This is a genomic window from Leptotrichia sp. (assembly GCF_057270615.1).
The window spans coordinates 1-44,251 of record NZ_DBHIXN010000012.1; the positions used below are offsets into that span (position 1 = coordinate 1).

The following is a 44,251-nucleotide window of genomic DNA, read 5'->3' on the forward strand; positions in this document are numbered from 1 at the left end:
CAACTAACAAAATATATATAAGAAAACATAGCAAAAATGATGTTCTAAAATATCCTAAATTATTTAAAAATATTGTCAAAAAAAAACTTTAAGTTAATAACTTTGGTTAACAGATCAAAACTTCTCAGTTTAACAGAGTTTGAAAGTATGAACATGAAGTTATATTTTTCCTCTTACAAACATAGAAAAAAGTATAAAATTATTTTATCCAACAGATGAAATATTGATAAAATTATAGACACTCTCTTTATAATGGTTTTTTTGCTGGTATACCTGTTTTTCTTGGATATTTTTTATCTGTTTTTTTTAATTTTAAAATTTCTAGTATTATTCTCTTGTCTTCATTTTCTGGTAATTTAAATTCAAAAATATTATTTATTTTTGCATTTAGAATTTCTAAAGCTTTTTTAGATTCTTCTATTTCGTTTAAATTTAATTTTTGTGGCAAGAAACGGCCATTTACTTTTATAAACGGAATCATATATTCTAAAATTATTCTTAGATTAGCCACTCCTCGGCAAAGTGCAACATCATAAATTTCACGATTATTTTTTATTAATTCTTCAGAACGTTCAAAACTTGTATTTACGTTTTTTAATTTTAATTCTTTTATTACTTCATTTATAAAGTCTATTTTTTTTCTAACTGAATCAACTAATAAAAAGTTTCTTTCTGGATAGTAAATGGCAAGTACAAGCCCTGGAAATCCAGCACCTGTTCCAACATCAATAAATGATTTTTCAGTATCATTTATAACTTTTGTTAAAAATAACGAATCTACGAAATGTTTTTCCAACATTCCTTTTTTATCTCTAATTGCTGTTAAATTCATAACTTGATTTTTTTTATATAAAAGTTCTAAAAACTCTAACATTTTTTCAATTTTTTTATTTTCTACTTTAATTTCTGATTTTTCAAGTAAATTCAAAAAATATTTTTTTAAATCAATATTTTCGTTTATATTTTCCAATTTTTTTCTCCTAATTTCTATTTTTAGTAAAAATAAATATTATTTTATTTCAAAACTCCATCCAAATACATTAATAATACTGAAATATCTGCTGGAGTCACTCCAGACATTCTAGATGCTTGCCCGACGTTATACGGACGATTTTCGTTTAAACGTTGTTTTGCTTCTCTTGTAATTCCCTTCATTTTTTCATAATCAAAATCTTTAGGAATTTTTTTGTCATCAAGTTTATGCTGTTTTTCCATAATTTGCATTGCTTTGGCGATATAGCCTTCATATTTTGTCTGAACTTCAATTTGATATTCAGTTTCGGCATCAAAGCTTAAATTTGGTGCATTTTCAATAATTTCAGCAATATACTTTATATCTTGATATGTCACCTTTGGACGACGCAAAATTTCTTTTAAGGTAGTTCCGCTCTTTAGACTTTCATTATATTTGTCAAGAATTTCTACAAGTCTTTCGTTACTAGTTCCTAATTTTATATTTTCCAGTTTTTCTATAGTTTCCTTTACATTTTTTTTCTTTTCTTCCACAATGTCATAATATTTTTTATCCAGAAGTCCGATTTTATAAGCCTTTTCAGAAAGTCTGATGTCAGCATTGTCTTCACGTAAAATAAGACGGTATTCAGATCTTGCGGTAAACATTCTATATGGCTCGAACAATTCTTTATTTATCAAATCATCTATCATTGTTCCGATATACGAGCTTTCTCTATCCAAAATAAACGGTTCTTCTCCTTTTATTTTAAGAGCCGCATTAATTCCAGCAATAATCCCTTGTGCAGCTGCTTCTTCATAGCCGCTTGTACCATTTACTTGCCCAGCCAGATAAAGTCCTTTTACTTTTCTTGTTTCAAGTGTGTAATCCAGCTCGCTTGGATCTACAATATCATATTCCACAGCATATCCATATCGCATTATATGGGCATTTTCAAGTCCATTAATTGTATTTACAATTTTTTGCTGCAAACTGGCAGGATAGCTTGTAGAAAGTCCGCTTATGTAAACTTCCGCTGTTTCAAAGCCTTCTGGCTCTAAAAATAAATGATGACTGTCCTTGTCGTTGAATTTTACTACTTTGTCTTCAATTGACGGGCAGTATCTTGGTCCTGTGCTGCTTATGCTTCCGTTATACATTGGAGCCTTGTCTAAATTATCAAGTATTATTTTATGTGTTGTTTCATTTGTTCTTGTTAAATAGCAAGATAATTGGGGCTTTTCCAAAATTTCGTTATTTAGTGTTCTCATTGAAAATTTTAATGGTACTCCTGTTATTCCAGGCTGCTCTTCAAGTTTTTCAAGATTTAACGTTCTAATGTCAAGTCTTGGCGGAGTTCCTGTTTTAAATCTTCCTATTTTTAATCCTAATGATTTTAGCGAACTTGTCAAATCATCAGCAGATAATTCTCCCATTCTTCCGCCTTTTACACGTTTATCTCCAATATACAAAAGCCCTCTCAAAAATGTCCCTGTTGCAAGTATAACTGCTTTTGCCAAAAATTCCATTCCAGTTTTAGTTTTTATTCCCTTTACAACTTTTTCCATTTTTTTAGAACCATTTTCAACAATTTCAATTTCATCAACAATCAATTCCGTAACAATATCCTGTACAGTATCAAGATTTTCCTGATGTTCTATTGTTTTTTTCATCTCTCTTGCATAAATTTTTCTATCTGCCTGAGCTCTCAACGAACGAACTGCCGGTCCTTTCTTTGTATTTAAAATTCTCATCTGCACAAAACTTTTGTCCATATTTCGTCCAATTTCTCCACCTAAAGCATCAACTTCTTTAGCTAGATGACTTTTTGCAGGCCCTCCAACTGATGGATTACAAGACATAACTCCTATATTATCAAGCGTTATCGTAAAAATTGCTGTTTTCAATCCTAATCTTGCTGATGCCAAAGCCGCTTCATTTCCCGCATGCCCAGCACCAACTACAATTACATCATAATTTCTCATTATATATAATTATGTAATTTTTTTTTATTTTAAAATTACATTCTCCTTTCGATTTTAAGTATATTTCCACAATCCATTATATATTAATATTTTGTTTTTTTCAATGCGATATTTTTTATAGATTTTTTATAAATTCATTTTTCTTAACTTTCATTATAACAAAATTATCAACGACATCTTCTTTTTTATTTTTTCCTGTTAAAACTGCTGAATTAATAATTTTCACGACTTTTTTCATTTCAATTTTTTCACTTAATTCTGCTCGCTCTTCTTGTGCATTTTCTAAAAAATATAGTTCAAAATGATTTCTTGTTTCAAGAATTCTTTGAATTTTATATTTTTCAGCAAATAATTTTAACTTAATACTCAAAACAAATTTTTCCATCTGCTCTGGAATTTTCCCAAACCTATCCCTTACTTCATCAAGCAGTTCAATTAATTCATCATTTGTTTCCAACATTGCAAATCGCTTATAAATATTTAATCTTTCATCTCTTTCAATATATGTTTCAGGAATAAATCCTCTTTCATCCAAAATAATTTCTACATTTTCAATTTTTTTGACAAACTCGCCCTTTTGCTTGCGAATTTCTTCGTTTAACATTTTTATATACAAGTCATACCCAAAAGTTTCGATTGTTCCATGCTGCTTATCACCCAAAATCTCTCCAGCACCACGTATTTTCAAATCTTCCATTGAAATTTGAAATCCACCTGATTTTATCCCTTCGACTTTTAGCATACTTTCTTCCTTTTGCCGCCCTTGTTTTGTAATATTTCTCGTTTTTAATAGATAACAGTATCCTTGTCTATTGCTACGTCCCACACGCCCTTTTAGCTGATACACCTGAGATAATCCTAAACCAGTAAAATTTTCAATCAAAATTGTATTGGCATTTCCCACATCAATCCCATTTTCAATAATTGTTGAAGCAATTAGAATGTCAAATTGACCATTTTCAAAACGTAACAGCTTGTCCTTAATTTCTTTTGGCGGTAATTGTCCATTTATAAATTCGATTTTTACAAACTCAGGGAGCATTCCTTTTAGTTCCTTCAATTTTTCCTTCATATTTTTCACATCATTATAAATATAAAAAACTTGCCCATCACGTGATAATTCACGCAAAATTGCCATTTTTATTGTTTCTTCATCCCAATCTAAAACTTTTGTTATAATGGGAAGTCTATTTGTTGGTGGAGTATCAATTATAGAAATTTCACGAATTCCAAGCAATGCAAGATTTAAGGTGCGTGGAATCGGAGTTGCAGTTAATGTCAATACATCCAGTTTTTCTCTTCGGGATTTTAATTTTTCCTTAGCTTTTACACCAAATTTCTGCTCTTCATCAATAATTAAAAGTCCCAGATTATTAAACTGCACATCATCGCTTAAAAGTCTATGAGTTCCAATAACTAAATCTATAATTCCACTTTTCAGATTTTTTAAAATGTTCTTTGACTTGCTTTTCGTAAGCCGTGATAAATTTTCAATTGTAATCGGATAATTTTCAAATCTTCTTTTAAACCGTTCAAAATGCTGTTCTGCAAGTACTGTAGTCGGAGCCACCATAACCACTTGCTTTCCATTGTCAATTGCTTTAAATGCGGCTCTCATTGCAACTTCTGTTTTTCCATATCCAACATCTCCACAAACAATTCTGTCCATTATTTGTGGGCTTTCCATATCTTTTTTTACATCATTTATTGCATTTTTCTGATCTTCTGTTTCCTCATACGGAAAATTTTCCTCAAATTCCTCCTGCCATACAGTATCCTTTTGGTATACAAAACCATTCTGGCTTTGCCGTCTTGCCTGTATTTTAATAAGTTCTGCTGCAAATTTTTGAATATCTTCCTCAATTTTTTTTCTTTTTCGCTTAAATCCACGTGTCCCTAACCTAAATAACTGTGGCTCTACATCATTTGATACATATTTTTCAAGCCTATCCAGTTTTTCCACAGGAATATACAAAATATCTTCATCAGCATACTTGATTTTCAAATAATCACGTTCATCCATTGTCTGAATCCCTTTATAAATTCCAACACCATATTGAACATGAATTACATAATCCCCTTCAACTATTTGATTAACTTTTTTATATTTTATAGCTTTATTTGTTTTTTTCTTCCGTTCGTAAATATATCCGTCAAGCTCTCTATCTGTAAGCACAAGAAAACTATTTTCGCTATTTTTATTCCCCAAATTATCATTAAAGATAAAACCTTCAAATAACTCATATTTTTCAATTTCTAGATTATTTTCCTTTTCATTTAAAATTTTTCCGTACTCAGCTAATTTCATTTCATAATTATTTGTAAAAATATAAACATTCTCAATTTTCGACAATTTTTCCAGCCTATTTTTATCCTTAAAAGTTTCAATTTGCTCCTGCGAGAAATTTTTGGTATTCACATAAATGCTTTCTTTCTTTAGATTTTCATACCTTTTTCGATAAATTTCTTCACGACTTCTATCTAGCAAAATAAATTCTTCAATTTTATAATCCAAAAGTTTTTCATTTTCAATAACAATAGTTACATCTTCAGCCCTTAATTCATCAATTAGTTCAATCAGCTCATAATTATTTCCAGAAAGCAAATTCCCAAAAATCTTTATTTCTTTTATCTTTTCCACAGAAATCTGACTATCAATGTCAAAAACTCTTATGCTTTCCAGTTCATCTCCAAAAAACTCCAATCTAACAGGATTTTCCAAATCTGGTGGAAAAATATCAAGAATATCGCCACGTCTGCTGTATTGCCCCTTTTTCTCAATCAAATATGAATTTTCATATCCATTTTCCACAAGAAATTCCACAATTTGTGAAAAACTATATTCCTTTCCAGTTTCAAAAGAAAAAAACTTAACTTTTTCAAAAAATATATCCAAAGTAATTTGAAGATTTACAAATAAAATAAATTGCTCTTGATTTTTTAAAATATCCAACAATCTTATATTTATTCCTGTAATATCTTCTTTATTTTGAAAAATATTTTCAAAAATATCAATTGTTTTTTTATTTGTTGTATCATTTTTACCAATTTCAAATTTTTTTTCTAAAATATTCTTTTGCTTTTCAGACATTTCATAATAATTCTCGAGCATTGCATAATAATTTTCAAGATTTCTATTTGATGCAGAAATATAAATTATTTTCTTTTTTTCTGAACATAATAAAAACCACGGAATTGCACCGCGGTAAAAATTATTTTCAGATTGTAAAATGTCTTTTTTTATATTTTTTAATTTATTTAAAAAACTTAAATTAAAGTTCATAACAAGCCTTTCTATTTTTATCTATTATTGTATAATCGCCATATTCCATAAACTATGTAAATATAAACAATATATGGTACAAATCCCAAAGTATGCAAATACGAAATAACAAAAACAAGTAATACTATTATAATTGCAAGACCAATTCCTTGTATTATTTCAGCAAACGAAACTGTTTCAACTCCGAATACATTTGGTTTGTAAATGGTATTTATCGGCTTTGTGAAAGGATTCAATATTAATACAGAATAAACAATTGCTTCTGCCTGAATTCCCATAAACCAGAATATGATTGTTGAAAGTCCAGCAAGAAACCCAAAAAATACTTTTCCAAAACCATGCTGTGGAGTAGTAAAAATATCTGTCAACACGAAAATTCCCATAAAAATCACTTCTCCAAGTGAAGTAGTAACATTAATATTTTGACTTGAAGCAATATAATACCCAAAGAAAATAGTAACAAAAAATGATACAGGTATATGCCACGTTATCTTAGATCTAAAAATCAGATATATAGCTCCCAAAACCATTGCAATTATCGAAAGTTCTGCGATTATTCCCCTATCCGTCAAAATTAAAGACGGCAATCCTGAGATGCTTTCAGAAATATTTAAAACTTCTGGATTAGCCCACGCTGCAGAATTTGCAGAAAGTACAGCTGGAAAAAATGTCAGCACAAACAGTTTCCCTAAAATTACTGGATTAAATATTTTCTTTTCTGTTCCTCCATATATAATTTTTCCAAATAATGTTGCCATTGCCCCTGCAAATGCTGCCACATAAATCGGTGTAAACGGAGCAAGTGAAAATCCTGTTAAAGCTCCTATTACTATTCCTGAAAAATCTTTCAAAGTATCTTTTTTTCTTTGTATTAATAATGAAAATATTATTTCTGCTAATTCTGATGCAATAACTGCCGATAATATTACTAAAATAGGTGCTACCTGATAAACTAAAAATGCAGCAATCAGCATCGGAAGCAAGGATATTATAATATCTACATTTGTTTTTGCTATATTTTCTTGCAATTCTCTTTTCTTACTTCTAAACATATTAAAATTTCACTACCTTTCTTTTCACAGTTTGCTTTTTTTAATTTAAAATTATATAAGCTTAGGGTTTGAGTAAAATAGTCATAGCTTTTAAATTCGGTTTTAAATCAGTTTTACTATAATTTTCTACTCTCTAAAAATATTCGATAATCTAAATTTTCTTATTTCAAAAATAAATCTAAACTTATGCTTTATAATATTTATTTTAATAAATACAATATTATCCATAAATTTTATTCTTATTCTGAAGAACTTGAATCTCCTCCACCTGTTGAAGTTCCTCCAGAACTACTGCTTCCACTATTATTTCCTCCTCCAGATACTTTTGAAGAAGAATCTTGAGATTTAGCTTTTGATGATCCATGTGATGATGCAGCTGAACTATTTTTTAAACGGCTATGTCTTGGCTCTTTATAAAAGCTATGTTTACTACCTTTTTTAGTCTTTTTACTTCCTTTTTTACCAGTCTTATTATTTGCATCAAGTGCAGTTTCTGGATTAGCTGCATTGTTTGGAGCTACATTTGTATCGGTTTTTGGTGCTGCAACATTTTGTTGTGGTGGTTGCTGCTGTGTATTTGGTGCTGCTACAGGAGCAGGCTGTTGTACTGGCTGTTGTACTGATTTTGGTGCTGTTTTTTTGTTTTCTGTTTTTACAGCCTTACTTTTTTTATCAGCTATACTTTTTCCAACTTCCTTTGTCTCATCTCCTAATTTTTTTACCAAACTTTTTGAATTTTTTGAATCCTGACTTCCAAATGCTACTAGCACAACTGACATTAAAAATAGAAAAATTCCTTTTATCTGTTTCATATCTTTATCTCCTTATCTTAATAAATATTTTATTCATTTATAAAAGTTTAAAAATTTTAATAAATATAGTATTTTTAAATTTTTATTTTCCTTAGCTCTTAACCTAAAGAAGTTAAAAACTTCTTATTAAACTTTGTTAAAATCGAAATTTTTATTATATAATGCTTTGTAAATTCCATTTTTATTTAACAGTTCATTATGATTTCCAACTTCTTTTATTTCACCTTTTTGTATCACTACTATTTTATTACTATTTTCGATTGTTGTCAACCTATGGGCGATAACAAATGTTGTTTTTCCTTCCATAAGTTTTTCAAGGGCGTCCTGAACCAATTTTTCAGACTCATTATCAAGGGCAGAAGTTGCTTCATCTAAAATTAATATTTGAGGATTTTCTAAGATTGCACGTGCTATCGCAATACGTTGTTTTTGTCCACCAGATAATTTTATACCACGTTCACCAATTTCTGTATTATAACCATCTGACAAGTTTTCAATAAATTCGTGTGCATTTGCCTGTTTTGCTGCTTCCACAATTTCTTCAAAAGTTGCGTCACGGCGACTATATTTTATATTGCTAAGTATTGTTCCAGAAAATAAAAATGTTTCTTGTGGCACAATTCCTATTGCTTTACGTAAACTCTTTATTTCATAATCTCTAATATCAATTCCATCAATTTTTAACGATCCGCTTGATACATCAAAAAACCTTGGTATCAAATTTACAAGTGTCGATTTCCCTCCACCTGAATTTCCAACAAAGGCAATTGTTTCACCTTTTTTAACATCTAAATTAATATCCTTCAATATTTTTTCAGAACTATCCTTATATTTAAAATCGACGTTTTCAAAAGTTATATCACTCATAAAGTTTTCAAATTTTATACAATTTTCACTATTTACAATAGACGGCATTTCTTCTAGAATTTCAGCAACTCTTGTAATAGAAGACATATTTACACTTATAGAGTTAAACCTTGTCATTGCACGTCTTGCAGGCGTATACATTGATGAGATTGCACCTACTATCGTGATAAAATCTCCAGGTGTGAAATTCTTTGCTCTCAAAACTCGATAACCGCTAAACATCAATAACAAAGCTATAATTATATAATTCATAGCTTCCATAACTGAATTAGCCTTTGCATTATATTTAGCAGATTTTACAGCAATTTTCTTTAAATTGATATTTTTCTTTTTAAAATCATTTATTTCATATTTTTCTGTAGCAAATGCCCTTATAATTCTAATTCCAGATAATGTTTCCTGCAATTTGGAATTAAGGCTATCTAACGCTTCTTGCCTTTGCTTTCCTGAACGTTTTAATCTTTTTGCATATTTTCTTACTGTAGTTATAAGAATCGGAGTGACAATCATAACTCCCAAAGTTAAATCAAAATCTATATAAAATGCTATTCCAAGACAAACTACCAGCTTTATTATTTCAGGTATCATATTAAAAATTTCTAATATAATTGAATTTATATTGCTAGGATCTGTCATTATACGTGTCATCATATCACCTATTTTTCTTCCTGAAAAATATTCCATATCCAAAGTCTGTATTTTATTATAAATATCAGTAACTATGTCTTTATAAATAGAAGATGAAATGACTGTTGAAAAAATTGTATTCCAATACATAAGCACTGCACCAATTACCGCAAGCATTATCATAGCTCCTGCCGCATACAGTATGTCTTTTTCATTTTTACCTGTAATTCCTTGGTCAAACAATCTTTTTATTAGTGCTATTGGAGCTGAAGAAACAAGCGAAGACATTGTTGCAAGTAAAATATTAAGTATTATTAATACGTAATATTTTTTTATGTATTTTTTTAATTTTAAAATTTCTCCAAAATCTAATTTTATCTTTTTCATAAATTTACCTTTCAATTTTATTTTTTGTATTTCTTATTTTTCCATGTTTCCAAATTGAGCAAGTAGTTTTGAGTGCACTTTTGTCCCAAAAAATCTATTTTTCTAGCATTTTTAACATTCTACGCAGCAGTAGAATAAATTATAATAACTGTATCAAAATATATTTCTAGATCAAATATTTGAAAAAGTATTTTATTTGAATATTTTTCTATAAATTACTGTAGATCCATCATTTAATTCCTTCTTAAACTCATCAAAACTTTCAAAGTCATCTCCACTCAAACGATAAATCCAATTTTTATCAAGCTTTAAGGAATTTACACCCTTTCTAGTTGTTATAAAAACATCCACTCCCAATTTTTTTATATCATTTCTATTCCCTTTATATCGGTGTCCCCAAGGATAAGCTAGACAATCTGGAGTTTTTCCCAACTTTTCACTAATAATTTTTTTATTTTCTAAAATTTCAAATTCAACAGTTTTTCTAAATTGTTCTTCACTAATTTTATCAAAAAATTCATCTTTTCTTTTTTTAAATAATTTATTCAAAAATTCTTTTTTCTCTTTTTCAGACATATTGTCCTCTTGAAGTTCTACAATATTTTTATATTTTTCTACAAAATCTTTTTTAGGCTTGTATCCAGGAATTGAAATTTTACTTCGTAATTTAAACACAGGAAATCCATTTAACTTTTCTGCATCATTTTTTGCATCATAATTTCCATCAAAAAACAAACTATAGCTTTCTCTTTTAAAATACGGTGAACTTTTCTCATCATAAAAATCCAGAACATCAATACTTTTTATTGTCAACTGATGCGAATGCGTATGAAGCTGAAAATCAACTAATCCGCTTTCATACATTTCCCTAATTTCATCCCAGTTTAAGTAGGCCTCATCTTTTGCAATAAACTTTGTATTCAAAAATATTGTAGCTTTCATATTATATTTTTTTAAAATTGGAAAAGCTAAAGTATAATTATTTTTATATCCGTCATCGAAAGTTATAAGTATCGAATTTTTTGGCAACTTATAATCTAAATTTCTTAGTTCTTCCATTTTAAAAGTCTTCTTATCCTTTATCCATTTTATGTGTTCTTCAAATTCATCCACAAAAATTCCGCCTTTATCTTTTTGACTATCAACACTGTGATACATAAGGCACAAAACAAAATTTTTCCTAGTTTTATTATATACGATAAATGCTAAAAATAGCAAGATTATTATTAAAAATAAATATATCATTTTTCCCTTCTTTCAAAATTATAATTTACCTCTTAGTTTTAAAATTTTTGCTCTTATTTTTTTGATTAATCTATCAATTTTAAAATTTAATACTGTATTTTTACGATTTTTACTAAAATGCACATGCCTTTTATTTCCAATATGAGTTACATAAGGCTCTTTAAAAAATACTGTTTTAAACCCACGTTCCTTATAAAAATCCGACAAAACTTCCTCATATCGCTGATTTTCCAATTTTTCGTGAAGTCCAAATAAATCCATATCCTTTTTTCTTCTCAAAGCTGGATTATAAGTAAATATTTCTCCCTTTACGTTGTAGTAATGCTCCCCTTTTTTTGAAACATAATCTTCATCACAAAAAAAATCTTCCTTAAAATCACTTTTTGAACGAAGTCCAACAACCAAGATTTTTTCATCTTCCTCCATCAATTCCATTGATTTTTCAATAAATCCCTTTTTTAGAAATTTCCAGTCATCTTCACAATGAAAAATATATTCAGTATCAATTTCACTATAAGCCTTGTCAATTGATTTTAGCTGTCCTAGCCGTGTTTCATTTACTATGAGTCTAAAATTCTGCTTTTTATTATCATATTTTGAAATTAGCTTTTCCAATTTTTTCCCTTCAGTACTGTCTTCTGTTATTATTATTTTCTTAATCGGATAAGTATTATATTCAAAAAAACTGTCAAGCGTTTCCTCCAGCAAATCGAACCTTCCACAGCTAGTTATTACTAACGTTACTTCCTTCATATCTATCAAGCCCCTTCTTAGCCATTGTTTTTCTGCTTTTTATAGCCTCCTCCAAATATTCATCATTTTTTTTCAACCTGCTTCTATCATTTTCCTTATGATACAAATGACACGCTACTGCCTCAAATTTGAGTTTTTTCTTTTTACATCCAATATTAAATAGTCTTACAGCAAGTTCGCTATCCTCTCTTCCCCATCCTTCAATTTCCTCTTCAAATCCATTTACTTTAATTAAATCTTCTTTGAAAAAGGACATATTACAAGATCTTATTCCACGTAGATTTCTATCGACTTTTGTAAAAATTTTTGAAAGAATTTTATTTCTTATTATATTTATATTGTTTTTTACACCTTTGCTAAAAATATTTATTTTTTTCCCTTCCATTATCTTTTTAGCTGCAACTGATGAAGTTATTACTCTTGATCCTTGAATAAAGCATCCTTTTTTCATATTTTTTATATGATCTTCAACAAAATGCCTGTTTAATATTAGATCACCGTCTACTATTATTATATAATTCCCAGTTGCCTTGCTTATCGCCCTGTTTCTTGACATGCCAGCCCGAAATCCCTTATCTTCCTGCCACGAGTGAATAATATTGCTTTTGGGATAACTTTTCTGAAATCTTTTTACAAGATCTATTGTTTCCTGCTTTGAGCCATCATCAGCAATTATTATTTCCTTTGGAGCAACAGTTTGTTCTAATGCACTATTTAAGCATATTTCCAAAGCTTTTGGCCAATTATATGTAGTAATAACAAGAGAGGTGTCATTTCCCAAATTATTGTAATATTCTTCACGTAATTTTGTATATTTTGTCATTGTGTAAACAGAACTATATTTAGCAAGTAAATAACCTTCATAACCGTCCATAAATCCAAGCTGCAAAATATACATTCTAAAAAATCTAAATATCATTTTTGAATATATTTTTATAAAACTCGGATTTTTTCCTTTTTTTATATATTCTTTAGCACTTTGTGAAGTATATCTATTTAATTTTTCAAGAAATTCCTCTATGCTGTCATATGTATAATGTATTATCATTTCTTTTATCTTCTTTATTTTGCTGTCAGTCTGATATTGTTCATGTACTTCACGGCTGCTTATTTTTACTTTTCCATTTTTCCACAACCTTATTACATAATCATCCCATCCACCAAATTTTATTTCTCTTTTAAATGCAATATTCCTTAGTTTTATTTTATAGACATCGTCTAACGAATTTTCATCATTTATAATTGTTTTTATTTTTTCATTTAACTGTGGTGATACTACTTCATCAGCATCTATTAACAAAATCCACTTGCCTTTACATTTTTCCAAGACAGAATTTTTTTGTGGACCATATCCTTTCCATTTTTCCACAAAAACCTTTGCTCCTTTTGAAAGTGCAATTTCCACAGTCCTGTCTGTACTTTCACTATCAACGATTATTATTTCATCAGCAATTTCTCTTACAGAATCTAAAGTCTGTCCAATTCTGTTTTCCTCATTAAAAGTTATTATTCCTACAGATAGTTTCATAAACCTTTCTCCTATTTCATGTTTTATAGCCATTTGTAAAAGTATAAAAATTTCAATAAACACAATATTTTTTAATGCTTGACTTTCCTACTTTTTCTCCACTCTCTGACAATGGATCTTAATCCCTTGTGATTATAAATACTGCTTTTCATTCATTTTACTTTTGCAATCGCCTATATATTTTTATAATTTAATTTATCAAATACTTTTTCAAAATCCACACTGTTAATACCGCTTTCAGTATAGTCAATCAGTATATTTCCTTCTTCTCTTATCCGCCATTTATTTTTATTAAGTTTTGGTCCATAAAAAGCCATTATTTTTTTATTTAATCCTTCAGCAATATGTAAAATTGCAGTATCTAATGACACTACCAAATCACTTCGCTTTATTATAGATATTGAATCAAGAACCGTTTTGGACTCTTCAAAAAATAAAATATTTTTATTATCTGTCTTTTTAAGTATATTGTAAATTGTTTCCCTGTCATTTGGAGAATCCAATATTATAATTTTATAATCTTTATACATTTCATTTAGCTTTTTTATTATAATGAGAGCAATTTCCTCGTTTATTTTTCTCCCCTTAGAAGCTCCAAAAAAATTCAATGCAATTATTTTTTCATTAGTATTATTCTCGTCTAAAAATTTCTGTACATTTCTTTCAGAATCTTTTGAAACTGGAACATCATAATTTGTATTTTCTATTTCAATGTTCACTTTTTTCATCATTTTCTTATAAATTTCAATCATTTTTAAAGTGTTATTCTGTTTTACATTTTTATTATATATTTTATAGCCATCTTTATTATATCCAACATTAACTTTGGCATTTACCCTATTTATAAGATAAACCTGCTTATATTTCAAGCCTTCTGTTGAATCAAGCAAAACATCGTAATTATTTTTTTTCAATATTCGTGAAATTTTTCTCCATTCAAAAATCTTCTTCCTGTTAAACGTATAATATTCATCTATATTCTCATTTAGTTTTAATAAATTTTCTAAAGATTTGTCAGAAACAACATCAATTTTTATATTGGAATAATATTTTTTTATTTCTCTAAAAATAAACGAACTTATTATATAATCTCCTATTTTTCCATCTGTTCTTAAAAATAAAATTCTTTTTATTTTAGAAAGATCCATTTCAACATCTTTTTTCTTTTTATCGAATATTTTACTTAATATTTCATTTTTTTTATCAACTAATCTATCCCTGTATGGTCTATAAAATTTCCAGTTTATTTTGATCATTATATTTTTATTCCTTATGAAAATACAATTATTTACGTTAATTCAAGGATAACGTATAATCCTATTAGTTTTCTTTTTCTTTTGCTTTTTCTATTTTTTCTATCTCCTCATTTAGCCATTTTATCGGCTCTGACAATGAAAAATCATAAGTCTTTTCATGACTTCCTTGAACTTTTGAAATTACCTGCAAACTATCGGCAGTTGTTTTAGGCGACCATCTGCATAAGTTATATTTATCATTTGCATAAAAGCTCAGTAATGGCTTATTAAGTGAAGTAGCTATATGAATTGACCCACCATCAACTCCAATTACCAAGTCAGCTGTAGCTGCAAATAAAACAAAGTCTTTGATGTTAAATTCTCTAGACAGCAAAACATTCAAATCCTTGTTTATTTTACTTATCAACTTTTTATAATATTCCTCACTTCCAGCAGTTTTCCCCATAATAATTTTTACATTTTTCATCTTCTCATTTTCGATATTATTTAATAATTCAGCTACTTCTTCAGGTTTCATTTCTCTGTCGCTTCCTTGTGGAACAAGTAAAATTTTTACTTTTTGAGTTTTTTCATTTGTTTTTTCAGAATCAGATTTCCAAAATTTTTCCATTTTAATAATATCTTTTTCCAAAAGTTCAATATGTGGCTTTTGTTTTTCTATTTCAAAGTATTTAGAAAACTCAGAATTTACCAAATAATCTATAATATGTGTTTCAACAGGCGGAGTACAATCAAAATCATAATTTTTTAAATTTTTTTTATTATAATAATGCTTTTCATCTCTTTCTCCAAAAATCATTGTAATTTTAGGGCTTAATACTTTTTTCCAAATCATCCGTTTTGTATTTTCTTTGCTCAAAAAATCTAATAGTACATCCCACTTTTTATGATTTTTAAACACATCATCCCATTTTACAACAGTATCTATTATTTTTTCATTTTCATTGCATAATTCAGCAAATTTTATATTTCTATCCGTTACCACTATTCCCAATTTAATATCAGAATACATTTTTTTTAATTGCCTTGCATAGCAAAAAGCTATTAAAGTATCACCAATAGAATCTTTAGGATTTAAAAGTATAGATTTTATATTTTTCAAATTAACATGCTTATACTTTTTTTTAGTACCAAATAGCCATATCATTATTTTGGATTTTATTCTATTTACTATACTCATATATAACCTTTCTTTATGCTATTTTATGCTAATTCCTATTTAAAAAACAGATTTTATATTTTATTTATTTCCTAACAATAAAGTCTCAATCCATTATTTTATACGGTAAATAGTATAAAATAGCTATTCATCTTATTTTTTAACTTATAATAATTCTATCTCAAAGCAAGAATAAAAAGTTAGGCTGTATTTATAGCCAATCCATTAATTTTTACATATTCTTACTTCAATTTTATTAGATTAACTATATATTTTCTATTAATTCTTTCAATTTTATTTTATTACTTTCCATTGAAAAGTCATTAGCTCGAATCAGAGACATTTTTTTATAATTTTCGTATTTTTTATCATTATTCATTAATTCATAAACTTTTTCTACAAATTCATCTTTATTGTTTAATGGTATCAATTCTCCATATTCACTATTTTTTCCTAGTATATCTTTTGGACCTGTGGGACAATCATAAGATACAACAGGTGTTCCAAAAGCAAGACTTTCTAGCAATACTGTTGGTAATCCTTCGTACTTAGCAGTATGTACAAATAATTTTGCATTTTTAAAAAATGGATACGGATTTTCAATTTGTCCTAATAAAATCACATCATTTTCTAGTTTATATTTTTTTATTTGCTGCTTAATTAATTCTACTTTTTCACCATCTCCAATAAAATAAAGTTTTTCTTTTATTCCTCGCTGCTTTAATTTATAATAAATGTCAACTAGATGTTCAGGCTGTTTTTGCTGTGTTAAGCGTGATACTTGCAAAAAATAATCGTCATTTAAATAATTTTTATATTTAAGATTTATATTTTCTGATTTTTTCTTAATTATTTCAAGATTTATTGGATTGTATACCAATTCCACTTTGTTTTTATCCATTCCTAGAATTTCTACAAATTCATCTTTCATTGTATCACATATTGCTAGTATTTTATCATATTTTTTATATTGTTTTTTATATTTTTCTACTTTTTCTCCGCTTAATTTTTCTCCAAAAGTAAGTGAAAAATGAATCCATGCAAATACAGGCACTTTTATATCAAGATCTTTATATTTAAGTAAATTTGAAGAATAATCTATAACAATGTCATACTTTCTTTCTTTTACTATCTTTTCCACTTTTTTTAAATAGCTTGACTTTGCTCGTAATCTAAAAATTTCTTTAATAATTTTACTTTTTCCATCATAATTCTCAAATAAAAATTCATAATTTACCTTTTCAGGAATTTCATTTTCAAATAAATTATTTTCCCTATGATTCCAAGTTATAAGCAAATCAACATCATAATTTAATTCAACCAAATTTTTTAATACATTTAGTAAAACTCTCTCTTCTCCTCCCATGCTCAAATGACCATGTAATACCAATACTTTCATATTGTTCCTCACTTTATAATTTTTTCTTTTTTTTCACAGCATTTGTATAAGTAGCAACTAAATACAAATAATATTGTTAAAGTTATTATCATATGTTTATTACTCAAATTATCATCTGTCATCCCTTGTATTAACCAAGCTATCAACGAAGCTTTTGTCGCTATTTCAAAAGCTATATATTTAGAATCCTTTTTATTTTTATAAAATTTCACTTTAAACAACATTACCATATTTTGAACTAAAACTAAAATAAAAAATGCAAAGCCTAATATTCCATAATCTAGCAAGTATTGCAAATACGAATTATGTGTAGCAATATAATGCTGTGTTGTTAATTTATAAAATTTTTCGTTCAAAAACCATGTTTTTACATATTCTAAAGTTCCATGTTTTTTGTAATACTTTAACGTTGCTTCTTTTCTATCAAGAGCTTTCCATCCGTATATTGGCTTTTCTTTTAATTCTTCTATTCCTGCTCCCCAAAATATTACTCTTAACTTACTAGACGGATCTTCATTATATTTTATTATGTATGGAACTCTTTTTGTAACCGATGTAGGTAAAAGAGGATAACCAACTGCACAAAGAACCAAAAATACTAACAAATACTTTTTTCTTTTTTTTAAAAGTATATAAAATATTGTAGGTAAAAGACTAACATAAACCATTTTTGAACGTCCTACAAGGACAATAAATAATACTAAAAGAATCATTACAAATAAACTTATCTTTTTTAACATATTTTCTTTTTTTTCTCTATAAAAAATCAAAAATGATAACAAAAATAATAAAATTATACACATTATATTAGAAAAGTCCTGTACTCTTAAAATCGCTGTCACTCTATCTAATGATCCTAGTTTGCTCCAATCTTTATATTCTTTCACAAAATTAAAAATTGCTAAAACTAAAACGATCATGCCACCTGTTAATAAGGATTTTAGGAAATTAAACATTTTCTTTTCCTCATCCAAAAAATAAATTAAAGGGAAAAAACATAAATACTTTAAGTTATAATTGTCCAATCTGCTCTTTATTCCACCATCACACATTGCTATTATAAAGGGTGTCACTACAAGAAGCAACATTGACACAGAAAATATTTTTTCCTTAACAAAGAAACTATCTTCAAAGTCTTTTTTATCTACTGCTATAGCTATTACAAGCAATATCAATAATAACGGCAGCAATATATTATTTTCAAACTTTTCAGATAAAAATAATGATATTCCAAATAGTAAAGCTACATAATATCCTGTTTTTTTTACGGCTTGTTTTATTTCCATTTCTCCAAATACTCCTTTTGTAATTTTTCTAAAAACGTTCCTCTATTTTTTTCTTTATCCACATTTATCTTAAATGATAATTTATGTATATTTATTTTATTTTTTATATTGTTATATTCCTCTTCATCATACCTTTCAAACAATTTTATAAATAATTCATGTGGTAACGTATCAGAAACTACTATGCATTGCTCCTTTTTATAATATTTTTCGATTAATTGTGTATATAAAATTTGGAAGAAAAAATAATTTGGTATTTTATCGTTATAATTCCAAAAAATAATTAACATATCTAATAATGTTCCTATAATTTTATTTCCTCTCTTTGAAAAAATTATACTGTTCAAAAGTCTTACTTTATTTCTTTTATCCCATGAAAAATATATTGAATCAATTTTTTCCCATTTTTCTTTTTCATTAAAAAAATCATCTCTTTGATATACAAAATAGTCCATATTAAAATATTCTTGAGGTAAATAATCCGTTAATATTACAGTTGCATCTAACCATACTCCACCATAATAATTTAATAATGCCAGTCTTATAATATCTGTAAAATGAGCATATCCCATTTTTTCATCTTCAAGTTTTTTTATCAAAATTTCTGGAATTTCTAAATAATCAAATATATTTTTCATATCTACTCTAATTACTTCACATTCACCTTTATATCTTTCAACACTTTTATAAGATATTTTCACTATTTCTGGCAATTTTTCATAATCCCATCCTTGACCCCAAAATTGCCATATTATTTTTTTCCCATTAATTTCTTTTCTTTTTTTTAATTTTTCAAACTTTATCTGCCCTTTAAAATAATCGTCCAGCACTTTATTCCAGTCTTCAGCTATTCTTTTTTGATTTAACAAATAAATTTCTTTTTGCAATTTGTCAAATAATTTTTTAGGCATTAATTCTTTGTATATATATTTATACGGTTTTTGAGATAATTTTTTATTTAAATCATAAATTTTTGAATTATAGAATTTATATTTTGTCATCACTTTAATCCTACCAATCTCCTTATTTTTTGCATTTTAGATGTTTTATCATATTTTTTAAATAAAGAAAACCATTCTCCCTTACCTAAATAATTTAATTTAAACATCTTTTTATTTTCAAAATATGTTTTTATATAAACTCCTTGATCATCATCAACAATATTTTCTATTAATAAATCATTTTGTGCTCTTCTTAATTTTTTATAAAATTCATTCCATTTGCTAGTTGCTCCTACTATTACTCCGCCTATTATAATTGTATCATTATTAAAAATAAAATTGTATACATCTTCTTTTTTCTTTAGCTTTTTATTTAACTTTCTCTTTGTAAAAATATTAAAAAAATGTATTTTTTCTTTATCAAAGTTATACTCCCACTTTTTTACATTATTTAATATCTCTCTATTTCTAATATACCCAAAATCTACCCAAGCTACTAATTCTGTTTTTATCATTTTTTTTATTATTGCTGTTTTTATTAAATATGATTTCATATTATTTATCAGTACATATTCTGGAAGCCAGTATTCTAAATTATGTATTTCATCAGGATTTATTCTTTTTCTAAATTCACTATTTTCTTGTATCTCTCTTATTTTTTTTATTATTTTAGAAAATTTTTTGTTTAAATCAAATGTAATTATCTTAGTTTTTTTATTTTTTCGCATTTTTTGTATTTTTTCTTTATATTTTTCTTCTGTAAAAATTATCATATCGTTATCTAATTCTGCCAAGTAACTAAAATAACTAAGATAAACATCCGGTCTCCTTTTCAAATTTTTTGAAACCTCATTTTCTATTTTTCCCCTTCCTATATTAAAAAAAGCAGTAACTATCGTTATACCCGTTTTTTCTTTCATTTTTTATCCTTTCATAATTTATAAAAAATGTATTAATAATCTACTTTATTTTTAAATATTTTTTATTTAAAGCTTTAATACTATTTCCTATTTAAACAACAGAATAGTTAGGAATTTCTTTGCAAGAAATCAAGATATTTTACTATAATATAAAATACAATTTATATTTTTTAAACGGTGTTTAGTATAAAATTTCGTTATTTTTCAATTTTTTAGGCATCTAGTCTTGCCAAAATCTCTTTGTATACTCTTTCCACACTAATCCCAGGTATTCCCCTATAATAATCTTTTCTATATTTATGCTGATTTTGTGGTATTTTCACAATATTATTCTCATAAAATTCATTATCCTCAATAACATTGCTTTTTTCTTTCCACGGAAAAAATCCCAATGAACGTTTTCCAGGTCCAAAAATTCCTATTACAAAAGGCTTTTCAAATCCACTTGCAATATGAATTGGAGAACTGTCATTACCCACAACAATATCAGCCTTTGAAATTAATGCTCCAAATTCCAAAAGATTAATTTCTCCACGAAAATCAATAACATTTTTATCATTTTCAAAATTTAAAGGCAATTTTTTTTCAACCTTTGAACCAGTTATCCCGATAAAACAATTTTTATTTTTTTTCAATTTTTCAATAATCAAGCGATATTTTTCTATAGGCCACATTTTTTCAGGCCTTTGACTTCCTGGTGCAACTAATACTAATTTTTGCCCTTCATTATCAAAATATCCATGATTTGCCAAAATTTTGTCAATTTTAACAAAATTTTCCTTTGCAGGATAAATTCTAATTGGAATTTTTTCACCTTTGTATCCTACCAAATCAAGCAATCTTTCCACTTCGTGCTTTTTCATATCATAATGAACTTTTTTATTTAGCAAAAATGAACCAGTTGCTACATCAAAACCAGCAATATTAGAAATTTTTGCCAATTTTGCAAGCAATATTGACCTTATAAATCTATGTGGTATAACAGCATAATCATATTTTTTCTCCTTTAAAATTTTTAATACTCTCAAAAATCCTTTTAACCCTTTATCTTTTCCCTTTTTATCATAAAGAATTATTTCATTTAAATTAGGATTATTGCTTATTATGCTTTTATTTGATGGTAATGTCAAATAATCAATCTTTGATTCTGGATACATGTCCTTTAATCTTTGAATAAGTGGGGTAGATAAAACTATATCCCCAATAAATGCCGTATGTATTATTAAAATTTTCATTTCTTCTCCTTAACTCTGTATGCAGGGTTATTATAACACATTTAGTATTTTTTTATAATAATTATTTTTACATTTAACACAGTAAATTATTTAAAAATAAATCAAAAGTTATATTTTAATACTATGCTCGAACTTATTCAAAAACCCCTTTTAAAAATAGGAACAAATTTTTATAACATTTATTTCACAATCATTCAACTAATTACTATGTTTTTTCTTTTTTATTTTTGCAGGATTTCTCATTGCCACAAATCCTAAAACCTACGACATTTTTAAACTCGCTATGCTCAAACAGTTTTGCCAGTACAAAAAAAATGCTCTGACGGATTATTTATACTAGACTTTATTTAAAAAATAGCAAAAAAAGACATAGCTTATGATTTAATTCACAAAGTTATGTCTTTTAACATTTTGGAATGAAAATAAAAACTAGTCTATATTATTTTAATGTTTTTTGCTCAAATTTTTTTCCACCATAATATATCATATATTTTTTATCTTGCAATGCTCCTGGATTTACGAATATTATACCATCTTTTTCTTCAAAAAATTCTTTATGCGTATGTCCAAAAACACAAATTTCAGCTTTTTCCAAATGTGCTTTTTTTTCTAGTTCTCGAAGTGTTTGTTTTACATTATACAGATGTCCATGTGTAAGAAAAACTTTTTTACCCATCAAATCAAATATTCTCGTATCTCTTGATTCATAATCACTTATATCAGTATTCCCTTTTACAATAGCAAAAAGTACATCCCTGTAAACTAACGACATATCAATTGCATCGGTGCTGTGATCTCCTGCAAAAATTACAATTTCTGGATTTTCTAGCTCCATTACCTGCTGAAAGTAATCAAGTCTAGTATGACTATCTGAACAAATTAATACTTTCATTAAATCTCCTCTCTCCATCTTACTATTTTTTCTTTAATGAAAAAATTTCTTTATATACTTAAACTTTTCTTAAAAATCAAACTAACAAAATTATATATCTTGAAAATATTATGCAAAATAATTATGATTTTTTCATCTGATCTTAAAGTTTTTTTATTATACTTAACTTAGAGTGATTTAAATAACTTAAACCATATTCTTTAATTTTATAATAATTTCTCTCTGTTATTTGTAGATTTTCAATTATAGATTTTTTTGACAAGCCGTATCTATTATAATCTAAAACAATTTATAAACAATGTTATTTATATTATAATTTCCTTTTATGTTAAAAATATATTTAAAAAAATAAGAAATTATAATATTATCGACTAATCTTAATCTAAAAAAAATATTTTATACTAAATCCTATTTAAAAAATATACTCAAACTCTAAGTTTATATAATTTTTAATAATTCAATTTTAAATGAGTTTAAGTATATTATCATAATATTTTGAAAATATATTTACATGCGATAAAATCGTTTTTAGAACAGAATTTAAAGGTTAAGACTTTTTCACTTAAACCCCAAATGTCATTTAACTTTTCAGTCTAAATATCACAGGGGCCTAAGTTTGTTTTAATTTTTAAACAATAAAGATTGGCTTTTGAAGATTTTCGAGTATTCTAACCCCAAGTTTACCAGTAATTCTTTCTACCATTACTGTATATCGTAAATCTCCCATTAAAACTAAATCATAATTTTGAGATTCATTCATAATTGTCTTAAATGTATCTCCTTGCTTGTGAATAAGATTATAGTTTTGTCCAAATCTTTGAGCTAAACTATTTTCATCATCTTCTTCAACATTTACACGCAGTACATCCACTTTCTGCTCACCAAATATATGGAAAAAAGTAAATAGTGTTTTGTTTGCATTATAAGCACCATCGTCAAGAAGCACTAAATTATCCAGTTTAAAATTCTCTATGTTTGGTAAGATAATTAACGGTTTGAAAATACTTCTTAAAATTTCTTTCAATACTGGAGTCACTTTTTCATTTTTTACAAGCACTAGTAAATCATATTTTTTTAATTCTTCCAAAATGATTTCAGATGTTTCTCCATCTTTTGTATAAAAACTTGAAATATCAGTTGTCATTTTTTCTTTTATTTTTTTTACAGTTTTTTCTTCTAATTCTCTATATTCTTTAAAAGCATAGTTTGCTCCGATATTCAATCCCATGCCTTCAATACTTATAGGAAAAATTTCGTATTTTAAGACATCCTTAATATAAATAGCATCAATATCAACATCATACTTTTTCTTAAAAACTTCTGCAAAATTAACTAATGACTGTATTTCGTTTTCTGCTGTAACTAAAAATAATGCTTTTTTTTGTACCATTTTAATCACTTCCTTATTGCGATAATCTTTATTTACTTTATTTATCTTCTTGAGTAAAATCAGGAGCTTCTGTAATTTTTACAACTGAAGCAATCTTTTCATTATTTCTGACTTTCATTATTCTAACACCTGTCGCTGAACGACTTTGTACAGTAATGTCATTTATACTTGTTCTAATTAATGTACCTTCTGAAGTAATAAGCATAATTTCATCATTTTCTCTTACAATTTTTACATCTGCAATTTTTCCAGTTTTATCATTAAGTTTTGCATTGATAAGCCCTTTTCCACCTCTTGACTGAAGTCTATATTCAGAAAGTTTTGTACGTTTTCCATATCCTTCTTCAGTAATTGTCAGTATTCTAGTTTTGCTATTATCCATTTCAGAATTAATAATTGCAGCTCCTACTACTCTATCTTTATCCCGTAATGTAATTCCTCTTACTCCAACTGCTACTGTTCCCATACTTCTTACATCTTTTTCAGAAAATTTGATAGCAATTCCATTTCTAGTTGCTGCAAAAATTTCATCTTGTCCGCTTCCACTTGTAAGTCCAATAAACATAACTTCATCATCGTCATTTAATTTAATTGCCCGTTTTCCAGCTTTCGTAATATTATTAAACAATGTTAATTCAGATTTTTTAACAATTCCATTTCGTGTTACAAAAAATAAATTTTTATTTTTTTCAAATTCACGAACTTTTATTATTGTACTGACTTTTTCATCATCGTCCAAGCTTATTATATTTCCAATCAGTTTTCCACGGGCTTGTTTTCCAGTTTCAGGAATTTCATAAACTTTTATGCTAAATACTTTTCCTTTTGTTGTGAAAACAAGTAATGTGTCAAGCGTTTTTGCAATATACATATCTTTTACAACATCATCTTCTATTGTATTTGTAGCATTTACACCGATTCCACCACGTTTTTGTGAACGGTAAGTATCAATTGCCATACGTTTTACATAACCTTTTTCTGTAAGTGTTACAACAACTTCTTCATCCTTAATTAAATCTTCAATACTAATTTCAGCTCTTGCATTTCTAATTTCAGTTCTACGTCTATCGCCAAAATCTTCTTTTAATTTAAGCACTTCTTCTTTAATTATACCATATATTTTTGAATCATCTGATAAAATTCCAGTTAGTTTTTCAATTAACAGCATAAGTTCATTATATTCCTGATTAATTTTATCTCTTTCAAGTCCAGTAAGCCTTTGTAGTCTCATATCCAAAATAGCTTTTGACTGAATTTCTGAAAATTTAAATTTTGCAATTAACTCAGCCCGTGCAATATTTGCATCTTTAGAAGCACGTATAATTCTGATTACTTCCTCAATATTATCAAGTGCAATTTTGAATCCCTCCAAAATATGAGCCCTATTTTTAGCTTTTTTTAGCTCAAATTCAGTTCTTCTTGTAATTACTTCAAATCTATGTTCCAAATATTTTTGTAAAACTTGCTTTAAATTCAATATTCTTGGTGCATTATTTACAAGTGCAAGCATAATTACACCAAATGTATTTTGCAAATCAGTAAATTTATAAAGACTGTTTAAAATTAATTCACTTTCCTCACCTTTTTTCAGCTCAATTACAATTCTAATACCATCTCTATCAGTTTCATCTCGCAAGTCAGATATTCCTGTAATTTTCTTCTGCTTTACCAAATCTGCTATTTTTTCAATAAGTCTAGATTTATTCACTTGATATGGCAATTCAGTTATAATAATTGACTTTCTTCCAGTTTTAGAAGTTTCAATATCTACACGTCCTGCAACTCGAACTTTTCCACGTCCAGTTCTATATGCGTCATAAATTCCCTGCTTTCCGTTAATTATACCGCCAGTTGGAAAATCTGGTCCTTTTATATATGTAATCAATTCATCAACCGAAATTTCAGGATTATCAATTAATGCAGTAATTCCATCAGCCACTTCTCCTAAATTATGTGGTGGAATATTTGTAGCCATTCCGACTGCAATTCCATTTGCTCCATTTAATAGCAAATTAGGAAGTTTTGCAGGCAATACAGCTGGCTCATCCAGACTTTCATCAAAGTTCTTTCTGTAATCAATCGTGTCCTTATTAATATCCGCAAGCAGCTCTTCAGTAATTTTAGCCATTCTAGCTTCTGTATACCGCATTGCCGCAGCTTCATCTCCATCAATCGAACCAAAGTTTCCATGCCCATCAATAAGTTCATATCTCATATTAAAATCCTGTGCCATTCTAACCATAGCACCATAAACCGAAGAATCCCCATGCGGATGATATTTCCCTAGTACATCCCCAACAATTCTTGCCGATTTTTTAAACGGAGTCTTATGGCTCATTCCCATCTCACTCATGGAAAACAAAATTCTTCTATGCACAGGCTTTAATCCATCACGCACATCAGGCAACGCACGGCTAACAATTACACTCATTGAATAATCCAAATAAGCCGCCTTTATCTCATCCTCAATATAAACATTAGATTCATTTGATAAATCCGTAGCCTTAGGAAGCCCTTCCACAACTATTTCCCTGTCATCATTTTCATCCATTTCTGTTTTCTCTTCTTTTCTTTCATCGTCATCTCTAAAATCGTCTGACATCCTGCACCTCTTTTCTCTTCATTCTTTACAACAAGTGAACTATTTTAAAATGTTCAATTAAGCTATTTCCTAAATTTTTATTACAAGTTATCTTAATTAGTAATTGTTTTTCCTTTTTTATATTAACTCTTTATAATCAAACTAAAAACGTCAGGATTGCAAAGGGGATGGTGACTGTTCCCCTTTGCTTTTAAAAAAAGAAAAAAAGATCTATTAATAAAAATAACTTTTCTCAATTTTAATTAAAAATTATATATCCAGATTTCTTACATAATTTGCATTATCTTCGATAAATTTTCTTCTTGGCTCAACTTTATCCCCCATCAGAATATTAAACATCTTATCGGCATAGGAAGCATCTTCCATCGACACTTTTAACAATGTTCTTACTTCTGGATCAAGGGTAGTTTCCCAAAGTTGTTCTGGGTTCATTTCTCCCAGTCCTTTGTAACGTTGAATTGTGTATTTTCTTCCATCTTTTTCCAAAACTCTTGTCACTTGCTTTAGCTGATCATCTGAATAGGCATATCTAATTGCTTTTCCAGCTTGAATTTTGTATAAAGGTGGTTGTGCAATATAAATATGACCTTCGTTAATTAATTCTCTCAAGTGTCTGTAAAAGAATGTCAGCATTAATGTTCTGATGTGAGCCCCATCAACATCGGCATCTGTCATAATTACGATTTTATGGTATCTTAATTTTTTTATATCCATATCATCGCCAAATCCAGCTCCAAAGGCTGTAATCATTGCACGAATTTCGGCATTTTCCAGAGCCTTATGCACTCCTGATTTTTCCACATTTAATATTTTTCCACGAAGCGGCAATATTGCCTGAAATCTTCTATCTCTTCCTTGTTTTGCCGAACCTCCCGCTGAATTTCCTTCGACTATAAAAATTTCTGATTCAGACGGATCTTTTGAAGAGCAGTCTGCCAATTTTCCTGGCAATGACCCAACTTCCAGCGTATTTTTTCTAAGTACAAGTTCTCTTGCTTTTTTTGCGGCTTCTCTTGCTCTTTTAGACATTACCATTTTTTCAATAATTTTTTCAGCTGCTTTTGGATGATCCTCTAAATAAAATTTTAAATTTCCTCCAACAATATTTGAAACAATCCCTGTAACTTCGCTATTTCCAAGTTTTGTTTTTGTTTGCCCTTCAAATTGAGGTTCAGGTATTTTTACGCTTATTACACAGACTAATCCTTCCCTTACGTCTGTCCCTTGAAATGTTCCATTTTTATCCTTAATCAAGTTCATCTGTTTTGCAATATCATTAATAGTTCTTGTAAGTGCTGTTCTAAATCCACTCACATGAGTTCCACCTTCGTGCGTATTTATATTATTTACAAATGAATAAACATTTTCTCTTTGAGAAGTTGTATAATTCATCGCAATTTCTACTTCTACAAATTTTGCATTTTTATGTTTCATTATTTTATTTCCATGTTCATCCACGGTTTCTACTTCTTTAGCTTCTTCAATTTGCATTGTATCAGCCATATAAATTACATCATCAACAATTTTTTCTTCATCAATAATTTCATTTAAAAAATCTTTTATTCCACCTTCAAATAAAAATTCTTCAGTTTTTATATCATCGTTTTTTCTTTCATCCGACAATTCGATTTTTAAACCTTTATTTAAATATGCTAACTCTTTTAAACGTGATTCCAAAATTGAATAGTCATAAACTGTTGTCTCAAAAATTTCATCATCAGCTTTAAATCTAACTACAGTTCCATGTGCCTTCTCGTCAGCTGTGCCTATTTCTTCCACAGGCGTTGTTGGCACACCTCGTCTATATGTTTGCCGAAAAACTTTTCCATCACGTGTGACAGTCGCTTCAAGCCACTCTGACAAGGCATTTACAACAGATACTCCAACTCCGTGAAGTCCACCTGACACTTTATAGTTGTCATTGTCAAATTTACCCCCAGCATGCAATACTGTAAGTACAACTTCCAATGTTGATTTTCCTGTCTTGTGCATTCCTACAGGAATTCCACGTCCATTATCAGATACTTCGATTATATTTCCTTCCAATATTTTTACAGTAATTTTATCACAAACTCCAGCAAGTGCTTCATCCACACTGTTATCCACAATTTCCCATACAAGATGATGAAGCCCACGTGATGAAGTCGATCCAATATACATTCCAGGACGCTTCCTAACCGCTTCCAGACCTTCCAGGACTGTAATAGCTTCTGCTCCATAATTATTAGCCATTATTTTACTCCCTCCATTTTATACCAAACTTTATATCTACTCTTATTTCAAATTATGCTAAACTTTGTTTATAAAAAGCAAAAATTGAATTATTTTCCAACGCAAAAATTTCCAAACACATGATCCAGAATATCTTCAGACGATATTTCTCCTGTAATTTCTGAAAGAGAATCTAATGCTTCTTTCAAATCCACAGAAATCAGATCCATGGGAAGTCCCGCATCTATTGTTTCAAAAATATTCTTTATCGCATCTTTTGTTTTTTCAAGTGCTGTTTTATGTCGAATATTTGTAATTATTAACTTTTCTGATGAATTTTCCACATCTTCTTCTACAATGTACGAATAAATTTTATCTTGCATATTTTCAATTCCAATATTGTCCTTTGCTGATATTTCAACAATATTTCCCAAATTATACCCTTCAAGATCAATTTTTCTATTCAAATCAATTTTATTCAATAATACTATAACTTTCTTTTTATTCTCTTTTATCTGATTTATAACTTCTATATCTTCGTTTTCAAGCTCCTTTGAAGCATCCAGCACAAGAAGCACCAAATCAGCCTTCTCAATAAACTGCTTAGATTTTTCCACACCAATATTTTCCACAATATCGTCAGTCTTTCTAATTCCAGCTGTATCCACCAAAACTAACGGAACTCCCTTTATATTAATTATTTCCTCAATAACATCCCGTGTTGTTCCTGCAACATGCGTTACAATCGCTCTTTCTTCGTGAAGCAAGGCATTCAGCAATGTAGATTTTCCCACATTAGGTTTTCCCACAATAACTGTTTTTATTCCCTCTTTTATTTTTTTCCCCGTATCATAAGAATCAATCAAGCGATTTGCTTCTTCGTAGACATCTTCCAAATTATTTCGCAATTCAGCTGGTAATGGATCGTCAATACCTTCCTCAGGATAATCCAATACCACATTTACATGGGCTGTAATATCAAGCAATGCTTTTTTAAACTGGTTCACTTTATCTCGCAAATCACCTCTTAACTGATCCAATGATAAAGATACGCTTTTTTCTGTCTTCCCTTGAATTATATCCATAACAGCCTCAGCCTGCGATAAATCTATTCGCCCATTCATAAATGCTCTTTTTGTAAATTCACCACTTTCAGCATGTCTTGCTCCATTTCTCAATACAAGTTCAAGCACTTTTTCTGAAACAAGCGTTCCACCATGACAATTTATTTCCACAATATCTTCACAAGTATAGCTTTTTGGGGCTTTTAGCCTAACAGCCATTACTTCATCTACTGTTTTTTCCCCATCCTTGATAAATCCGTAATTTAATTTATAAAAACCCAAATCAGCATTTGGGTTCTTTTTAACAAATATTTTGTCCAGTATTTCAAATGATTTATCTCCAGATATTCTTATTATGGCAATTCCACCTTCACCTTTTGGAGTAGAAATCGCCGCAATTGTATCAAATAACATCTTAAACCTCTATTTCTAAAATCATTTTTCTAATTTTTTTCATCTAGCCTTTTAATAATTAAATATCTTTTTGGATCTTCTCCTACACTTTCAGTTTTCAATCCTTTCATAAATGAAATTTCTTCATGAATGATTTTACGTTCGTGTGATACCATAGGATTTAATTTTATTGAATTTCCTGTCAATAAAACTGCTTTTCCTTTTTTTCTTGCCAGATCTCTTAATGAATGTTCACGTTTTTCCTTGTAATTATTAGAATCTATAGAAATTTTTAAATTTTTAAATTTTTTGGTTGTACTTATCAGATATTCTAAACTATTCAAAGCACTTCCTTTTTCACCAATTAAAAATCTCATATCCTTTCCATCAAGAATAACTAAATATTTTCCATTATTTTCTTTCTTAATATTTATAATTCGTATATCCAATCTTGCACTCACGATAAATTCTTTAAAAAATCCTCTAATTTTATCTATATTTGTATCGGTATTATTTGTTTGGACAACTTTTTCTGTATTTTCAACATTTTCATTTTTGTAATTTTTTTTGACATTTTCTTTTTTCAAATTATAATTTTTGGTATCTTTTTTTGTAAGTTTATTTTCATTTTGCACTTTTGGTTTTTGAATTTCTGTTTTGTTAATTTTTAGTTCAGATTTTTTAACAATTTCAATTTCATATTCACCTTTTATATTTATAAATAATATTTTTTTGGGATATTTTAGAACTTTTACTTGATAAGTTTCATCTTCCTTTAGGGTCAAGGAACGGCTTATCATATTTTTAAGCTCTTCCTCATTTTGAGCTTTTAATATTATTTTTTCCATCGTCACTTCTTCCTTTCAAAATGAAATACTGCTGAACTAATGACAAAGCTCCTGAAACCAAGTAATACAATGTTACTCCTGATGGCATTCTATAAAATATAAATAACATCATAAGGGGCATCATATATAGCATTGTCTGCATTTGCTGGTTAGATTCTTGCCCACTTGTTGCACTTGTCATTATTTTCTGTTGAATATAAGTAACACCCACATTTAAAATTGGTAATAAGTTAAAGGCAAAATTTCCTATCATAAATAATTTATCAGGTTGTTTTAGTGTAAACCATAAAAATTTTGCATCTGCAGGAATTGCATTTCCGCTAAAAGCCCAGTATAGTGCCACAAATACAGGCATTTGAATTAATAAAGGCAGACATCCTCCTAATGGATTTACTCCGCTTTCTCTATAAAGTTCAGCTGTTTTTTGCTGATATTCTTGCGGATTATCTTTATATTTTTCTTTTATTTTTTCAAGTTCTGGCTGTAATTCCCTCATTTTTTTCATTGATTTTTCTTGTTTTAATGTCAAAGGGAATACAACTATTCTCATTAAAACTGTAACAATTATTATCGCTATTCCGTAGTTTCCTACAACGCCGTATATTGCGTTCAAAACATATACGACAAGATCAACTAGTGCTTTTATTTTAAACATAGTATTATTTCCTCCATTTTTTTATTTTAACGGATCATATCCACCCTTGTGAAAAGGATGACACTTTAACAATCTTTTTATTGTCAGATAACTCCCTTTTATTGCTCCATATTTTGTAATTGCCTGTCGTGAATATTCTGAACAAGTTGGATAAAATCTGCATCTTTTTCCTAAATATGGCGAAATACCTTTTTGATAAAATTTTATCAAAAGTAGCAATATTTTTTTCATTATTTTATCACCTTGATAATATCCTTTTCAATATCTTTATATTTTAATTTTTTTAGATTGTCTTTCAAAATAGACTTGCCAACAAATACATAGTCAGTATTTTCTTTAAATTTATCTTTATGAATTTTTACAAATTCTTTAAAAATTCTTTTTATTCTGTTTCTTTGAACTGCATTTCCTGTTTTTTTGCTAGCTACAAAGCCAAACCTTTGTTTATTATTTTCTTTTATAAAAATAATAGCATACTTTGTATGCATCTTTTTTGATTTGTTATATATTAATGAAAAATCCTTTGATTTTTTTATTTTATTAATAGACATATTTCTCTTCTTTAGATTTTTTAAGATAAATGAGAGCTTAATAAATATTTAAAATCTTTAATTTAGATAAATCTTAAAAAATTTTGGCATATAAAAAAGCTCTCCTGGTTTATTTAGATATTAATGCTTTTAAAAACCCAGTGTTGAATTTAACACCGGGTTATGCTGATAATTTAGCTCTTCCTTTAGCTCTTCTTCTTTTTAAGACATTTCTTCCATTTTTATCTTGCATTCTCTTTCTAAATCCGTGATCTTTTTTTCTTTTTCTTTTATTTGGTTGATATGTTCTTTTTGTCATTTTTTATCCTTTCTTTTGTATTTTTAAAAAAATTATTGTCTTTTGTAAATATTATATACAATATTTAAAAAAAAGTCAAGTTCAATGCATTGTTCATAAAAATTTTATGTTTTAAATTATTAGTTGAAAAGTTATCCACATTCCTATAATAACTAATATAATATATATAATTATATATATTATTATTATGCACTGTGGAAATGTGGGAATACCGATGAATAAAGGGTTTGCCAGAGAATAACCTGTGGAAAACTTTTAACGATTTTGTGGAAAACTTTTTTCCACAAATTTTTACACACACTTATCAACATTAGATGTGGATAATTAAATTACTTGTGGAAAACCTGTGGGAATACTCTAAAAATACGGATTTAGATTTTAGTGGAAAAGATTTAAAAAAATTAAGATAATAGTGATAAATATTGGACTAGGAGATGTTTTTATTATGTGGAAAAGTATGTGGAAAACTTTTTGTTAAAATCTTGATTATTTATTTTATATATGTTATAGTTAAATCAAATAAAAGGCTACACGATAGTGATTTTACTATAAAATTAATAATAAAGAAGGGAAATAGCAAATGGATGTCGTGAAATTGTGGGAAAAAGTTAAAAAAATTATGAAAAAGAAAATTAAGGAAGGGGAGTTTGAACTTTTCTTTGAAAATGTGAAGGCAGAAAAAATAGAAAATAATATATTTACACTTACTTGCAATTCTAGATTAATTAAAGAAAATGTGGAAAAGTATAAAAGTCAGATGGAAGAAATTGTGGAAATTGTTACAGATGAAGAAATTACAATGAACTTTGAAGTAAAAAAGCAGGATGTAAAGCTATATGAGTCTGAAACACACAGATTTCCAAAAGAAGCAAGGGAAAGACCTCCAATTCATACAGGATTAAATCCCAGACACAGGCTTGATAATTTTGTAGTTGGAGAAAATAGCAGGCTGGCATACAATGCATGTCTTGCTGTCGTGAAAAACCCAACTGTTTATAATCCACTTTTCATCTTTGGAAGTTCAGGGTTGGGTAAAACCCATCTTATGCAGGCAGTAGGAAATGCAATTTTAGAAAAGGATCCAAGCAAACGTGTCTATTATTCCACTTCAGAAGAATTTGCAAACGAATTTTTTAAAGTTTTAAACAGTGGGCGGATTCAGCATTTTCGTGATACTTTTCGTGCTTTAGATGTGCTTCTTTTAGATGACATACAGTTTTTTGAAAAGGTGTTTGGACGTGGAGAAGGAACTGTGGAAGAAGAGTTTTTCCACACTTTTAACAAGCTTCAGGAATTAGGAAAGCAAATAATAATGATAAGCGACAAATCGCCAAAAGAAATAAAAAATTTGTCAAAACGTCTGGAATCAAGATTTTTGTCAGGCTTAACTGTGGAAATACAAAGTCCAGGCTATGAAACACGTATGATGATTTTAAAAAATATGGCAAAAGCACAAGGAATTGAGATAGACGACAGCATCTTAGAATATATTTCAGATTCCTTGAACACGAATGTAAGGGAACTGGAAGGTACGCTTACAAACCTCAATGCAAGGGCAAAACTTCTAAACGAACAAATAACATTGGAACTCGTGCAGGAAATGCTTATGCACAATGTAAAGCGAGAACAGTCTAAGGTGACAGCCCAGAAAGTAATAGAAATGATTTCCACACAGTATGGCGTTAGTGTAGCCGATATGAAATCCAAAAAGCGTCAAAAAAAAATAGTTGGAACAAGACAAATTGCAATGTATCTTCTAAAAAATAATGATGATCTGGATTTAAGTTTAACTGCAATTGGCGGACTTTTTGGAGGAAAGGATCATAGCACAGTTATAAGCAGTATTAGAAAAATTGACAAAAAAATAAAAGAAGATGTCGTATTTAAAAAAGAAATAGACACATTAAACAAAAAAATATTCAGAGTATAAATAATTGTGGAAAAGATGTGGAAAAAATTGTGGAAAAGCTAGCTTCAAAATTTTTAAGTTTTCCACATAAAAAAAAGTTTTTCACAATCTAAATTTTTATAAAAATTTATGATAATAATAATTATATTTAGATTAATTAAAAAAAATATTTTATTGCTGTGGAAAAATAAAAATTAATTATCCACAGTGTGTTGAAAAGTTATCCACAAAAATTGTGGAAAAAGATTATTAAAATTTTCCATTAAAACTGCTATTGTGGAAAAATAAAATTTTATTGTGTAAAACTAAAATATGGTTATCCACATGTTGAAAAAAAGTTATCCACATTTGTGGATAAATAATTTTGATTAACTTTGAGTTAAATATAAATTTTTAAAAGATTATATAAATAAAAAAATATTTGAGTTATCCACATTAATAAAAATTATATCCACAATGTAATGTGGAAAAATAAATAGTCAAAAAACTCAGCCAAAATAAAGCTAAATAGTAATTGTGGAAAAGATGTGGAAAAAATTGTGGAAAAAGTTATCCACAAAAAAAAGGAGTTTTCCACATAAAAAATAAACATTAATTTGATTAATGATTGGTCTGTTAAATAAAAAAAATAAGGAGAAGATTAGATGAAAAATATAAATGATGAAATTGAAGAAATAGCGATAAATACTGAATTTATAAAATTAGATCAGCTTTTGAAGTGGGCAAATTTTACAGGTTCAGGGGTAGAAGCGAAAATATTTATTAAAAGTGGTGAAGTAAAAGTAAATAATGTTGTAGAAACGAGACGAGGAAAAAAAATTTATGATGGAGATGTTGTGGAATTTGCAGGGGGAAAAGTTGTTGTAAGAGTAAAATGATGAATAGTTTGCTAGTTAAAGATGCAAATGGATTTGTTTGAAAATTATACTATTACGTATTTAAAATAATAGATTTGTTATAACTTTCTGTTTTGCAAGAAATCAGGATCTTTGTAGTAAAATATAATTTTTATTTTTGAAATGGAGTTTAGATTATATATATTTAGAAATTAATAAAATAAATATTACAAAGCAAGAGTGGAAAAATCTTTTGTTAATAAAAAAATCAGGTTATTGAATATGTCTTAAGAAAAAATAGAAAAATAATTTGTTTAAATAATTAAAAATAAAATCTATAAAAGTTTAGTACAAGTGTGAAAGGGAAGAAATAGCGATGTATTTGGATCAGATTAGTTTTAATAACTTTCGATGTCTTGTGGATAGAAAGTTAGAGTTTGACAGGTATTTTAATTTAATATATGGAAGGAATGGACAGGGAAAGACATCACTTATTGAAGCTGTCTATTTTTTGGCTACGGGGAAAAGTTTTAGGACTAAAAAAGTAAAAGAAATTCGTAAGTATAATTTAAATAGGCTGACTGTATTTGGAAAATATATTCATGAGGATTTTTCAGAAAGTGTTATTGCTGTTGATGTAAATGAGGATAAGAGGGATTTTTATATTGACAGGAGAAAAAATAAATATATAAATTATGTGGGACTCTTGAATATTATTTCGTTTATTCCTGAAGATATTGAGCTGATTATTGGAAATCCAGGAGTTAGGAGAGGATTTTTTAATTATGAAATTTCACAGGCAAAAAAAGAATATCTGCAGTCAATTGTAAATTTTGAGAAAATATTGAAAATAAGAAATAAACTTATAAAGGAAAAAGAGACAGGGAAAGACATTTATAAAATTTATAATGAGAAATTTATAGAAGAAGGGCTGAATATTGTTTTGAATAGACGAGAATTTATAAAAAAATTATCAATTTTGTTAAATTTAAATTATCGAAAATTATTTGATGAGAGTTCGGAACTTAAATTAAAGTATGAATGTTTTCTTGGAGATGTGGAAAAAAAAACTAGGGAAGAGTTGAAAAAAATTTTTGAAGATATGTGTAAAAAGAAAATCGAAAGAGAAAAAATTTTGGGATACAGTCTGCTTGGACCACAAAAAGATGACTTTATATTTGAATTAAATGGGAAAAACGCAAAGGCATATTCTTCACAGGGAGAAAAAAAATCTATAGTTTTTTCATTAAAAATATCGGAAATTGATATTTTGATGAAAGAGAAAAAAGAGTATCCAATATTTATTATGGATGATATAGCTTCGTATTTTGATGAGATAAGAAAAAATAGTATTTTAAATTATTTTTTAAATAAAAAAATTCAATGTTTTATAACTTCAACAGAGGATTTGGGGATAGAAGGAAAAAAATTTGTTGTGGAAAAAGGAGAAATTGAAATAAAATAAAATTATAAAGTAAAATAGCTGAATTTTACTCTTATGAAAAAATTATGCTAATAAAATTTTGGATTTGTCATATTTTAGATTGGCTAGAAAAAAAGGGGGAAAAATTTTATTGTTGAATAAATTTAGCATAAAAAAGAAAAAATAAATAAAAGGGTTGAGAAATGGAAGGAATTAGAGAATTAAGAAATTTGGCATTAGAAGCGATTGAAAAAAAAAGTTCGCTTTTTAGAAATGAAAAATATATTTTTACAAAAATTAAAAGAAGCTGGAAGCAGATTGTAAGTGGTCCGATTGGTGAAAAAACTTATCCAAAGGGGCTATTCAATAAAAATCTTGTTGTAATTATTAATGATAATGTTATTTATCATACAACAATAATGTGCTCGGAAATCATAAAGGAAAAAATAAATGCTTTTTTGAGCGGAGAATTTGTGGAAAGCATAGAGTTTATAAAAATAAATTATAAACTAAAACGTAGTTTACTGGATGAGCTTATTGAAAACGAGGAAAATAGAGGGACAATTCGAGTTGGAGAAATTCCAAGAGAGAATATTAAGAAAAAAGAGATAAATGCTGATTTAGAAAATAAACTTCCAGAAAAAATAGGGAAGATTGTGCTTTCTCCAAAAGAAATTAAAGAAATTCATGAAAATATTGATAAAATTGATAAAAAATATGAAGATATTGCCAGAAGTCTAGAAAAAATTGCAATAAAATTGAAAAAAAAGGAAAAATATTTGAAAAGTATTGGATATATTGAATGTGAGAACTGTAAAACTTTATTTTTACAGGAAAGTAATGAAAAAATGTGCTTTGATTGCATAATGGAAGAGAAAAATCAAAAATTCCAGCACATATCAAATTTGATTAGAAATAATCCGTATATATCTGAAAAACAGGCAATTAGAATAACAAATACAGATAAATCCACATATTATAAGGCACGGGATATTTTAGCACAGCAGACTTATAACGATATGCTTTATTATTGTGTTGAGAAAAATAAGGAAATTTCATTAAATGAGGATTATGAGTTTGAAATTCGGAGCGAATCGAAAGAAGATATGGAAAGATTTATAAAAAATTATATAGATTATAAAATTGGCAGTGATAATGAGGAGGTATTTAAAATCGAAAGAAAGGCGGTTTTGAGAAGGTTGAAAAGAGATGTTGGGTTTAGGCTTGAAAATATCAGGAAATATTAATTAAAGTTATTTTGTTGTTTTATGATTGAAAATCCAGTATAATTAAATGAATAAAAATTGTATTTTAACAGTGGATAATGGGTGGGGAATGTTCTTAAAAATGCTTAAATATAAGTTGATGCCTTTAGGGAAACAATTTTTGAAGATAGATAAGTGATTTCTGTTGTTGAAAACTTGTAGTAAATGTGGAAACGTTAAAGAAAAATTGAAATTATCAGAAAGAAATTATAAATGTGAGTATTATGGAATTGAAATTGATAAAGATTACAATGCGATACTGAGTATAAGAGATGTTGGAAAAACAGTGTTAGAATATTAGAAAAATAAAGAAAAAAGAGTAGGAACTATCCGAAGAGCTTGGTAAATATATTTGGCTAGTCATGTGTAGGTGCTTCTCAAGAGGTTTCTACTTCTAAAAACGGGGGTAGTTCATATATATTAGAAATTTCGTAAAAATAAATAGAATTATTTAGTTTTAGATGGGATTGTATTTTAAAAATTATTTAGTAAAAAAAATTTAGATATAGATGGAGAAAAAATGTATATTAAAGAATTATTGAAGGAAGCGGATAAATCAATAGAAAATTATAAGTATGACGATGCGTTAGTGTACTTGAAATCGGTTCTTGAAATTGATGAGAGTAACTATTCAGCACTTATGACACTTTCCAAAATTTATACAGATTTTGGGATGTTTGAGGAAGCAAAGGAATATGCTGAAAAATTGTATAAAAAGTACCCCGAAAGTAAGGATACGCTTTTTACGTTGGGATTTGTTTATCAATCGCTTGGAAGATTAAAAAAAGCTATTTCACTTTATAAAAAATTTTTGGAAATAGAAAAAAATTATTTTGTGCATCTTAATATGGGAATGTGTTATGCTTTGTTGAAATATTATAGAAAAGCGATTGAAAATATTAATATAGCGATAGAAATGGAGCCTGAAAGTTCAGAAGCATATGTGGAAAAAGGTGATTGCCTTACAATGATGGGCAAATATGATGAGGCAATTTCTGAATATAAAAAATTGTTAAATTCTAAATTTAATGAAGTGGAAGAGTTTTCACTTTATGCACGAATGGGCGATACGATGGCTTATGCGAATAATATAAAGGAGGTTATAAAATATTATAATATTGCCATAAATTGTGAAAATGTAGAAAATTATGTATTTGAAGATTATTTTGAAATATTGTTTAGAGCTGAAGAATACGAAGAAATAAGGATTTTACTTTTAAATTATGAAAATGCAACGAATGAAAATAAGGAACTTTCAAGAATAAAGATGCTAAACTTGCAAGGAAGATTTTTTGTGAAAATTGAAGATTATGAAAGTGCACAAAAAGTTTGTAATAAAATGATAATTTTAGAGCCTGAAAATTTTCGGCATTATGTAAATTTGTCTTATGTACTGGAATTACAGCATAAATATGATGAGGCACTTGAATATGTGGATAAAATTGAAAATATTATGGAAGATAAGGAATTTTCAAAGGAATTGAAAAAAAGAATAAAGAGAAATAAGAGAAAATTTGAAAAGGAAAATGAGAAAAAAAATAAAAAATAAAAAAATTGAAAGTTATGGGGATTTTAAATGGAAGAAAAAAAATATGAAGTTAATATTAAATATGATGAAAAAACATTGATTAGTGTATTGAAAAATTTTGATAAAGCTGGGGAATATGTTGTAGAGCCTGGGAGAAATGAGATAAAAAGATTTGAGATAAATTTTGAAAATAATTTTGAAAAAGTGAGTAAGAAAAGAAAAAAACATAATAAAATTGATGATTCTAAAGCAAAAAAAATGATAAATATAAAAAAGTTTAAGCAAAAGGATTTTATTACAAATTTTTTTTACAAATTTAAAGGTTCAAAGGCAAAACGTTCTTATGAATATGCAAAAAAATTATTGAAATATAAAATAAAGACACCAGAGCCAATTGCTTATTTTGATGACTTTGTGAATGAAAATAACAAAAAGAATAGTTATTATATAAGTGAAGAGTTAAAATATGATTTTACTTGCAGGGAAGTTTTCTGGCCTGAAGATATTGAGGAGGAAAAGGCTAAGCAAGGGGAAAATTACAAAATAAGTGAAGAAATGGAAAGAATGCTTACAAAAGTTGAAAAAAATCGTGAAAAAATAATAAAGCAGTTTGCAAAATTTTCTTTTAATTTGCATGAAAATGGAGTGGAATTTGAGGATTATTCTCCTGGGAATGTGCTAATTAAGGATAAAAGCGGGAATTATGAATTTTATCTTGTGGATTTGAATAGAATGAAGTTTAATGTGAAACTTAATTTAAATAGAAGAATGAAAAATGTATCAAGAATGATGGAAAATGAAAAAATAGCAAGAATTTTTGCTGATGAGTATGCGAAATATTATAAACAGCGGGAAGAAATAGTTTTTAGATATTTGAGATATTATATTAGAAAACATAAGAGATATGTTGATTTTATGGATATTACACGTCCATTTAGAAATATTTTTAAAAAGAAAAACAAAAAATAACTTTTCTCAATTTTAAATAAAATTTTTTAGAATTATGGTTTTGATGGGGATATTAAATAAGTATAGTGGATAAAAGAATAAATTGAAAGGAAAATAAAAAAATGAAAAATTATGACATAATTGTTGTTGGAGCGGGGCATGCTGGAGTTGAGGCTGCACTTGCTGCAGCAAGACATGGACTGAAAACAGCGTTGTTTACAATATATCTTGATAATATTGCGATGATGTCGTGTAATCCGTCGGTTGGAGGGCCAGGGAAAAGTCATTTGGTGTCGGAACTTGGAATGCTTGGTGGAGAAATGGCAAGACATATTGACAATTACAATTTGCAATTAAAAAATTTGAATCATACGAAAGGGCTGGCTTCACGAATTACTAGAGCTCAAGCTGATAAATACTGGTATAGAATTAAAATGAGGGAAATTATTGAAAAGCAGGAAAATTTGGAATTAGTTCAAGGGATTGTTGTGGATTTGATTGTGGAAAATAAGAAGGTTATGGGAGTGGAAGATAATCTTGGGATTAGATATGGGGCAAAGTCCGTTATTTTGTGTACTGGAACTTTTTTAGGTGGAGAATATGTCATGGGGGATGTAAAATATTCTTCAGGGCGGCAAGGAGAGCCTGCAAGTGTAGATTTACCTGATAGGCTTGTAACATATGGCTTTGAGCTGGATAGATACCAGACAGCCACTCCTCCGAGAATTGCAAAATCTTCAATTGATTTTTCTAAAATGGAGGAACTAAAGGGAGAAGATAAGCCACGATATTTTTCTTATGAAACAAAAAAAGAATATAATCCAACTTTGCCAACTTGGCTGACATTTACAACACCTGAAACTATTCGTGTGGGACAGGAAATGCTTAAATATTCACCAATTGTGACAGGAGTTGTAAGTACAAAAGGTCCTCGGCATTGTCCTTCGCTTGATAGAAAAATTATGAATTTTCCAGAAAAAACAAATCATCAGATATTTCTAGAGCAGGAATCTGTAGAATCAGATGAAATCTACATAAATGGATTTACAACAGCAATGCCTCCATTTGCACAGGAAGCAATGCTAAAGACAATAAGTGGGCTGGAAAATGCCAAAATTGTACGTTATGGATATGCGGTGGAATATAACTTTGTACCAGCTCATCAGTTGAAATTGACACTTGAAACAAAGGTTTTGGATGGACTTTACACGGCAGGGACAATTAATGGAACAAGCGGATATGAAGAGGCTGCCTGCCAAGGATTTATGGCGGGAGTGAATGCTGCAAGAAAAATTTTAGGGAAAAAGGAAATTGTGATTGATAGAAGTGAGGGATATATTGGCGTTTTGATTGATGACATAATAAATAAAAAAACGCCAGAACCTTATCGTGTATTGCCTTCAAGAGCTGAATATAGGCTGACTTTGCGACAAGATAATATTTTTATAAGACTTTTGGAAAAGGCGAAGGAAATTGGGCTGTTAAATGCTGAAAAATTAGTCGAATTGGAAAATACTTGTTGTGAAATTGAAAATGAAATTGAAAGATTAAAAAAGATTACTGTTTATCCGACTAAAGAAAATAATGAGAAATTACTAGAAATTGTGGAAAAACAAAGTCAATCAGAAAATGCAGAAATTGAAAAAAATAGTAAAAATAGTATGAACAGTCCTGTTTCAGCTTTTGATTTTCTTGCAAGAAAAGAAATTAATTATGATAATTTAAGCAAATTTGTGGAAACTGTGGAATTATCTGATTTGGCAAAGGAGCAAGTGGAAATAAATGCGAAATATAATGTGTTTATTGAAAGAGAAAAGGCACAGATTGAGAAGTTTAAGAAGCTGGAAAAAATGGTAATTCCAAAAGATTTTGATTATGAAAGTGTAAAGGGGCTTAGTAATATTGCGATTTCTGGACTTGTGTACGGACAGCCTGAAACGATTGGGCAGGCTAGCAGAATTAGTGGAGTTACTTATAATGATATTTCACTTTTGATTGCAATTTTGAAGAATTAAAAACATTATATTTTGTAATTCATAGATTTTTATAAATGACAAATAAAATAAGAATAGATGACTATAAGTAAAATTTTTAAAAAATTATCAACAATGTATTTATAGTAAGAGCTCAAGACTTCTTGGCATAAAGTGAAGAAAATAAGAAAATTAAACATAAAAAAATACAGTATTTATTGGAGTTTTAGAGTTTTATAAATGACTAAAAAAATTAAAAATAAGGAGAAATAATTTAATGAAATTAATAGTAGGACTTGGAAATCCTGGAGAACAGTATAAATTAACAAGGCACAATATTGGATTTATATTTATTGATGAATATTTGAAAGAAAATAATATAAGCGATATGAGAGAAAAATTTAAATCGCTGTTTGTTCAGACAAATTATAATGGGGATAAGGTTTTTTATCAAAAACCGACTACATTTATGAATTTGAGCGGAGAAGCGATTGGAGAGGCTGTCAGATTTTTTAAGATTGATCCCAAAACTGAGCTTTTTGTAATTTATGATGATATGGATATGCAATTTGGGAAGTTGAAAATTAAGCAAAATGGAAGTTCAGGTGGGCATAATGGGATAAAATCCATTATTTCACATGTTGGAAATGAATTTGTGCGAATAAAATTTGGAATTGGAAAGCCAAAGACGAAAGAAGAGACATTGGGGTTTGTACTTGGGAAATTTTCACCTGAAGAAAAGGAAATTTTAAGAGATTCGAGAGAAAAGATTTTTAATTTGATTGATGATATAAAAGATGATATGACAGTTCAAAAATTAATGAATAAATATAATACTAAATAAGCTGTCTATATATCAGTAAATTTAGTGAAAGTTTTTTGTTTAAGAATTAGAGTTAAAAATGAGATTTTATGTATTGGCAAAAAACTTGCTTTTGTTCAAATAGTTTTGTCAGCATATAAAAATAATCCAGTAGTAAAATTTAAGTAAAAGAAATGAAATTCATAATATAAATAAATTTGATTTTTGGGAATATAAAGATTTTTTTAACAGTCAAAAAAAATAGATGAAAAAAGCTTATATAATTTTAAATGAGTTTGAGTATAATTTTTAAGAAAATAAAAGAGGGAGTGATTTTATGAAAAAAAAAGCTGTTCCTGTAGGAATTGAAGATTTTGAAAGAATAATAAACGAAGATTATTATTATGTAGATAAAACGTTACTAATAGAGGAATTATTAATAAACAGGGCTCCTGTAACTCTTTTTACAAGACCACGAAGATTTGGAAAAACATTGAATATGTCGATGTTGAAATGCTTTTTTGATATAAAAAATAAAGAAGAAAACAAAAGACTTTTTGAAAATTTGAGAATATCTAATAGTGAATATATGGCTGAACAAGGGAAATATCCTGTAATTTTTATTTCAATGAAAGATTTGAAAGGAAATAGTTGGGAAGAAACCTTTAATAATTTAAAGTCTCTTATTTCTGATTTGTATGCTGAATTTAAAGATATGAGAGAAAAAATGGATGAACGTGATAAGATAAAATTTGATAAAATATTTTATGAAGAGGAAAAAGGAAATTATGGAACTTCTTTAAAATTATTATCAAATTATCTTTATGAATACTATGGAAAAAGTGTAATAATTTTAATAGATGAATATGACGCTCCAATAATAAATGCCTTTGATAAAGGATATTACAATGAAGCAATAAGCTTTTTTCAAACATTTTACAGCTCAGCATTAAAGACTAATAATTCCTTGAAATAT

General features: G+C 27.9%; 36 protein-coding genes. 10 read left to right on the forward strand and 26 right to left on the reverse strand.

Going from position 1 to position 44,251, the window contains the following annotated elements; genetic code table 11:
- Window positions 1-247 precede the first annotated feature (247 nt).
- The 26 genes from rsmG to rpmH form a co-directional block, all read right to left on the reverse strand.
- Entirely contained in the window at window positions 248-970 is a 723-nt protein-coding gene (gene rsmG, locus ACO409_RS03740; RefSeq protein WP_485554960.1) for a 16S rRNA (guanine(527)-N(7))-methyltransferase RsmG, read from the reverse strand.
- A 44-nt stretch (window positions 971-1,014) separates the two neighbouring features.
- On the reverse strand, window positions 1,015-2,937 hold the full coding sequence (gene mnmG / locus ACO409_RS03745; RefSeq protein WP_485554962.1) for a tRNA uridine-5-carboxymethylaminomethyl(34) synthesis enzyme MnmG: 1,923 nt from the start codon (window positions 2,935-2,937) through the stop codon (window positions 1,015-1,017).
- A gap of 115 nt (window positions 2,938-3,052) precedes the next feature.
- Window positions 3,053-6,220 carry a transcription-repair coupling factor gene (mfd, locus tag ACO409_RS03750; protein ID WP_485554964.1) on the reverse strand — a complete coding sequence of 1,056 codons (3,168 nt, stop codon included), beginning with the start codon at window positions 6,218-6,220 and terminating at the stop codon, window positions 3,053-3,055.
- Between the two features lie 17 nt (window positions 6,221-6,237).
- Entirely contained in the window at window positions 6,238-7,272 is a 1,035-nt protein-coding gene (locus ACO409_RS03755; RefSeq protein WP_485554966.1) for an RnfABCDGE type electron transport complex subunit D, read from the reverse strand.
- Window positions 7,273-7,511: 239 nt separating this feature from the next.
- Window positions 7,512-8,084, reverse strand: coding sequence for a hypothetical protein (locus ACO409_RS03760; RefSeq protein WP_485554968.1), 573 nt, complete (start codon window positions 8,082-8,084; stop codon window positions 7,512-7,514).
- A gap of 126 nt (window positions 8,085-8,210) precedes the next feature.
- Window positions 8,211-9,965, reverse strand: coding sequence for an ABC transporter ATP-binding protein (locus ACO409_RS03765; protein ID WP_485554970.1), 1,755 nt, complete (start codon window positions 9,963-9,965; stop codon window positions 8,211-8,213).
- Between the two features lie 192 nt (window positions 9,966-10,157).
- The gene (locus ACO409_RS03770; RefSeq protein WP_485554972.1) at window positions 10,158-11,210 is read right to left on the reverse strand and encodes a polysaccharide deacetylase family protein; all 1,053 of its coding nucleotides are present in this window, start codon (window positions 11,208-11,210) and stop codon (window positions 10,158-10,160) included.
- Between the two features lie 18 nt (window positions 11,211-11,228).
- A complete protein-coding gene (locus ACO409_RS03775) occupies window positions 11,229-11,963 on the reverse strand; it encodes a glycosyltransferase (protein WP_485554974.1) in 735 nt (244 codons plus the stop codon).
- Window positions 11,935-13,491 carry a glycosyltransferase family 2 protein gene (locus ACO409_RS03780; protein ID WP_485554975.1) on the reverse strand — a complete coding sequence of 519 codons (1,557 nt, stop codon included), beginning with the start codon at window positions 13,489-13,491 and terminating at the stop codon, window positions 11,935-11,937. The genes ACO409_RS03775 and ACO409_RS03780 overlap by 29 nt, the downstream gene beginning before the upstream one ends.
- A gap of 173 nt (window positions 13,492-13,664) precedes the next feature.
- Window positions 13,665-14,747: a glycosyltransferase family 9 protein gene (locus tag ACO409_RS03785; RefSeq protein ID WP_485554977.1), complete on the reverse strand. Its 1,083-nt coding sequence runs from the start codon at window positions 14,745-14,747 to the stop codon at window positions 13,665-13,667.
- Window positions 14,748-14,811: 64 nt separating this feature from the next.
- Window positions 14,812-15,927, reverse strand: coding sequence for a glycosyltransferase family 9 protein (locus tag ACO409_RS03790; RefSeq protein WP_485554980.1), 1,116 nt, complete (start codon window positions 15,925-15,927; stop codon window positions 14,812-14,814).
- Window positions 15,928-16,171: 244 nt separating this feature from the next.
- Window positions 16,172-17,305: a glycosyltransferase gene (locus ACO409_RS03795; RefSeq protein ID WP_485554982.1), complete on the reverse strand. Its 1,134-nt coding sequence runs from the start codon at window positions 17,303-17,305 to the stop codon at window positions 16,172-16,174.
- A gap of 8 nt (window positions 17,306-17,313) precedes the next feature.
- Window positions 17,314-18,591, reverse strand: coding sequence for an O-antigen ligase family protein (locus ACO409_RS03800; protein ID WP_485554984.1), 1,278 nt, complete (start codon window positions 18,589-18,591; stop codon window positions 17,314-17,316).
- Entirely contained in the window at window positions 18,582-19,592 is a 1,011-nt protein-coding gene (locus tag ACO409_RS03805; RefSeq protein WP_485554986.1) for a capsular polysaccharide synthesis protein, read from the reverse strand. Before ACO409_RS03805 ends, ACO409_RS03800 begins: the two co-directional genes overlap by 10 nt.
- On the reverse strand, window positions 19,592-20,452 hold the full coding sequence (locus ACO409_RS03810; protein ID WP_485554988.1) for a WlaTC/HtrL family glycosyltransferase: 861 nt from the start codon (window positions 20,450-20,452) through the stop codon (window positions 19,592-19,594). The genes ACO409_RS03805 and ACO409_RS03810 overlap by 1 nt, the downstream gene beginning before the upstream one ends.
- A gap of 212 nt (window positions 20,453-20,664) precedes the next feature.
- Complete coding sequence (locus ACO409_RS03815; protein ID WP_485554990.1) at window positions 20,665-21,687, reverse strand: glycosyltransferase family 9 protein; 1,023 nt, start codon at window positions 21,685-21,687, stop codon at window positions 20,665-20,667.
- Between the two features lie 439 nt (window positions 21,688-22,126).
- Entirely contained in the window at window positions 22,127-22,579 is a 453-nt protein-coding gene (locus ACO409_RS03820; RefSeq protein WP_485554992.1) for a YfcE family phosphodiesterase, read from the reverse strand.
- A 628-nt stretch (window positions 22,580-23,207) separates the two neighbouring features.
- Window positions 23,208-23,969 (reverse strand): GntR family transcriptional regulator, encoded by a 762-nt coding sequence (locus ACO409_RS03825; protein ID WP_485554994.1) that lies wholly within the window; start codon window positions 23,967-23,969, stop codon window positions 23,208-23,210.
- Window positions 23,970-24,006: 37 nt separating this feature from the next.
- Window positions 24,007-26,571: a DNA gyrase subunit A gene (gyrA, locus tag ACO409_RS03830; protein ID WP_485554996.1), complete on the reverse strand. Its 2,565-nt coding sequence runs from the start codon at window positions 26,569-26,571 to the stop codon at window positions 24,007-24,009.
- Window positions 26,572-26,820: 249 nt separating this feature from the next.
- Window positions 26,821-28,803 carry a DNA topoisomerase (ATP-hydrolyzing) subunit B gene (gyrB, locus tag ACO409_RS03835; RefSeq protein WP_485554998.1) on the reverse strand — a complete coding sequence of 661 codons (1,983 nt, stop codon included), beginning with the start codon at window positions 28,801-28,803 and terminating at the stop codon, window positions 26,821-26,823.
- An 89-nt stretch (window positions 28,804-28,892) separates the two neighbouring features.
- Window positions 28,893-30,260, reverse strand: coding sequence for a tRNA uridine-5-carboxymethylaminomethyl(34) synthesis GTPase MnmE (gene mnmE, locus ACO409_RS03840; RefSeq protein WP_485555000.1), 1,368 nt, complete (start codon window positions 30,258-30,260; stop codon window positions 28,893-28,895).
- 29 nt (window positions 30,261-30,289) lie between these two features.
- On the reverse strand, window positions 30,290-31,087 hold the full coding sequence (locus tag ACO409_RS03845; RefSeq protein WP_485555002.1) for a Jag family protein: 798 nt from the start codon (window positions 31,085-31,087) through the stop codon (window positions 30,290-30,292).
- Window positions 31,056-31,742, reverse strand: coding sequence for a YidC/Oxa1 family membrane protein insertase (locus ACO409_RS03850; RefSeq protein ID WP_485555004.1), 687 nt, complete (start codon window positions 31,740-31,742; stop codon window positions 31,056-31,058). The genes ACO409_RS03845 and ACO409_RS03850 overlap by 32 nt, the downstream gene beginning before the upstream one ends.
- A gap of 21 nt (window positions 31,743-31,763) precedes the next feature.
- A complete protein-coding gene (gene yidD / locus ACO409_RS03855; protein WP_485555006.1) occupies window positions 31,764-31,973 on the reverse strand; it encodes a membrane protein insertion efficiency factor YidD in 210 nt (69 codons plus the stop codon).
- Window positions 31,973-32,293 carry a ribonuclease P protein component gene (rnpA, locus tag ACO409_RS03860; RefSeq protein ID WP_485555008.1) on the reverse strand — a complete coding sequence of 107 codons (321 nt, stop codon included), beginning with the start codon at window positions 32,291-32,293 and terminating at the stop codon, window positions 31,973-31,975. The genes yidD and rnpA overlap by 1 nt, the downstream gene beginning before the upstream one ends.
- 160 nt (window positions 32,294-32,453) lie before the next feature.
- Entirely contained in the window at window positions 32,454-32,591 is a 138-nt protein-coding gene (rpmH, locus tag ACO409_RS03865) for a 50S ribosomal protein L34 (protein WP_485555010.1), read from the reverse strand.
- Window positions 32,592-33,171: 580 nt separating this feature from the next.
- Here rpmH and dnaA point away from each other — a divergent pair.
- The 10 genes from dnaA to ACO409_RS03915 form a co-directional block, all read left to right on the forward strand.
- Window positions 33,172-34,521, forward strand: coding sequence for a chromosomal replication initiator protein DnaA (gene dnaA, locus ACO409_RS03870; RefSeq protein ID WP_485555012.1), 1,350 nt, complete (start codon window positions 33,172-33,174; stop codon window positions 34,519-34,521).
- A gap of 623 nt (window positions 34,522-35,144) precedes the next feature.
- A complete protein-coding gene (gene yaaA / locus ACO409_RS03875) occupies window positions 35,145-35,378 on the forward strand; it encodes a S4 domain-containing protein YaaA (RefSeq protein WP_485555014.1) in 234 nt (77 codons plus the stop codon).
- 334 nt (window positions 35,379-35,712) lie between these two features.
- Window positions 35,713-36,801 carry a DNA replication/repair protein RecF gene (gene recF, locus ACO409_RS03880; protein ID WP_485555016.1) on the forward strand — a complete coding sequence of 363 codons (1,089 nt, stop codon included), beginning with the start codon at window positions 35,713-35,715 and terminating at the stop codon, window positions 36,799-36,801.
- A gap of 161 nt (window positions 36,802-36,962) precedes the next feature.
- Window positions 36,963-38,006: a DciA family protein gene (locus tag ACO409_RS03885; RefSeq protein WP_485555017.1), complete on the forward strand. Its 1,044-nt coding sequence runs from the start codon at window positions 36,963-36,965 to the stop codon at window positions 38,004-38,006.
- 166 nt (window positions 38,007-38,172) lie between these two features.
- On the forward strand, window positions 38,173-38,325 hold the full coding sequence (locus ACO409_RS03890; RefSeq protein WP_485555019.1) for a zinc ribbon domain-containing protein: 153 nt from the start codon (window positions 38,173-38,175) through the stop codon (window positions 38,323-38,325).
- Between the two features lie 219 nt (window positions 38,326-38,544).
- Window positions 38,545-39,573, forward strand: coding sequence for a tetratricopeptide repeat protein (locus ACO409_RS03895; protein WP_485555021.1), 1,029 nt, complete (start codon window positions 38,545-38,547; stop codon window positions 39,571-39,573).
- Between the two features lie 27 nt (window positions 39,574-39,600).
- Window positions 39,601-40,521, forward strand: coding sequence for a hypothetical protein (locus tag ACO409_RS03900; protein WP_485555023.1), 921 nt, complete (start codon window positions 39,601-39,603; stop codon window positions 40,519-40,521).
- A gap of 101 nt (window positions 40,522-40,622) precedes the next feature.
- Entirely contained in the window at window positions 40,623-42,515 is a 1,893-nt protein-coding gene (gene mnmG / locus ACO409_RS03905; RefSeq protein ID WP_485555025.1) for a tRNA uridine-5-carboxymethylaminomethyl(34) synthesis enzyme MnmG, read from the forward strand.
- A gap of 235 nt (window positions 42,516-42,750) precedes the next feature.
- On the forward strand, window positions 42,751-43,317 hold the full coding sequence (pth, locus tag ACO409_RS03910) for an aminoacyl-tRNA hydrolase (RefSeq protein ID WP_485555027.1): 567 nt from the start codon (window positions 42,751-42,753) through the stop codon (window positions 43,315-43,317).
- A gap of 295 nt (window positions 43,318-43,612) precedes the next feature.
- The coding region (locus tag ACO409_RS03915; protein WP_485555029.1) for an AAA family ATPase at window positions 43,613-44,251 on the forward strand (639 nt) is incomplete at its 3' end.

Coding starts and splice junctions, on each gene's coding strand:
- yaaA (WP_485555014.1), top strand. CDS start 35,145: ATGAAAAATATAAATGATGAAATTGAAGAAATAGCGATAAATACTGAA.
- ACO409_RS03795 (WP_485554982.1), bottom strand. CDS start 17,305: ATGAAAGTATTGGTATTACATGGTCATTTGAGCATGGGAGGAGAAGAG.
- ACO409_RS03785 (WP_485554977.1), bottom strand. CDS start 14,747: ATGATCAAAATAAACTGGAAATTTTATAGACCATACAGGGATAGATTA.
- recF (WP_485555016.1), top strand. CDS start 35,713: ATGTATTTGGATCAGATTAGTTTTAATAACTTTCGATGTCTTGTGGAT.
- ACO409_RS03760 (WP_485554968.1), bottom strand. CDS start 8,084: ATGAAACAGATAAAAGGAATTTTTCTATTTTTAATGTCAGTTGTGCTA.
- ACO409_RS03780 (WP_485554975.1), bottom strand. CDS start 13,491: ATGAAACTATCTGTAGGAATAATAACTTTTAATGAGGAAAACAGAATT.
- mnmG (WP_485555025.1), top strand. CDS start 40,623: ATGAAAAATTATGACATAATTGTTGTTGGAGCGGGGCATGCTGGAGTT.
- ACO409_RS03800 (WP_485554984.1), bottom strand. CDS start 18,591: ATGGAAATAAAACAAGCCGTAAAAAAAACAGGATATTATGTAGCTTTA.
- pth (WP_485555027.1), top strand. CDS start 42,751: ATGAAATTAATAGTAGGACTTGGAAATCCTGGAGAACAGTATAAATTA.
- rnpA (WP_485555008.1), bottom strand. CDS start 32,293: ATGTCTATTAATAAAATAAAAAAATCAAAGGATTTTTCATTAATATAT.
- ACO409_RS03770 (WP_485554972.1), bottom strand. CDS start 11,210: ATGATATATTTATTTTTAATAATAATCTTGCTATTTTTAGCATTTATC.
- ACO409_RS03790 (WP_485554980.1), bottom strand. CDS start 15,927: ATGAGTATAGTAAATAGAATAAAATCCAAAATAATGATATGGCTATTT.
- ACO409_RS03755 (WP_485554966.1), bottom strand. CDS start 7,272: ATGTTTAGAAGTAAGAAAAGAGAATTGCAAGAAAATATAGCAAAAACA.
- ACO409_RS03765 (WP_485554970.1), bottom strand. CDS start 9,965: ATGAAAAAGATAAAATTAGATTTTGGAGAAATTTTAAAATTAAAAAAA.
- ACO409_RS03895 (WP_485555021.1), top strand. CDS start 38,545: ATGTATATTAAAGAATTATTGAAGGAAGCGGATAAATCAATAGAAAAT.
- gyrA (WP_485554996.1), bottom strand. CDS start 26,571: ATGTCAGACGATTTTAGAGATGACGATGAAAGAAAAGAAGAGAAAACA.
- ACO409_RS03815 (WP_485554990.1), bottom strand. CDS start 21,687: ATGAAAATTTTAATAATACATACGGCATTTATTGGGGATATAGTTTTA.
- ACO409_RS03845 (WP_485555002.1), bottom strand. CDS start 31,087: ATGGAAAAAATAATATTAAAAGCTCAAAATGAGGAAGAGCTTAAAAAT.
- yidD (WP_485555006.1), bottom strand. CDS start 31,973: ATGAAAAAAATATTGCTACTTTTGATAAAATTTTATCAAAAAGGTATT.
- dnaA (WP_485555012.1), top strand. CDS start 33,172: ATGGATGTCGTGAAATTGTGGGAAAAAGTTAAAAAAATTATGAAAAAG.
- ACO409_RS03810 (WP_485554988.1), bottom strand. CDS start 20,452: ATGAAAGAAAAAACGGGTATAACGATAGTTACTGCTTTTTTTAATATA.
- rpmH (WP_485555010.1), bottom strand. CDS start 32,591: ATGACAAAAAGAACATATCAACCAAATAAAAGAAAAAGAAAAAAAGAT.
- ACO409_RS03805 (WP_485554986.1), bottom strand. CDS start 19,592: ATGACAAAATATAAATTCTATAATTCAAAAATTTATGATTTAAATAAA.
- ACO409_RS03775 (WP_485554974.1), bottom strand. CDS start 11,963: ATGAAGGAAGTAACGTTAGTAATAACTAGCTGTGGAAGGTTCGATTTG.
- ACO409_RS03850 (WP_485555004.1), bottom strand. CDS start 31,742: ATGTTTAAAATAAAAGCACTAGTTGATCTTGTCGTATATGTTTTGAAC.
- ACO409_RS03900 (WP_485555023.1), top strand. CDS start 39,601: ATGGAAGAAAAAAAATATGAAGTTAATATTAAATATGATGAAAAAACA.
- ACO409_RS03885 (WP_485555017.1), top strand. CDS start 36,963: ATGGAAGGAATTAGAGAATTAAGAAATTTGGCATTAGAAGCGATTGAA.
- mfd (WP_485554964.1), bottom strand. CDS start 6,220: ATGAACTTTAATTTAAGTTTTTTAAATAAATTAAAAAATATAAAAAAA.
- mnmE (WP_485555000.1), bottom strand. CDS start 30,260: ATGTTATTTGATACAATTGCGGCGATTTCTACTCCAAAAGGTGAAGGT.
- ACO409_RS03825 (WP_485554994.1), bottom strand. CDS start 23,969: ATGGTACAAAAAAAAGCATTATTTTTAGTTACAGCAGAAAACGAAATA.
- mnmG (WP_485554962.1), bottom strand. CDS start 2,937: ATGAGAAATTATGATGTAATTGTAGTTGGTGCTGGGCATGCGGGAAAT.
- ACO409_RS03820 (WP_485554992.1), bottom strand. CDS start 22,579: ATGAAAGTATTAATTTGTTCAGATAGTCATACTAGACTTGATTACTTT.
- gyrB (WP_485554998.1), bottom strand. CDS start 28,803: ATGGCTAATAATTATGGAGCAGAAGCTATTACAGTCCTGGAAGGTCTG.